The organism is Chryseobacterium sp. CH25, assembly GCF_004119455.1.
GTDB lineage: Bacteria > Bacteroidota > Bacteroidia > Flavobacteriales > Weeksellaceae > Chryseobacterium.
Genome location: NZ_NRQT01000005.1, coordinates 346,029 through 403,699, shown reverse-complemented (window position 1 = coordinate 403,699; position 57,671 = coordinate 346,029). Strand labels below are relative to the sequence as shown.

Sequence of the window (57,671 nt, the reverse complement as noted above, 5' to 3'; positions counted from 1 at the left end):
GGCGTTTCTATTCTTGGAATGATAGGGTTAGTGGCAAGTTTATTACTGGTTCCCAATAATTTAAAAAATGGAAAAACAGCTTCTATAAAAAGTCAGTTCAAAGTATTGGGCAACAAACGTTTGATTTTTGCCTTCTTAATGACAGCTACTGGTTATGGAGGAACATTTGTAGTGTTCACTTATCTATCTCCGATTTTACAGAAGATAACAGGCTTTCAGGAATCCACAGTTACTTTTATCCTATTGGTATATGGAATTGCGATTGCGCTAGGAAACCTGATCGGAGGGAAAATAGCCAATAAAAACCCTTTGAAGGCTCTTTTATGGATGTTTGCCGCTCAGGGATTAACATTATTAGCCTTCTATTTTACGGTAAGCAGTCCGGTTTTGAGTATCATTACTTTATTCTTTTTAGGAGCACTTTCTTTTGCAACAGTACCTGGGCTTCAGCTTTTAGTCGTACAGATTGCTGAAAAGGAACTTCCCGGGACTGAAGATGTAGCCTCAGGAATTAATATTGCTGCTTTTAATATTGGGATTGCTATTGGATCTTATGCCGGAGGGCTTATTGTAACATCATCATTAGGATTGGGAAGCACTCCATGGATTGGGGCTTTATTCCTAGTAATTACAGTATTGATAACCATCATCAGTATTCGTTTGAGTAAAAAAGCAAACTAATATTCAACCTTGCCCAATATCCCAATTGAAGGGGTAAACATTCCCCTCCCTTGGAGGGGTGGCAAAAATTCAAAGAATTTTTGACGGGGTGGTCAATAGCAGACATTAAATTATATTTCCACACACACAATATGTTAGATTGAAGTAAATACATGAAGTGAGGTTTTATGAAAAAGGCAGATTAATGATCTGCCTTTTTCTATTTTAATTTGACGCAAAGCTTTTATTATTATGCTGCTTTATTTTTAAGGGAGCAAAGAAGGAATCAACAAGTTGATTTTACTAAGCGAGTGATATGATGATGTGTGATTTTTTTAATATAAAACTGCTTGAAAATACCTAGGCTATCTTGCTTAATAATAAAACTTTAACACCATTTTGTAATTAGTTTTATTTAATTATATTTGGAAATAAGAACAGAATGTTCTAAAAACTAATATCTTAATCAATAACTATGAAAAATCTTAAAAAAATTACAAGAGACAGCATGAAATCTATCAAAGGGGCAGGTCCAACTTATTGCAGAGTTGGGTATATCTATAGATGTGATTCTATTTATGAATGCAATCCGGATCAGGATATTTGGGACTGCGTTTGTGGATGTGTTCCCGTTACGAAACCTGTATAATTGATTATCTTTTACAAGATATCAATTTATAAGATATAAGTAAGCCTTCTCTTTGAGAGGGCTTTTTGTTATATTTGTGAAAAACTATAAAATACACAATTTCCATGAAAGAAAATAATAGTGGTAATATCCCTTTCTATATAGCATTAGCTGTATTGTTCATTTTCATTGTACTTGGACTTACATACATGATACAAAATTCTAATAGCTATGATGAACGTAGAACCTTTGGTGATATGTTTGGTTTCGCAAATGCAATGTTTACAGGCTTATCTGTAATTGGATTATTAGTTACAATCTTATTGCAGAGGAAAGACCTTAATACACAACGAGAGGAACTTAAAAAACAGACAAATTCTATACATGTTCAAAATTTTGAAAATACATTTTTTCAAATGCTAAATTTATTCAATTCTATAATCGATTCAACTGAAATTACTTCAGTAAATTATCCAACTAAAAGAGGAAGAAAAGTTTTTAATCATATTAGGGAATCAAATGATACTTTTTTAATTGGCTATTGTACAAATTTTGCAATTATAGAAGAAATTGCAGAAAGGGATATTGACCTTGACAAAAAGAAGGTTGAAGACTACTTAACCATTGATGACTTAGCGGTTATTTATAGTAAAACATACTCCTTACATGGGGATATACTAGGGCATTACTTTAGGACGTACTATCATATAATAAAACTAATTGATGGAACACATAAAATAAATAAGCAACAGTATATTTCAATAGCAAGATCGCAACTGTCCAATTCTGAACAGATACTATTATTCTTTAATTGTCTACATGCTAATGGAAATGAAAAATTCAAACCGTTGGTAGAAAAGTACCATTTACTTCACAATATAGATACTAGTCTTTTGCAATCAGAATGGTATCTTAATTTCTACTCAAATAGCGCATACAATTGAAAATAGCCCCTTAATTGGAGCTATATCTTTATTCAATCTTTGTTAATGCATCATCATGGAAACTCCCATTCATCAACATATTACCATGGAACCAAACACAATACCAAAATCCCTGACCATCACTACTGTATCCATTTACAGTCATAAGTACATTAACATTTACGTCTGAATTTAATCTGACAATGTCTCCAATTTTTAATTTCATATTTTATAAATTTATTATCTCTAAATATACTTTACTTTTAAATTATAAAATTACGGGTTTCCATATTCTAAGATCGTTTGATTGTTAAATCTTCGACTCGAAGTTTGTTAAAATATTAGAAACGAATAGTATCTATAAAACACCTTAAATATAAAATAGATATTCTACATCCCAAAAACCTCACACCTCATAAATCCCCTCGCCCGTAAACACAAAAAACTTACTCTTTTTAGGAAGGTTTTTAGTATCCAGACCTGTAAACTCGCTAAATGCCGGAAGCAACAGCTGATTTTCACTAAGCGCAAAACAAGGAAGCCTGATGATTTTCACAGCAGAATTCAAAACAATTCCCGGATGAATATGGCCAGTGATCTGGAAGCCGGATCTTTCTTTATCAAACTCATGAATCAAAGTAAATACATCTAGCTCCAATAGGTATTCCTTAAAATCCAGGCAAAGCTTTTTCTCCAAAGACTCTGAAATACGGTCGTGGTTTCCTTCAATAAGGTAGAATTTCAAATCCGGATATTGATTTCTCCATTGGCAGAATTCATCTACATCAGAATTGTCTCCGGCATGAAGCAGATCGCCCACAACGACAAGCTTTTCCGGTTGAAAATACTCAATCAGTGCAGATAACCTTTCCAGATCACTTTTCATGATATGATTTGCCAGTGCAATACCATTTTTACGGAAATGGGCGGTCTTTCCGATGTGAAGATCAGAAAGGAGTAAGGCTTTCTCTTTTTCCCAGAATACAGCACGTTGATTGGTTAAGGTAAAAGCCTCATTGTGAATAACGATTTCTTTGGTAGCAATAAACACGGACAAATTAGTTCAAGGTTTTGAGGTTGAAGCTTAAGGTTCTCTTCTGCTTACATGAAATTTCATCAAAGATATAAGTAATCGGAATTCCGGTTGCAATTTCTCTTTCCAGGATTTCTTCAGGAGATAAGTGTTCCAGATACATGATAAGGGCACGAAGGCTGTTTCCATGAGCAACAATCAATACATTTTCACCTTCTTTCAATAAAGGAGCAATCTCTTTTTCAAAATAGGGAATCACTCTGTTATAAGTGTCTTTAAGGCTTTCGCCGCCTGGTGGAACTACATCAAAAGATCTTCGCCAGGTATGAACCTGTTCTTCTCCGTATTTCAATGCAGTTTCTGCTTTATTGAGACCTTCAAGATTTCCGTAAGAACGTTCATTCAACGCTTTATCCTTAATAACGGGAAGGTTAGGTTTTCCAATTTCATCAAGGATAATGGAAAGGGTATGTTGAGCTCTGAGTAAGACTGAAGTAAAGGCAATGTCTATTTTTTCTTTTTTTAAGGCAATTCCTGCATTTTTCGCTTCTTCAATTCCTGTTTCTGTAATATCGATATCCTGCCATCCTGTAAATCTGTTTTCAAGATTCCAAAGTGACTGTCCGTGACGGACTAAAAACAATTTTGCCATTATGTATTTTTTATTTAGCTTTCTGAAAAGCTATACTCTAAGGTACGGCGATTATTTAAACTTATCAAGAAAATTCTGCCAGAATATTAGGCTAACAATACTATTAAATTGTGGTTTTAAAATCATTGAAAATCTGTTCATATCAGATATCATCGATATTGGATAGCTTCAACATCCTTTTAATTCTGGCATCCAATCCTTCACTGGAAAGAGTCTGTCTGAGACTATCCACTTTGATGGGAAAGCTTAAAGGGGTAAAAGAACTGGAATGTTTTAAAATAATCCTAGATTTTTCAATCCTTTTAAAAGCTTCTACAAGACGTTGTTCCTGAAGCTGCATATTAAAAACCTCTGTATAAGCCTGTTTAATTAAAAAATGGTTGGAGTCGTAATCTTCCAATACTTTAAAAATGAGTCCGGCTGAGCTTTGTAATGATTTATTGGATCGTTGTTTGCCAGCATAATTCTGAATCACCATTCCGGAGATCACCGCAATATCCCTGAATTTCCGTCTTGCCATTTCTGCAGAATTGATACTGGCAATCACATCATTCATCAGGTTGTCCCGGGTTAGTATCTGCTGCAAATTTTCTTCATTCAACGGAATTTCCTTATCACTGAATAATTCAAATCCATAATCATTCATCGCCATTGAAAAGGAAATAGGCACCAGTTTCGAAATCCTGTAAGCAATTAATGCCGCCATTACTTCATGCACCAGACGGCCTTCAAAAGGATACATAAAGAGATGATATCCTTCGCGGTTTTTAATCATTTCCGCCAGAAATTCATCTTCCTTAGGAATATGGGAGTTTTCTTCCTGATTCACCAATAACGGATGCAGGAATTTAAGTTCTTTTTCCGAAGCTTTCGGACTTAATGCATGGGAAAGCTTTTCTCTTAAAAAATGACCAAGATTTGAACTCAAAGGAAGTCTTCCGCCAAGATAACTCGGAACCTGGGCTTTTCCTTTGGCTGATCTCACATAAACCGTCATATCTTTAATCATAGCGACTTCCAGCGTTCGGCCTGCCAGAATAAATTTTTCTTCTTTTTTTAGTTTGGAAATAAAGTATTCTTCAATCATACCTACATAACCACCGGAAATAAATTTAACTTTAAGCATTGCATCACTTACAATAACGCCCATATTCATTCGGTGAAGCATGGCTATTTTTCGGGAAGTGACTTTATATAATCCATCTTCCATTACCACAATCTTATGGAATTCTTCGTAGTTTTTTAAAACACTTCCGCCAATGGTCAGAAACTCAAGAATGCTTTTCCATTCTTCATCCATCATTTCCTGGAAAGCATATACTTTTTTGATCCTTTCATACACTTCGTCAGGATAAAAACCGTTTCCAACCGCTAAAGTCATGAGAAATTGAACCAAAACATCGAAGCACAAAACCTGGGGTTCTCTTGGTTCAACAACTTTCTGTCTTACCGCTTCTTTTAAGGCGGAAACTTCTATTAATTCCAATGAATGGGTAGGAACGCAATAGATTTTGGAAGTTTCAAAAGGGGAGTGCCCGCTGCGGCCTGCTCTTTGAAGAAATCTTGCGACTCCTTTCGCAGAACCAACCTGAATGACCGTATCAACGGGTTTAAAATCTATTCCCAAATCTAATGATGAAGTGGAAACAACAGCTTTTAATTTTCCGGAACTTAGATTTTCTTCAATCCAGATTCTTAAATGGGCATCAATAGAGCTGTGATGAATGGCAATTTGTCCTGCAAAATCAGGGTAGGCATCCAAAAGTAACTGATACCACATTTCACTCTGACTTCTGGTATTGGTAAAAACAATGGTAGATTTCGATTCAAGGATGATGGGAACTACTTTATCTGCAAGCTTATGCCCAAGGTGCCCTGCCCACGGTAATATTTCAACTTCATCAGGAAAAACTGGAATAATATCTATCTTTTTATGTTCTTTGGCTGTGATTTTTGTTTTTTTACTGTCATAAGGAATCAAAACATCCATGGCTTCCTCCAGATTTCCAATGGTAGCCGTAATGCCCCAGATCTGTAATTTTGGAACATACTTTCTGAGCTGAGATATTCCCAGTTCTACCATGACCCCACGTTTTGAGCCTAACAATTCATGCCATTCGTCTACCACAACACATTTCATATCCCTGAAGAAGGTTTCATGATTTTTCTGAGCCAACAAAAGGTGCAGGCTTTCAGGGGTTACTACTAAAATTTCAGGCATCTTTTTGACCTGCTGCTGTCTTACTTTAGGATCTGTATCTCCGTTTCTTACCCCTACAACCCAATCAAGGCCAATTTCATCCATGGCTTCCTGCATGGCTTTCGCAATATCTTTAGACAATGAACGGAGCGGGGTGATCCAGATCATTTTCAATCCTTTTTTATAGTTTTCAGGATGGTTTAAAAAGTCTGAGATCAATGCTAAAAAGACAGAAAAAGTTTTTCCGAATCCCGTGGGAGCAACCACCATACCACTATATCCGCTTCCAAATTTCCGCCATGTATCGGTCTGAAATTTAAAAGGAGAAATACCTTTATCCTTCATCCATTGCTGAATGACGGTAAATCCACTGGTATGTTCAAAGGCAGCCACTTTATTGTATCAATTTTTTAATTTCTTCCAGGGTATCGATCTCATCTACCGTTTTATCTTTACGCCATCTTACAATTCTTGGAAACCGCAGAGCTACACCGCTTTTATGACGGTTACTTAATCCGATTCCTTCAAAAGCTATCTCGAATACCAGTTCTGCTTTTACCGTTCGTACAGGACCAAATTTCTCGATGGCATTTTTCGTTACAAACTTACTGACTTCCATTATTTCCTTGTCTGTTAATCCAGAATACGCTTTGGCAATTGTTACCAATTTATCTTCATTTTTTACAGCAAAAGTGTAGTCTGTGTAGTAGGCACTTCGTCTGCCGCTACCTTTTTGAGCATAAATGAGAACCGCATCAATGGTAAAAGGATTAATTTTCCATTTCCACCAATCGCCTTTTTTTCTTCCGGCATGATAAGGTGAGTTTTTCTGTTTCAACATCAGTCCTTCACTGTTTACACTTCTTGAGTTTTCCCTGATTTCATTTAATTCTTCCCATTTTTCAAATTCAATGTTCTTTGAAAGTTTTATATTTACAGGAGTTTCATTCAGTAATAATTCTTCCAGCATCGCTCTTCTTGCAGAAACAGGTTTTTCTCTCAGATCATGACCTTCAAGCTCCAATAAGTCGTAGGCAAATACTTCAATCGGAATTTCAGAAAGCATTTTTTTAATTAAAGTTTTCCTGTTTAATCTTTTCTGTAATTCATTAAAGTTTAAAACCTTACCCTCTTTCACTGCAAGTATTTCTCCATCTAAAACAAAGTTGCCTTTCATCGCCATCACTGTTTGAGTGATCTCAGGAAATTGCTCTGTAACAAGTTCTTCACCTCTTGACCATATAAATACTTCATCATTTCTCCGGATGATCTGTCCACGGATGCCATCCCATTTATATTCTACCAGCCATTCATCGGGCTGGCCCAGGTCTTCAAGTTCTTTCTCCAAAGGATAGGCAAGGCAAAATGGATAAGGTTTTGAATTATCAGGATTGATATTTTCTGCAGAGATCAGTTCTTTAAAGGAAACTGCATCGGGCTGCCATTTCCCCATTAAACTATGAGTTAATGTACTGGATTCCTGCCCGGAGAATTTGGTTAACGCATTAATCAGCGTTTTATCAGATACTCCGATTCTAAAACTTCCGCCTATTAATTTATTGAAAATCAAACGTTCCGTATAATCCAGACCATTCCATGACTGGAGGACGAATTCTTTCTTTTCGGCTTCTGTTTTATCTTTTAAATCAACAATGTCTTTCATCCATTGGGAAAGGCTTCGCTCAATCTTTTCCTTTGGTGGCGGGAGAATCAAGGACAAAGTTTCTCCAAGATCTCCCACTGAAGAATAGCTTTCCTGAAAGAGCCAGAAGGGTAGTCCTGTAATCTCTAATGTCCATTCTTTCATGACATTGGTGTTTACATTTCTTTTGGGTCTTTTTCCTGTAAACAAAGCAATAAACCATACTTTATCTTCATCCGGAGCACGCTCCAGATAATCAATGATAGCCTCAATTTTAGCATTGGTCTTATTGGTAGTTTCCAAAGCATTGATAAGATCTGCAAAATATCTCATATCTTCAGATTTTCAAGGGTTTCCTGTTCCGATACTTCTTCATCTTCTCCAAACAGTGTTTCTATAACATCTGCTTTCATCCCTATTTCATTCAGATATTTTGAAAAAACTTCGGTCTGACCATGCGTAACATGTACAATCTCCGCTTCTGTGGCTCGTACTGTTTGTAATAATCCTTTCCAGTCTGCATGGTCACTCATGGCAAAACCAGCATCGGCACTTCGCCATCTTCTTGCTCCACGCACCTGCATCCAGCCTGAACATATTGCGGTAGCCGGATCCGGAATCTTTTTGATGATATTACTATCTAATAAAGCGGGGGGAACAATAACAATTTCGTGTTCCATTTCTTTCGGACGTTCTCTGAAATCTGCAACGGTATATTTCGGAAGATCAATCCCTGCGGTTTCAAAGGCTTCATTCAGTTTTCCGATAGATTCATGAACATATATTTTTCCTAAGCCTTCTACCGCCTTCATAATCCGTTGAGCTTTACCAAGTGAATATCCAATAAACACAGAAGTTTTCTGATTCTCCTGATTTTTTAATACCCAATTCTGAAGCTTTTTATTTAAATCATCCACTTCCAGCCAGTTATAAATAGGAAGCCCGAAAGTACTTTCTGTAACAAATTCATTGCATTTCACCAGCTCAAAAGGAGTACTGAGACCATCATCCTGAACTTTATAATCTCCGGAAACAACGGTTACAAACCCTTTATATTCCAATCTTATCTGCGCAGAACCGATAATATGTCCGGCAGGATGAAAAGACACATTTACCCCATTGATATTGATTTTTTCACCATATTCCACACCCTGACATTCTATATCTTTTCCAATTCTCTGATATAAAATAGGTTGGGTAAAATGATGACAAAGGTATTTTTTCATTCCCCAACGGGCATGATCAGCATGTCCGTGAGTAATAACGGCCATATCTACAGGCCGCCAGGGATCTATATAGAACTTTCCCTGCGGACAGTAAATTCCTTTTTTAGTAAATGTGATTAGCTTCAAGGGTGTGATTGGTTTGGATAAAATGCTTCAAAAACTTAACCAATTTATGATAAACTGTTGATTTTATTGCTATCCAATGTCTTTATTGATTGTTGGAAATCGCAAAGGCGCTAAGTTTTTTTTTATAAGATTGTGTTTTTAAGGCGCTAGGATTTTATCTGCGATAAAATTGAATGCTGCTGATAATGGCCACGAATGCACGAATATAATAACACGATATTTGTCATTCCGTAGGAATCTAAACTGTATTTTTGGATATAATAGGCTAGATTCCTACGGAATGACAAACTATATGTTAAAGTCCCAATGTAAAAATGTAAAGATCTTATAAATCACACCATTTTTAGATTTTGGCTAAAGCCAATGGAATTGGGGTTATTTGAATAAACGGGCTAAAGCCCGTTTCTATTGAATTTTCACTGTTAACAATCTATTTAGTACATACATAGTTGATTATTCATCATCTTAGTTCATTTAAAAACAAAATAAGCTGCTTCCAAGGGAAACAGCATATCCTATTATTTTTCGTTTAAAACTCCGTTTACATAATCAATCCACTGATAATCCGGGATGGTTTTATCTATAAAATAATCCGGTTGAATTCCTTTTCCATCAATAGCCATATCCGGAATCCTGAAACTTTTTGAAAGGCTGTATCCAAACTTAATTTCGTTACATGGAGAATTTACAAAATACATATTTGAAACATCAAGTACTCCGGCTGTTGTTGTTCCAAAAAGTTTAACTTTTTTGCTTTGTTTTGCTGCGAGTAAAAATTCTTCAGCAGTACTTCCGTTTCCATTGTTGATGATAATTCCTACGTTTTTTGGATAAGGATAGATTTTATCAAGCTTTTCAATACCTACTGTGCTGTCATCTTCCTGTAATGAAACAAACTGACCTAGTTTTCCGTTGAGTTTATCATAAGATTTTTTCATGAATTCTCTGTCTTCTTTTGATATTCCATACTTTTCATAATTCTCATAAAGAAAGATCATTCTCTGATTATTCAATGGAGTAGAGTAAAACTGGGTTCTGATACTTCTGATAGGGTTGGTATAGAGATAGGGGATAATTTCTGCATAGCTGATATCACTTCCGCCACCATTATTTCTGATATCTATAATCAGATTTTCTGTGCTCTCAATTTTAGTTTTATTGGCTGTAATTACACTGTCTATTTCTTTTTTCAAAGCACCGTTAAAAGATGGAATTCTTAAAAGAAGTGTGGTACTATTCATTACTTTTAAGAAAGGTTTTTCTGCCTGAATCGCCTCATAATAGGTTTCAATTCCTTCTTCACGATCAAACTTTGGAGAAACTCTTTTCAAGGTAAAATCTCCAATTTCAAGATGATTTTTACCTACAAAATGGATATTGTTAACTTCCTGGCCGGTTTTATCTCTTACATAAAAAATACCCTTTGTTTTATCAGCATTAATCGTTAGTTTTAATTCATTAGGCTTCCAGTTTTCAGCACCTGACTGAATAATAAAACCTTTATAAATATCTCCGAATTTTTTAATTCCAATGGTATAAGGATCTGCTTCCCAAATGCCTTCCAGATCAGATTCTTTTTTAAACTGGATTTCTTTTTTAAACTTTTCAAGATTTATGGGTACAAGTTCCGTTTTTATTTCCTCTTTGGGCTGAGTTTTTGGGTCTTTATTATTCTCAATTTTTTTAATTGAAAAATGACCGGATCTGAAAAACTTTAACCAGTCATAAATCGTTTGATTACATTCTGTATCTGATTTTGTATTCCGTATTTTATTGAGAAATTCTTTATTATGGAACTCATATGCGGCTGTTCCTTTTTTATCAATAATGTATTGAAAACCGGCATCATTTTCCTCGAATGTTTTCTTTACCCACTGATAATTACTTTCGCAATTACAGCTTTGGGCAAAGCTCCATGCAGAAGAGGTCACCAAAATTAATAGGAGTGCTTTAGCTTTAATCATAGATCAGTTTTTTTCTTACTATTTTTTGAAAGATAGTAAAATAGCTATAATATTTTAATCTATAATGAATATCTGAACTTCTGAGCAATAAAACAATGAACTTTCCACCAATATTACCTCGCTGCAAATCTTTGAAATTTGTATCATCATTAAAAAGAAAATACAATGAGTAAAACAATTCTAATTACAGGAGCTGCAAGTGGATTCGGAAAGATTGCCGCATTTGATCTTGCTAAAAAAGGACATAAGGTAATTGCCACTACACAGGTTTATCCTCAAATGAGTGATTTGATTCGTGAAGCAAAAGAACAGGGAATAGAACTAACTGTTGATAAACTGGATGTTACTAACCCCAGAGATCTGGCTTATATTCATCAAAAATATGATATTGATATTCTGGTAAGCAATGCCGGAATTATGGAAGGTGGGCCTATTGCTGAACAGCCTGTTGATCTGATCCGTTCTATGTTTGACGTGAATGTGTTTGGTGGGCTTGAACTGGCACAGGGATTCATTAAAAAGTTCATCGATCAGAAGAAACCAGGGAAAATAGTATTCACAACATCTATGGGAGAATTGTGGACAGTTCCTTATGTAGCGGCTTACTGTGCTTCAAAGCATGCTATGGGTTCTATTGCAGAAGGTTTAAAAACAGAACTAGCACCATTCAATATCAAAATAGCTACTTGTAATCCGGGAATATTTGGAACAGGTTTCAATGACCGTGGAGTAGATTCTATTTTCCGTTGGTATAATCCTGAAAACAACTTCACTCCTTTATCCGCATTTGACGGAGCTTCAGAATCATTAGCTCATCAGCTTGATCCTCAGTCTATGGCAGATTGTATTGTAGATGTTGTTCTTGATGATCATTCTAACTTCAGAAATGTTCATCCAAAGGAAACCGAAGATTTTGTAAAACAATTACAGGCAGAAGCCTGGACAGCAAAAAGCTAATGATATGGAATTAAGTTATGATATAGCTGAAAAAGCGTTACAAGCAGCTATCCAAAAAGCAAAATCCCTGAATATTCCAGTAAGCATTGCTGTTGTAGATACAGGCGGACATCTGGTTTCTTTTGCCAGACTTGACAGTGTGTTCGGAGTGATTGATTTTGCTGTAAAAAAGGCAAAAACAGCAGTTATGTTTGGGGTAGACAGTGATATTATGGGAAGTATTATTGCAGGAGAAGATATTCATGGATATGGAATGCTCAACTCTAATGAGGGACTTTTAACCATTGCAGGTGGAGTAGTTATAAAGGATAAAGAAGGTAAAGTAATCGGGGCAATAGGTTCATCAGGTGGAACTCCGGAGCAGGATAAAGAAATTGCGAAGGCAGGAGCTTTTGCTATAGGTTAAATTTCAGATATTTGTATCATGGAAAAGACTTCTGAAATCATCTTTGATAAACTGGTATATTCGTGTGCTTTTGAATCTTACAAAGGCCATGAGGAGTTTATTCCCGATCATTTTTTAGGATTTCAACTGTCCGGAGAAACGCATGCTTTTCATGAACAGGGTACAACCATTATTAAGGAAAATACAGTGGTTCTGGTGAGAAAAAACCAACTTATCAGAACCATGAAACACCCTTCAAAGAATGAAAAGTATCAATTTCTTTCGATTACATTGGATGATGAAACGTTGAGACAGTATTCTACTGAGAATAAGATCGTAATGGAGCATTCTTTTCCAGATCATCAGAGGCTTTTTTTTGAACCGGATGATTTTTTTAAGAGTTATTTTGCCTCTCTAATTCCATATGTCAATAAAACGAAAGACATTCCGCCAAGATTAGCTGCTTTAAAAGTAAAGGAAGCCATAGAACTTCTTCTCCAAAGTAATCCTGATTTTAAAAATCTGTTATTTGATTTCTCAGAACCTCATAAGATTGATCTTAAAGAGTTTATGAATAAAAATTTTATGTTTAATGTTTCTATTGAAGCCTTTGCCAGGCTTACAGGGCGCAGTTTATCTGGTTTTAAACGGGATTTTAATAAGATGTTTAACATGAGTCCAAAGCAGTGGCTAAAGGAAAGGAGATTAAAAGAAGCTTACTATTTAATTAAAAATAAGGAGAAACGTCCTTCTGATATTTATCTGGATCTGGGATTTGAGAATCTGTCTCACTTTTATTATTCATTTAAGCAGAAGTTTGGGGTTACCACCACAGAAGTATAAGGTAAAAACACAATTTATAATAAAAGGAAATTAATTCAATGTTGGAAAACGCAAGGGCGCAAATATTTTTTATAAGATTGCGTTTTAAGGCGCAAGGATTTTATCTGCGATAAAATTGAATGTTGCTGATAAATGCCACGAATGCACGAATCATTTTTATTCGTGCATTCGTGGCTAAAAAAATAGCAGCAATTAAGGAATTATATTTTCAGATTTAAGCCTTTTAAATACTTCTATAAAAGAGTCTTCTGTACTTTTATAGGCTGTAAAACCTAATTTTCTGCTTTTTGACAGATCACACATTACTTCAAGAGGCCTTCCAAGATCTAAATCGGTGTGCCATGCTGAGGATAGGCGATCTAAATTGTTTTCTTTCAATTCATATTTTTCAGCAATGGTTTTCCAGATTTCCTGATCGTTTTCCATTTCTTTTTCAAGAGGTCTTATGGTACCATTAAAACCTTCTGATTCTATTCCAAACCAGTCTGCCAGTCTGTTCCATAGCCATTTCCATCGGAAAACATCTCCATTGGTAATATTATAAGCCTGGTTTTTAGCAGAATCTGTACTGGAAGCCCAAACTAACTGTTTGGCTAATATTCCGGCATCTGTGACGTCAGAAATACCATTCCATTGCGCTTCAGAACCCGGCCAAATGAATTTTCTTCCTGTTTCCTTACAAATACTGGCGTACACAGCCAATGTAGCTCCAATATTCATGAGATTTCCTACTGCATATCCAACTACGGTATGAGGACGGTGAATACTCCATGTAAAGCCATCTCTTTCCGAAGCTTTATAGATCTCATCTTCCTGAGCATAATAGAAATTGGGAAGCGAAAGTCTCGGGTGTTCTTCACGAACAGGTGTTTCCGGCAGTTTACCTTCTTTAACATAGGATTCAAATGGTCCAAGGTAATGTTTCAATCCGGTTACCAAAGCCACATGCTGAACCGATTTTTTAGGAGATAAAACGTTCAGGAGATTTCTTACCAACATACTGTTAACACGGATGTTTTCTTCTTCCGTATCATTACGCATCCAAGTCGTAAAATAAACATGAGTAGGAGAGATGTCTTTTAATGCCTCAATAAGATTCTGCTCATCCAACAAGTCTGCTTTCACCGGGTGAAGACCTGTAATGTTATTGTTAGGATTTCTAGATAATCCGTAAGTTTTCCATCCCTGTGAAATAAGTTCTTCAGCAAGATTACTTCCTGTAATTCCGGTAGCGCCTACAACCAAGGCAATATTTCCTGTATTTTCCATAGTAATGTAAATTTCTTCAGCAAAATTATGGCGACTACAAGTCTTTTACGCTTGATTCAGATCATGTGTTTGAGTTGATCTGGATCAAGGATTATTCAGGGAATTCTTTTTACGGATCCTACTGATCGTTTCAGGGGCCAGTCCAAGATAGGAAGCAATAAGATTATGGGGAACCCTTTTTATCATTTCCGGATTTTTTCCAGCTAACTGCAGGTATTTTTCTTCAGCAGTGTATCCATTGGAAACAATGAGTCTGTAATCTTTAGTAACCAGGCTGTTTTGATATAGAATTCTGAAATAACGATCCATTACAGGGATTTCCAGCATCATCTTTTCATAATTGTCCAAAGTAATCATCAAAACTTCAGTAGCTTCTACAGCATCAATGTTCAGAACAGCCTTTTCCTGATGAATAAAACTGTTAAAGTCGGAAATCCACCAGCCTTCAAAGGCAAACATATTGATGTGTTCATTTCCTTTTTCATCAGGATAATAAGATTTTAACAAACCTTTGCTGACAAATGAAAGACATTTACAAACATCTCCTTCCTGCAGCAGGTATTGTTTTTTCTTCAGCTTTTTTACAGTAAAAATGTTTGAATCAAACTTTTCTGTTCATCATTAATCTCAACTTTATTCTGAATATGGGCAAGCAGTACTTCAAACATCCGATAAATATTTCACCAAAAATACGGCTTTCAATACTAATTATAACAATACTCGTGCATTCCTGGTAATTAATATGCTCTCGCAGATTAAGCAGATTTCATACAAACGCTTATCTATTTTCAGTGTTCAAAATTTTATCACAGATAAAATCCTTGCGCCTTAAAACGCAACCTAATAAAAAATATTTGCGCCTTTGCGTGTTCCAACCTAAAAAATCCGTTTTACATATAAAATTAATACTCGATTTACTATTTAAAACCCAGAAAAATTACAGAAATTTGCAAAAAATTAAAATCAATGAAGATTGTAGACCTGGAGCAATGGAACAGAAAGGAGCATTTTGAATTTTTCTCTCAAATGGCAAGCCCTTATTTTGGCTTTACCACCGAAGTAGATTGTACAAAGGCATATAACGATGCTAAAGAAAATGGATATTCTTTCTTTGCCTATTACTATCACAAATCGATGATTGCCATTAATACTGTGGATGAATTAAAGCTGAGAATTATTGACGGACAAGTCGTTCAGTTTGATATTGTTCATGCCGGGAGCACAATTGCCAGACCGGATGGAACTTTTGGTTTTTCATTTACCCCTTTTTCAGAGGACTTTGAAATATTCAATGCTGCATTACAGGAGGAAATCAAAGGGGTTCACAATTCTACAGGTCTTAGATTAAGTAATGAAAGATTAGGGAAGGATCATGTGAGACATACCACAATTCCATGGAATTCATTCAGTGCGATTCTTCACCCTACCAATTTTAACAATGATGAGTCTGTACCCAAGATCTCTTTTGGGAAATTCAATATCCGTGATGACAGAAAATATATGCCGGTTTCTATTGAAGCTCACCATGGATTGGCGGATGGTATTCATATTGCAAAATACCTTGAAGAATTTCAGAGACAACTGGATTTATAAGTTTGAGAGTGGGAGAGTCTTAGAGAGAAAGGGTGATACCTTTATTATTCATTTAGTCTAAGCTTCAATAATAGCTTTATCCAGATCGTGATAAAGAAGTATTTTCCAATTATTCTCTTTGGCTTCCTTTTCCCATAAAAGTCTTAAGTTCATTGCTTTTCTGCCGTCAAAATCACTTTTGTAGGCTAAATGGTATTTTAAATAAGATGCCTGTGGAAGATCATCTGCTCCGTAGAAAACAGTTTCTTCATTTTCTTTGATCCAGAATACCTGCATAAAAGGTGTATGCCCGCCTACTACTTCATATGAAATTTCATTGGTAATTTCCCCTTTATCATCATTCATCCAGGTAATATTAGGCAATTGAATCAGCTTTTCTAAAATATCAAAATCAAAGGAAGGATTTCCTTTTTTTCCATGGCAAAGTCCAGTTCTCGTTGTTGGATATATATCTGAGCATTAGGAAAGGTTGCCTCATAACCATTTTCTGTAAATGTTATTGTGCCATCAATATGATCCTTGTGAAGATGGGAGAGAAGTAGTTTTGTAATTTGTTCAGGACGTATATTTTCTCTTTCAAGAATTTCTGAAATCACTGTATTTCCACGCTCATTTTTCCAGCCAATTCCGGCATCTAAAAGAATATAATCGTTTTCAGTAATGATAAGAAAAGGCTGAACGGACATTTTTATTCCGGAAACAGTATTAAAATTTTCTTCTGTTAAAAGGGTAAAATCTTTGGTTTTGCTTGCTGAGAAATTACCTTCTTTAAGTGGAATGATTTTCATACTGCAAATTTCCTGAATATTTTCAACATTCAAAAGGTTTTTCATCAATAGAAATCATCGGCAAAAACAATGGAAGAATCTTACCAGTTGTTCAGACCATTTTCCAGAGCTATCTCATAGTTTTCTATATCAAAGGAATAGAGATCCGGAGATCTGTGAGCGCCTACATATCTTTGTTCGTCAAGCTTTTTTAAAACATTCAGGTTTTTAATTTTTCTGTAGAAATTCCCACGGTTAAGCGATTTACCTAATATGGCTTCATAGAGTTTCTGCAGTTCCGGAAGGGTAAATTTTTCCGGCATCAGATTGTATCCAATGGGTTTGGTAGATATTTTTTCCCGTAAAGTAAGCAATGCTTTTTCAATAATTTCACGGTGGTCCATTCCAAGAACAATTTCAGGCAACTGGCGCAGGTAAACCCATTCGCAGGCTTCACTTACGTCGTCTGCAACAGGATTAATCTCAGAAGAGTTATAAAGTGCATAATATCCTACGGAAATGAATCTCTGTTTTTGAAAAAGGGTTTCATCAAACTCATCAAAATAGAGTTGACTTCTGTTTCTTCTTCCAAAAACACCAAATTCTTCAAGGAATACATCAGTAACACCTGCTCTGTCATTCAACACTCTTACTACTGCTTCATCCAAGTCATCTTCTCTTCGCACATAACCACCCGGCAAAAGCCATTGTTTTTTGTACTTCATTCTCACCAGCAATACCTTTAATTCATTCTGGTCAAAACCAAAAACAACCGGATCTACTGAAATATGAGGAAGATAAAGCTCTTTGGCTTCGGCAGATTTTTGTAGAATCTGTTCTCTGGAATCCATATTATCCATAAAAATAAATGTGTGTTGTTACAAATGTAAAGATAAAATTGGACAATATTAATAAAAAACTCTTTATGGGAGCAGGTTACAAGAAAAAATGTATAACACATAGAGGTGAAATCAATCATAATCAATCAGTCTCTTTTGTGAAAATCCCTACCTTTGAGGTCGTTAAAAAATAGATCCAAAACATTCAGTCATTAGGATCTATTACTATTCAATAAAAATTTTAAGATGCAGGTGAATTCTACCAACGGTATTTCCAGAACAGTGGTCTGGTTAATGGCTATCATTTCAGGACTTGTAGTAGCCAACAATTATTACAACCAGCCTTTACTGGCTCTGATTTCAGAAGATCTCCATGTTTCCGAAGCTGCTGCCAGCAAAATTTCTGTACTTACCCAGATTGGGTATGCCCTGGGATTATTGTTGATTGTACCGCTTGGAGACAAGTTTTTCCGTAAGAAATTAATTCTGATTGATCTGTTTCTTGTCTTTGGTTCTTTGCTTTGGATGACCTTTGCCAACCAGTTATGGATGCTGTATGCTGCCAGTTTACTGATTGGAGCTACTTCTGTTATTCCTCAGCTATTTGTTCCCATTGCGGCTGAACTGTCTTCAGATAAAGAAAAATCGGCCAATATCGGATTGGTAATGTCCGGACTTTTATTGGGCATTCTTCTTTCCCGTTTCATTGGAGGTATTGTAGGGGAAGTATGGGGCTGGAGAGCCATGTTCGGAATTGCAGCAGGGCTTATGATCTTAGTCTGGCTGGCGGTCTACAAAATGCTTCCGGAGCTATCTCCTAATTTTAAAGGGACTTACAAGGAATTGATGCGTTCCGTGGCTCACCTTGCCAAAACACAGCCTATTCTTCAGCTGGCCTCTTTCCGTGGAGCTATGGCTTTCGGATCTATGTGTGCTTTATTTACAACATTGGTTTTTCATATGGAGAAACCACCTTTTAATGCAGGTTCATCGGTGGTAGGAAGTTTTGGTCTTGCCGGAGCAGTAGGAGCATTGGCTGCTGCTAAAGTTGGTAAGCTTCAAAAATATATGGATATCAACCGCATCATATTGTATTCTTTACTGATCCTGATTGGAAGCTGGGGATTCACTTATTTTGGAGGAGAGACTTATTGGGGATTAATTGTAGGAGTAATTCTCGTTGATCTTGGTGTACAATCCAGTCATATTATGAATCAGACCAATTATTTTTTAATTAAATCCAATGCTGTAAACAGACTGAATACAGTGTATATGGTTTCCTATTTCATTGGAGGATCACTGGGAACATGGTTGGCTTCTCTGGCATGGCAGAAGGCACAGTGGACAGGTGTATGTGCTGTAGGAACGGCCTTTGGAGTTCTTGCGCTAGTTGCTCATGTTTTGTTTTGTAACAAAGTCAATAAATTATAAACCTTAGTATTGAAAGAAAAGCATTTTTCAACACTTCTATGTTAATATTCTATGTTCCTATGTAGTTTTTAAATATTACCACCTGGGAACATAGATTTTATACGCTAATAAAAAATATTCGTGTATTCGTGGCCATAAAAAGAGTCATCGCTTCGTTTCGCCTTAAATTAGCTTAACGATTCATTACACTCCTCTTGCTGAGCAATAAATTTCCTGTGTTTTCCGCCCCATGTATTCAAGGCATCCCAAATAGGAATCAGTTCTCTGGCGATATCAGTAAGCTCATAATCTACTCTTGGCGGGACTTCCGCGTATACCGTTCTTTTTACCAAACCTTCTTTTTCTAATTCTTTTAACTGAAGGGTAAGCATTCTTTCCGTAATTCCCGGAATAGCTCTTTTAATCTCACTGAAACGCAATACACCATCTCTTAATTTACTCAAAATAAACAACTTCCATCTTCCACCGATCTTACATACGGCATAGCTCAAATCACATTCCTGAATATATTGTTTGTTGATATTATTGGTTGAATTCTCTTTTATCTTACCCATACTTACAAATTTGTTCGTACCATACATTGGCCTGTATATAGTGCAAATGTAAGGCATGAAAACTAATTTTGTCCCCATAAAAGCAGATAAATAACAATAGCGCTACTGTTCACTGCACAACTTATTAACTTAAAATAAAAAACAAAATGCAGTTGACCCCTAAAATTAATCAGATTTTAACACATTTAGAAAAAATACAGTCTTTTAATCCACAGAATCCATTGGATGATGCCAGAAAATATCTTGAAGCAATGTCTTTACAGCTGAGTGCTAAAAAAGAAGCTGTGGCTATGATTGAAGAGCTTGATATTCCAATCGAAAATCATAAAGTTCCAATCAGGATATATCGTCCAAAGGGGAAAACCACTCAAAAGTCTTCAGCCATTGTTTATATTCATGGCGGATGGTTTATTGCTGGTGGTTATGAAACCCATGATGCTGTTGTTCGTAAATTGGCTAATGCGACAGGGTCTGTCGTGATTTTTATAGATTATCGCCTGGCTCCTGAACATCCTTTTCCTGCTGGTCTGAACGATTGTCTTGACACTGTACAGTGGATTATAGAAAATGCAGATTCTTTAGGAATTGATCGGGATCAAATAGGAATTATCGGAGACAGTGCCGGAGGAGCTTTATCAACGGCTGTTTCTACCCAAATTGGAGAACTTTTCAAGTTTCAGGTTCTGATTTATCCTGCTGTAGATAATCAGCTGAATACCAAAACCTGGGAAATCTATGAAAACGGACCTGTTCTCAATAAGCAAGGTGGAGTAGAAGCTTGGAACTCATATCTACCCAAAGAAGAAAGTAACAATCCGCTGGCCATTCCTGTTTTAATAAAAAATTTCAAAAATACCCCTTCAACATTAATTATTATCGCGGAACATGATCCTTTAGCTGATGATGCAAGACATCTTGCTGAAAATATGCAGAATGGCGGAGTATCTCTTACTACAACCTTTTACAAAGATATGGTTCATGGCTTTATGCATATGGGAGAAATTTTGGAAGAAACTCAGCTGGCTATCAATGAAATGGCAAACTTTGCTAAACAGCATCTTAAATAAAACCATCCAAAGAAATAATTATGAAAAAGTATGCCTACATCGGATGTTTAGGATTCATTGCTGTGATTACTACAGAGTTTGGAATCATTGGAATTCTGCCACAAGTAGCTGAGCATTATAAGATCAGTATAGACAAAGCAGGTTATCTTTTAAGTGCTTTTGCTTTGGTTATTGCTCTTACAGGGCCTTTTATGACTTTACTTACTTCGGGCATCAATCGTAAAAATCTAATGATAGCTTCTATCCTTATATTTTTGATTACAGGGATTGTATCTTCATTTTCGCCTCCTTTTTGGCTATTAATGCTAGTAAGAATTCTTCCTGCATTTTTACAACCTGTGTATATTGCAACCGCCTTGTCTGTAGCAGTATCCGGAGCTGACAACAGTAAGAAAAATGAGCTCATGAGTATTGTTTTCAATGGAGTGGCTATAGCAATGGTGACTACAGTTCCTTTTGCGACATGGATTTCTGGGCTCTATTCGTGGGAATATTCTTTTATGATACAGGCAGCAGTGAGTTTAATTGCATTGGTAGCGATTCATTTTCTTCTTCCTTCTATGCCGGTTACAGAGAAGAAATCATATGGCAGCCAGCTTAGAATTCTAAAACAGCCACCATTTATTTTGAGCACACTTACCAATTTTTTTATGATTACCGCCTGGTTTTCTACTTATAGTTATTTTGCGGATTATCTGGGAAAAGCTAAAGGTATGGATACTTCTATGGTAAGTTATATGCTATTTTTATTCGGAGTTATAGGAATTATCGCCAACAGAATTGCTGGTAAAATGCTTAATAAAAATGTTACCACAACACTGGCATTCTTCCTTTCCGGCACCATTCTTATTCCTGTATTATTGTATGTTTCAGACGGTAATTTGTGGGCAACCATGCTGGTTATAGGAATCTGGGGATTTCTTTATTCTCCAAGCTTTCTGAATGCTTCTACCTATATGATCTCCGCAGCTCCCGATGCTTTGGAATTTGCAAACAGTCTGGCTACATCATTCGGAAATCTGGGCGTTACGTTGGGAACTACTATCGGTGGCTGGATTATTATTACCCAAGGAGTAGAGTATACCCCATGGATAGGCTTTATTTTTGGAATTCTTGCCTTTCTTATGATAATATTGAGAAATGTACTTGAAAAAAGAAGACAGGTTCTTTCAGGCTGCTTAAAACAAATGTAACAAATTTTATTACATTAAAATATTTCCTTATCTTTGTTTAGTTAAATTTAAATAGAATGAAAATAGAAATCTGGTCGGATGTTATGTGTCCGTTTTGCTATATCGGAAAAAATAATTTTGAACAGGCATTGGAAAAACTGCCATTTAAAGATGAAGTAGAAGTAGAGTGGAAGAGCTTTCAGCTTGATCCAACGTTAGATTCCCACACCACTCAGGATACCATTCAATATTTCAGAGAGAAAAAAGGAGTGGGTGAGGCTCAGGCCAATCAGATGCTAGCTCAGGTTACCCAGATGGGAAAAGGAGCAGGTATTAACTTTGATTTTGGTAAAACGCTAATCATTAATACTTTCAGTGCTCACAGACTGCTTCATTTGGCTAAGAAACATAACAAGTCCAATGAAATGGAAGAAGCATTGTTCATCGCTCATTTTATTGATGGCAAAAATGTAGGTGATACTGAAGTATTACTTTCCCTTGCTGAAAACTTAGGAATTAATAAAGAAGAAGCCAGAGAAGCTGTTACTACCGATCAAATGGATTACGAAGTAAACCAGGATATTATGGAAGCGAGAAACAACGGTGTTTCAGGAGTTCCTTTCTTTGTCCTAAATGGTAAATATGCCGTTTCAGGAGCACAACCGGTAGAAGTTTTTGAAAATGCATTACAGCAGACTTATAAAGAGACCGTAAGTCCTTTTAAAGATCTCTCAGGAAGCAATGGAGCATCCTGTGATGCTGATGGATGCAGCATTTAATTATATAAACCCCAGGCTTTTTAGTTTGGGGTTTTTCTTTTAGAATTCTCACAAATTTTTAACGTTTTATACTAGTATGCGAAAACTTAAAAAAGGAGTAACCTATTAATTTAATGATAACTATACACTTCATCAGATCGATTGAAAATCGATTAAACTCTTTGCTCCCTTAAAATTTAGCATCATTAAACATGAACTTTGCATTTAAAAAAATGATGATAGCAATTTAAATTTGACGCAAAGTTCATCTTTTGATACCGTTGATTTTAGGGAGCAAAATGTAGAATCAACTCCGTTGATTCGAAGAAGCGATCATTATCTTAATGTGTTGTATTATTTTAAACATGCTAAATATGACAACAATTGTGTTATTTATGAAAAGCATTAGTGTAATTAGTGTTTGAAATCACCCGAAAGATTATGAAAACTGTCAACATTCTATCAAATCCAACAAAACTCTCGTATCTTTGTGAGACAGTATAAATCTATATTTTTCAATGATAAAAATTAATAATGAGCTTCATTTTCCTATTGCAGACACTCTTTTTGTTTTTGCACTGGATGCTGAAGCCGGAACGGTATTCGATGAAAAGAATAAATTAATAACAGGAATTGGGAAGGTAAATGCAGCCATAGAGCTTACCAAAGAAATTCACACCAGAAAACCAAAATTAATTGTGAATCTGGGTTCTGCTGGAAGCAAAGGTTTTCACAAAGGAGAAGTGGTTTGCTGTACCAGGTTTATCCAGAGAGATATGGATGTAAGAGGCTTAGGTTTTAAACTGTATGAGACTCCATTATCAGGAGTTCCGCCAGTTTTGGAATATGGCCTTAAAATGGACAGCCTGAAAGAGGGAATCTGTGGAAGTGGAGACAGTTTCGAGATGAACCATTCTGAAACAGATTATAATATCGTTGATATGGAAGCCTATCCTCTGGCCTTGATTGCCCAAAAAGAAAACATTCCGTTTCTATGTTTAAAATACATTTCTGATGATGCAGGAAGCGATGCTGCCGATGATTGGAGTGTACAGGTACACCTGGCTTCTGAAGCGTTTAAAAAAATATTATTTTCATAAAACTTTAAAAAATGGCATCTATTATTATCAACAAAGCCTCTGCTGAAGATACAGAGATTATTCAAAAATTGGGTATTCAGACTTTTTCAGAAACTTTTGCAAAAGACAATACTGAAGAAGCCATGGAAAAATATCTGAAAGAAAGCTTCAATACAGAAAAAGTAACTGCTGAGCTGAATAATCCTGATTCTCACTTTTATATTGCCTGGGAAGAAGACAATCCTGTTGGTTATCTGAAAGTGAATACCGGTAAGGCACAGACAGAATTACAGGACGAAACCAGTCTTGAAATTGAAAGAATTTATGTGAAGAAAAGCCATCACGGTCAAAAAGTAGGACAGCTTCTATACGATCAGGCACTCAACACCGCTCAATCTCTCAAAAAATCATATCTGTGGCTGGGAGTCTGGGAAGAAAACCTGAGAGCTTTAAACTTTTACAAAAAGAACGGATTTGTTGAGTTTGATAAACATATTTTCAGGCTTGGCGATGAGGAACAGACAGATCTGATGATGAAGAAAATGTTGGATTAAAAGTATTTCTAATTTTTTTCTCTCGCAGATTATGGAGATTACGCAGATTTTTTATCACCACTAATGCAAGAATGTTTTTTACTACAGTTTGTCATTCCGTAGGAATCTAGAGTATTATATTCCAAAAATAAGGTTGAGATTCCTACGGAATGACAAACCGAATGTTAAGTTGCATCTATTAAAAATTCTTGCATTCATGCCAAAAAATAAAAAAATATAGTAGTGGAAGTCAAAATGGATATCATTAATTTATGCGTCTCCATATCATTCAATAGTTATTCTTTAACATAATGAACACTTCAGAATTCTTAAAGCAAATGAACAGCTATTATCCATTATCAGAAGAAACAATTTCTGCTATAATGGCTATTTGCAGTGAAGAGCATTATCAAAAAAATGAACTTCTTCTGGAATCTGGGAGCATGGCAAGGTATTATTATTTCATACAATCCGGGTTGATAGGCTATTACACAACAGATGAAGAAGGAAGCTCTATTTATAAAATTTTCTTTGAGGAACACAGTTTTGTAGCTTCCACCTCTGCAATTATCAAAAATGAACCAAGTGATTTTAATATTATTGCCCTGGAAGATTGTTCTGTCATTAAATATCCTGTTAAAGCTTTCCGGGAATTATTGGAAAAGTATCACGATCTTGCTCTTTTTCATATCCGGTATCTGGAAAAAACTGGGTGGTAAAAAAGGAACCTCTGGAAGTTTCTTTAAAATTTGAAACCGCAAAACAACGCTATCTGCTATTGCTTGAAAATAAGTCTTTGCATGAAAGACTGAAACAGCATCATATTGCTTCTTATTTAGGAATTACTCCCACGCAACTCAGTCGTATAAAAAAAGAAATAAATTAACAAAAGCTTCAACATTTGTTGAGGCTTTTCCATTTTTATCACTGCAAATTTGTTCTGTCATAAGATCATGAAACCATTGATTATGTAAATAAAAGAGCTTACATTTATAGAAGAGGTACATTCATGATCTGTCCATCATTAATTAAATTTTAAAAGCATGAAAAAGTTAATCAACATTGCTGTTGTTCTTACTGCCTTTGCACAGTTTTCAGCACAGAAGATCATCCATCAGGAAATTTTCAGTCCTAAGATGAATAAGAAGATCAAGACCATTATTATTACTCCTAACGTACAACCCAATACAACCTATCCATCTGTATATATTCTTCATGGTTTCAGTGGTAATCCGGACAGAATTATCAAGGAAGATATTCCTGATCTGGTTCAGAAAGCGCAACAGTACAAAACCATTTATGTATTACCTGATGGAAATTACAGTTCCTGGTATGTAGACAGTCCTATTCTTAAAGATTCACAATATCAAACTTTTATAGGAAAAGAACTTGTTGAGTTTATTGATAAAAATTATCCTGTAAAAGCTGAAAAGAAATTCCGTGGAATTCTGGGCTGGAGTATGGGAGGTTACGGAGCTACCAACATTGGGGTTACCTATAACAAGATATTTGGGATTGTAGGAAGCTCATGCGGAGCTTTAGACTTTAACTCGTTCGGTGAAGGATACAATAAATATATGGTGAATAAAGTACTAGGACCTTTGGAATCTATCAACGCTAATTTTCTTACAGACAGCAAGATTAAATTAATGGCAACAGCCGGGCAACGCTATATTTTCGATTGTGGAACAGAAGATGTTCAGATGATCGGACAAAACAGGAAGTTCCATGCTAAGCTTACAGAACAAAAGATACAGCATCTTTATATGGAATCTTTAGGAGCTCACGACACTTCATACTGGAGTCGTTCATTATCTGAACAACTGACTCTGTTTGACAAGTATTTTAAATAACAGAAATCATTACAAACTATATTCAAAAAACCTTCTTAATACCAATACTTAAGAAGGTTTTTTCATTTCAAATTGGTTTAGAATATTCAAAATTTTCAGTTCTATAGATATTTCAATTAAAAAATTAGAGTTATTGCTATTTATTTTTATCTTTGTTTTTAATTATTCCAAATAAGAATAAATCAAAAAACTAATGAAAACTTTTCTTACAAAAACTACCTTCAACATATTGATTTTCATCAATATAAACTCAACAAAACGAAAAGTTAATTCCATTTATCCAGCTTGAACTACTTTATAAACGTATATGAATAACACCTTTATTCTTCCTCATAAAACAAAAGGGAAGCACTTTCCTCTGTTTTATGTCACTCACTTTTTAATCATCCTAAGAAATGATACATGGAAAACTTTAAGAATTAAACACTACAGAAAAACTTTATGAAATGATAATTCAAAAAATGAAAAACAATATACTGATACAAAAACGATAACATGAAAATACTTAAAACCTCTATATTACTTTTAACGTTCACACTATTTTCTACCACTTTATCTGCCCAGCAAAGCGAGAGAATCCACGGAAAAATTTTAGTTACTGAAAAGATACCTGTCAAAAATGCAATTTTAAGACTTGTTGATACCTCATATCAGGAAAAAACCAATAACCAGGGTGATTTTTACTTTGAAAATGTAGCTCCTGGTGAATATACTCTTCAAGTTGTTTTAAATGATATTGAACTTATGCAGGAAAAAATCCGAATTGAGAAGGATATTTATGAATTACCAACCATTTTTGCCCCTACACAAAGCAACGTTATTGAAGGAATTACAGTATACGCCTTCAGCAGAAATAAGTTTTTGGATAAAGACAGTATCTCCGTTTCAAAGATGCCACTGCGAAATCTGGAAAACCCACAGGCTTATACAAGCATTAACCAACAGATCCTGAAAGAACAACTTGTTTATGATGTTTCGGAAGCGGTTAAAAATGTTCCCGGAATGGTAAAAATGCAGGGAAGTCCTGGTAGAGGTTCCGGTGATGGAAGTTTCTACTACAGTCTTAGAGGATTTCCTACAAAAATCTCAATGGTAGATGGGGTTCCGGCTACTACTAACGGAGAAATTGACCCTGCAGATATTGAACGTATTGAAGTCATAAAAGGGCCATCCGGAACGCTATACGGAGGTGCTGTAACTTCTTTTGGAGGTCTTATTAATATTGTCACCAAAAAAACTAAAGATTATTTTGGGGGTGAAATCTCTTATATGTTGGGAAGCTATAACTTAAACCGTGCAACAGTGGATGTTTACGGACCTGTAACAGATTCCAGAAAGACACTGTTCCGTTTGAATGCTGCTTATCAGTATCAAAATGGATTCAGGGATTCAGAATTCAGAAAATCTTTTTTTGTTTCACCAACCTTAAGCTATCAGGTCAATGATAAACTGAAATTCAGTCTTGGCGCTCAGATTTATAATTATGAAGGAACTAATACCCCGATTATTTTCCTTCCGAGAGGACGAGCATTTTTAACACATACTCCTGATGAGATGGGCTTTGACTGGAAAAGATCATATTCCAATAATGATATGACGTTAAAGGCTCCTTCTATCAATGTAAAAGCTGAGGTTAACTATAAAATCTCTGATAACTGGACGTCTCAAACTCTTATTTCAAGGAACTATAGAAAAACGGAAGGATTGTATCAATATCAGTTCATCAGAGCAAAAGACAGTGATGCAAGTTTTGAACGTAATATTCAGTCACAGAATTCAGAAGCAGCTTCTACAAGTGTTCAGCAGAACTTCAATGGGCAGTTCAAGATTGGAAAAATCAAAAATAAGGTTCTTATCGGCTTAGATTATTTAAACCAATCACTGAACAATAATCATTCACCAATTGTTAAATATGATGATGTCAATGGGCAGACTCCTAAGGAGACATATGGTTATATTTCAAAAGATCTTGCATTGCAAAAAATACTGACTTCAATGCAGGCTACAAAAGCTCCACTTATAAGAAATACAATATCAAGTAATATCTATGGAGCCTATCTTTCTGATGCCCTTTACATCACAGACAGATTGATTACTTTATTGAGCTTAAGGTTCGATTATTATGAAAGCAAAGGACAATTGAATCTAAATGACAATAGCCGTGCAGGAGATTTCTCACAAACTGCATTATCTCCTAAATTTGGGGTGGTTTATCAGATTTTAAAAGACCGTTTATCCGTTTATGGTAACTATATGAACGGATTTAGCTATACAGCTCCGGTTAATCAGCCGCTTGCTGATTATAGTGGAGATATGAAGCCGCAAAAAGCCAATCAATGGGAAGTTGGATTTAAAGGAAACCTTTGGAAAAACCGCATCAATTTTACGGTTGGATACTACGATATAAAGGTTGATAATATCCAAAGAGTAATTAATGTAGTCAAAAATGGGGAAAGCTTTGGTATTACGACCCAGGACGGAGAACAAAGAAGCAAAGGAATTGAAGTGGAAATTATAGCCAATCCACTTCAGGGATTAAATATTATGACCGGATATACCTACAATGACAGTAAATCTGTTAATACAGGTCCAGAATTTGACGGGTTTCGCCCAGGTTCTGCCGGTCCTGCGAATGTCTTTAATTCCTGGGTAAGCTATACCCTTCAATCTGGTAGCTTACAGGGATTAGGCTTAGGTTTTGGTGTTAACCGTGTTGGTCATCAGCTCAGCGAAAACAAAAAGACAACAGGGAAGTTTACTTTCCCAGCCTATACTCTTGTGAATGCCTCTGTTTCTCTTGAAAAGGAAAGATACAGAATAGGATTTAAAATGAATAATCTGGGGAATGTTCAATATTTTGCAGGACAAGGAGTAATTGTTGCTCAAATGCCTCGAAATTTTGTTGCTGAGGTAAGTCTTAAATTTTAATCATGAAGCTTACTTTTAGAAAAGCAGTTCTTCAATTACATCTATGGCTCGGGTTAACATCCGGGCTTGTAGTTGTAATCATGGCTGCTACCGGATGTATTCTTGCTTTTGAAGAAGAATTAAAACACATCATCCATCCTAACAGATATTTTACAGAAAACATTGGAAACAAAAAACTGTCTCTTTCTGAACTTTCTTTACGAGCAGAAAAAGCTCTTCCCGATGAACTAAAGATCAAAAGGGTTCAAATTTCCTCTGATCCATCCCGAACCTACGTGTTCCGTACTCTTAAAATGGATAATGAGGCTTTAACTTACTGGGGAACCTATCTTTATTATTATAGAGTTTATATTGATCCTTATACCGGAAAAGTTCAGGAAGTAGAAGATGCCAAACATGATTTTTTTGAAATCGTACTGGATCTTCACAGAAGACTGTTATTAGGAGAGAAAATAGGGAAAACTATTACAGGATATTCCACATTAATGCTAGCCATTATTCTTTTTTCCGGACTTATTATCTGGTATCCTAAAAAGATGAGTAAAAATATGTTGAAAGGGATGTTTTTCATTAAAACTTCGGCAAGCTGGAAAAGAGTTAATTATGATTTGCACAATGTTTTAGGGTTCTATGCTGTGATTCCTTTAATTTTTATTTCTTATTCAGCAGTGATCTGGAATTTTGAAAACATAGATAAATGGGTAAAAAACACTTTGAATGGAAATGCTCCCACTGAACAGAAAGCCAAAAGCAGCATCCCTTCGGAAGAATTTACGAAACGTGAAATTGTTTTGAACAGTATTGGCCAAAAAGTAGAGAAAGATCTGATTGATAAAAAATCAGCAATGATTAATTTTCCAAGATCAGAAGAAGGTACTTATTATGCAGAACTCACGTATGGAAATAAGCAATATCAGAATGAACAATATAATTTTGACCAGTATTCTGGAGAAATTTTAAAATATCAGGATTATAAAAATGAAAAGATAGGATGTGGTACAGCATTAAGGGAAAGAAACTATGATCTTCATACCGGAAGTCTTTTTGGAGTATTTGGTAGGATCGCTTATCTTCTAGCAGGTATTATAGCAACCTCACTTCCTATTACGGGATTCATTATTTATTTGAACCGGAAAAAGAAGAAGCCTAAGAAAAAACTTCAAATTAAACACGGATAACTATTTATTGAGGCTGTCAAAAAGTATAATGTAATGAAGATTTTAAATTATAGAGATTCTTCACTACACTTCAGAACTTCGTTCGCAGACCTTCAGTCTGTGTTCAGAATGACAAAAGGATATCTTTTTTGATTTTTGGAGACAGCCTCTTTTATTCTGTTTTTTATCTAAAGTGTACAATATTCCGGGAAAGAATTTCAATACTTTTTTCCATTTCATTAAAGCTCAAATCTCCAAAGCCAAGTCTCATTGCCGTAAGGTTTTTATTTTGATAGAGTAGTGTTTTGGGAATAAACAGATTATTTTGGGCGCACTTCCTGCTCAGTTGCATCAGATTGATAGGAATATTCCATTCCATCCAGATGGCAAGACCGCCCGAAGGCTTTTCAAAACTGATCACTTCCCCAAGATTTTCCTGAAGCAAAGCACTGAAATGGTCCCGCCTTTCCTGATAAACCTTTAACGATTTTTTCAGATAACGGTTAATTTCTCCTTCTTCAATCATTTCACCTAAAGTTCTTTCCATCAGAATATCACCCTGACGATCGATAATCCCAAGGTGTTTTCTCATTTCCACCATAAGATTTTCAGGCGCTACAATGAATCCGGTCCTGAATCCCGGAGCTAATGATTTCCCAAAAGACCCGATATAGATAACCATACCATTCGTATCAGCACTCGCTAAAGGAAGAATCGGACTTTTATCATAGTGAAATTCATAATCATAATCATCTTCAAGAATTACAAAACCATATTCATTGGCTAACTCCAGCAATTCCAGTCTACGCTGAGCACTTAAAGCCACAGTTGTAGGGTAGTGATGGTGCGGGGTAAGATAAAGCATTCTTATTTTCTGCTTTTTACAGGCTTCCCGAACGCTCTCTACAATAATCCCGTCTTCATCAATCGGAAGGGTGACAATCGTAACACCTGCTTTTTGAAAAATCATATTCACTGAGAAATAGCTTAGATCGCCTACCAAAACCGTATCACCTGCAGACAAAAGAATTTCGGAAACAATATAAATACTCATTTCCGTACTCCTTGTAATCAGAAGATTGTTCTTAGAAATGGGCAACCCGCGGGATAAATTGAGATATCTGGACAAATGTTCTTTAAAAAACTCACTTCCATCCTGGTTATAATGTCCAAGACCTTTCTGAGTAGATTTCCGTTTAAGAATAGAGCTATAATACCTGGAATGCTGTCCAATCTGGGTAAGTCTGATGTCCGGCACCCCATCATTAAAGACATATTCACAATCCGAATGTTCAAAAGGATTATCTAAAATATTGGAGGTCTTAAAAGTGAATCCTGTTGTTTTGGGGTAGTTCTGAAGATTATTTTCTTCAAAATCTTTCACTTTAACAGGCTTTTCCTGGTCTTTTCCAATGACAAAAGTTCCTTTGTTGGGAAAACTTTCCACCCAACCCTGGGCAGACAGTTCATCATATACTGCTACTGCTGTATTTCTGTGTACATCCAGAATCTCACTGAAGGCTCTGGTTCCCGGAAGTTTCGTTCCAAATGGTAGAAAACCTCTTTGAATAGCATTCACCAATTGATTAGCAATTTGCAGATAAATAGAAGTCTCTGATTTTCTATCTATTCTAATAAAACTTTCATAAGGAATCTTAACCGGACTATCCATAATATAAAAACTGGCACCATAGAACCATCCGGCAATATACTACTTTTGACATCAAAATAAAAATCTATGGAATTTCATCATCTGCTTGAAAGAATAGTACAGGACGGCAGTACTCACGCCAAATGGCTGAACACTCTTTCTTTTATGGAAAATGCCGGTGCAAGAAAAATATCAAAGTGCGAACATCCGGTTCTCGTATCACAAATTCAGCTTAAACATGCTGCCGAAGAACATCGTCATGCCTATTATCTTAAAAAGCAGATCGGAAAAATAGATCCGGAACTTTGCAAAACGTATGAAAGCAGAGAACTACTTGCTCCTGTGGCTACCAGACAATATCTGCATTCATTGGATATTAAGGCCTGCAGATACCTTCAGGAGGCTTTTCAGCTTACAAAAGAAGATCTGAAATACGCAGCGTATCTTTTTGTAACCTACGCCATTGAAGTGCGTGCTGATGAACTTTATCCCGTTTATCAGGAAATTCTTACAAAAGAATCTTCTAAAATCATGGTAAAATCTATTATTCTGGAAGAAGAAGGACATCTGGAAGAGATGATTAACCAACTTAATGAGTTTTCTGAAGACTGGCAGCAGCACGCAGATAAGATCTTAGAAATTGAAAAAGAGCTGCATCAGCAGTGGATTACTGCTATCACGGAAGAAGTAGCTCAATTGAATTATGCTTAAAAACCTTAACCGTTTTCAGGAAGCACTCTGCAAAAGAGAACAAGCGGGGACTTTAAGAACTTTAAAGCCAAAAGCTGAAGGCATTGATTTCTATTCCAATGATTATCTGGGACTGGCTAAAAACAAAGAACTTCAGGATTTATTGGTTAAAAAGATTAATGAAAACCCTCAACTGCTTTCAGGAAGTACCGGCTCCAGGCTGATTAGTGGAAATAGCAGGGTAGCAGCTTTTACGGAGAAATGTATTGCTGAAAAACACCAGTTTTCCTCTGCATTGCTTTTTCCATCCGGCTATAACGCCAATTTAGCTTTGTTTTCAACACTTCCGGACCGTCATGATACCATTATTGTGGATGAACAGATCCATCGTTCAGTACATGATGCCTGTAAAATGTCGAATGCCCGAAAATTAAAATTCAGACATAATGATATTGAAGATCTGGAAAACATTTTAAAAAGACAGGAAAAGCATTGTTATATTGCCATAGAAAGTCTTTATTCAATGGAAGGAGATCTAGCCCCGATTCGTGAAATCGCTGGATTAGCAAAGCAATATGAAGCAGACTTAATTGTTGATGAGGCCCATGCATTCGGAGTTTTTGGAAATGGTTTGGTGGATCAATATCATTTACAGGATCAGGTGACCGCCAATGTAATCACTTACGGCAAGGCTTTAGGTGCCCACGGTGCGGCGATACTTTGCAATGACAGCATAAAATCTTATCTGGTGAATTTTGCATCTCCATTTATCTATACCACTTCCGCACAGGATTTTCAATGGATGAGCATTAAAACAGGATATGATTTTCTGGAAGAGCACCAGGAGTTTCCGGCACAACTTCATGAAAACATAAAAATATTCCGAAGCCAGGGATTAGAATCTCCTTCTTCAGAAAACAGTCCGGTTCAGGCAATCATCATTCCTGACAATAAAAAATTAAAATCTTTACAGGAAAGATTATCAGAGGAAGGATTTTTAACCTACGCCATTTATAGTCCAACTGTAAAAGAAGGAACCGAAAGACTTAGAATATGCCTTCACAGCTTTAATACAGAAGAGGAGATTGTAAAACTTACAGAAATTATTAAAGGCTTTATTTAAGAAAAAACATTCAGAAAAATGGCAGCTCACATCCTCGTATCACTTAACTCAAAACCCCGCATGAAACTATTTATAACAGGAATAGGAACTGAAATTGGAAAAACAGTCTGTTCTGCCATTTTAGTACAATATTTTAAAGCTGATTACTGGAAACCCGTACAATCAGGAGACCTTCATTTTACAGATTCAAATAAAATAGAAAACTGGACAGATCAAACCTTCTGCCATCCGGAAACCTACCGTCTTCAATTGGCAGCATCTCCACATCAGTCTGCAAGAGCAGAAAATATACAGATCAGCCTTGATGATTTTCAGCTCCCTGAAACTCAAAACAATCTGATTGTAGAAGGAGCAGGAGGGCTAATGGTCCCACTTTCAGATAATACTTTTATGATTGATTTGATTGAAAAATTTAAACTTCCAACAGCCCTTGTTGTGAGAAATTATTTAGGCTGCATCAATCATACTTTACTTTCAGTGATGGCTTTACAACAAAGAAATATAAAACTGGAATACCTGATTCTCAATGGAGATTTCCCAGAAGACACCGAAAGAGTAATCTTAAACTTCATCACAAAAGAAACAAAAATTATCAAAATACCCGAAATAAAAAGTTCGGATAAAGAACACATTACAGCTACGGCAAAACAATTAACAATAACAAAATTATGATAATGGATAAAACAACAACAATCAGAAACAACTGGACCAAAGAAGAAATAGAAGAAATTTATCACTTACCCCTTATGGAGCTTATTTACAAAGCTGCAACAGTACACCGCGAATGGCATGATCCGTCCGAAGTACAAATTTCCACTTTATTATCCATCAAAACCGGTGGTTGCCCGGAAGACTGCTCATACTGCGGACAGGCTGCCCGTTATCACACCAACATTAAAGTACAGGCTTTATTACCCACAGAAACAGTAATTGCTCATGCTCAGAAAGCAAAAGACAGCGGTTCATCCCGTTTCTGTATGGCAGCAGCATGGCGTGAAGTTCGTAACAATCGCGATTTTGACAGAGTAATTGATATGGTAAAAGGAGTAAACGATCTTGGACTGGAAGTATGCTGTACATTAGGAATGCTTACCGAAGAACAGGCGATAAGACTTCAGGAAGCGGGATTGTATGCCTACAATCACAACCTTGATACTTCGGAACAATACTATGAAGAAATTATTTCTACCAGAACATTTGACAATAGAATTAATACCATTAATAATGTCCGAAAAGCAGGAATCACAGTCTGCTCCGGTGGAATCATCGGACTTGGAGAAACACACAGAGACAGAATTTCTATGCTTCTAACATTGGCTACAATGCCTAAGCATCCGGAATCCGTGCCTATCAATGCATTGGCAAGGGTAGAAGGAACCCCACTGGAAGATAACGAGAAGGTAGACACATGGGAAATGGTAAGAATGATTGCCACCGCAAGAATCGTAATGCCTTCTTCTATGGTAAGACTGAGTGCTGGGCGTATAGAAATGACAGAAACAGAACAGGCTTGGTGTTTTATGGCCGGAGCCAATTCTATCTTCACGGGAGAAAGAGAAACACTGTTGGTAACTCCTAATCCGGGTGTTTCTGAAGACATGCAAATGCTACAGACTCTTGGTCTGAAACCAATGATGAAAAAAGAAACCTGCTGCTAAACAATTATAAATCATTAATTATGAGTTTCTGGATTTTAATACAGAGCATTTTGAATTGTATTCTTGAATTGCTTTCCAAATTTCTTTAGCTTTTGATTGATAATTTAAACGCCAAGGTCGCAAGAAGCGTAATGAAACTACATATTTTCCGTTCGCAAAGGCATTGCAAAAATTACAATAGAAGGCATTTACAACAATCCTTGCTGAGTAAAACGCCTTTGCGACCTTAAAAATCATACTGCATTATTGTAGAACCCTAGCGGACATTGCGTTAAAACCAAAAAAATAAACCTGACTTTCAAGGTCACCAATACATTTTAATCAATACATGGAAACAATAACCCCAACCAGTCTACAACAAAGAGATCGAGCCGTCAACTGGCATCCTTACACCCAGATGAAAACCGCTGATGAGATCATTCCTATTGTAAAGGGCCAAGGACTTTACCTTTATGATTCTGAAGGTAAAAAATACATGGATGTGGTTTCCTCTTGGTGGGTAACGCTTCACGGACATTCCCATCCTTATATCGCCCAACGTATATTTGAACAGCTAAACACGCTGGAGCAGGTTATTTTTGCAGGATTCACCCACGAACCGGCAACACAGCTTTCAGAAAATCTACTGAAACTCTTACCTGGCAACCAGACTAAAGTTTTCTATTCTGACAATGGCTCTACAGCCGTGGAAGTAGCTTTAAAAATGTGTATTCAGTACGCACACAATCAAGGAAAAGAAAAAACGAAAATCCTGGCTTTTAAAAATGCATATCATGGCGATACTTTTGGAGCGATGTCCGTAAGTGGAAAAAGCTATTGGACTAAACCTTTTGAGAGCAGATTGTTTGAAGTTATATTCATCGACACTCCTAATACTGAAAATCTGGATAGCCTACAGGCTCAGATTAAAGAGATTGCTGATGAGGTGGCTTGTTTTATTTATGAGCCATTAGTCCAGGGAGCAGCAGGAATGTTGATGTATGAAGCTGAAGATCTGAATAGCCTGATGAAATTCTGTAGAGAACAGGGTGTTCTGATGATTCAGGATGAGGTTTTTACAGGATTCGGAAGGACCGGAAAACTTTTTGCAGCCAATTATCTTACCGAACAGCCGGATATTATGTGCTTTTCAAAAGGACTTACAGGTGGAACCATGCCTATGGGAATTACAACCTGTTCCCAAACAATTTATGATGCTTTCTGGTCTGATGATAAGTATAAAACATTATTCCATGGACATTCTTTTACTGCTAATCCATTAGCCTGCACCGCAGCATTGGCCAGTATGGAATTATTACTTCAAAAAGAAACCCAAATGAAGATCAAATGTATTTCTCAGCAACACTCTGAATTTATAACAGTATTGGCTTCTCATCCAAGAGTTGAAAACGTCCGTCAGATTGGAACTATTCTGGCTTTTGATTTTAAAACCGGAGACGGTACTTCTTACTTCAATGAAATCGGTAAAAAACTTTATAATGAGTTTTTGCAGAGAGGAGTTATTATGCGACCTTTAGGAAACGTTCTTTATCTGGTACCACCGTATTGTATTACTTCTGAAGAACTGGATACCGTGTATCAGAATATTCTTGAAGTGTTGGATCAGTTTCAGAACTAAGCATATTTTTTACTTAAAAATTTAGCCTTATAGACTTTCAAATCTATAAGGCTCTATAATTTTCTGTGATATAAAAATCTATGGAAAAAGAATTCACTTATCTTCGCAAGAGCTAAGCTCATTTCCCCATGCATGAAGCTTGGAAAGAATAGGCCCCAACTTTTGCCCTTTATCAGTAAGTTTATAATACACTTCTGGTGGGAAATTATAGACTTCATTCCGCTGAATAATACCATCTTCCTCCAATTGTTTAAGCTGTTCTGCAAGAACTTTTTTAGAGACTCTCGGCATACTCCGCCATAATTCTACAAAACGCACCTGTTCTTCTTCAAAAAGATTATGTAAGATCAGTGGCTTCCACTTTCCCGAAAGAATGTCAAGGCTTTTTCTCAGACCACAGTTTTTAAACTCTTCAAAATTCATAGGTTCCTTAGATGTAAATGGATAACCTTTTGGTAACCTTCGATTGCCTTATCTGGGTTAACCAATAGATTTGCCCTACAAACTTAAGCAAATGAAATTACAATTATGGCGCAATGCAACATTGCTATTGAATATTAATGAAACCTCTATTCTTATTGATCCTATGCTTGGAGAGAAAGGGTCTCTGGGCACGTTTCCCATGACAGATAATGATTTACAGAATCCTTTGCTGGATTTACCTTTTAACCGGGAAGAGTTAATAGAAAAGCTTCAAACCATAGATGCAGTAGCCATTACCCATTTACATCCAGATCATTGGGATCCCACTGCTATAGAACTCATGGATAAAACAACAACAATTCTCTGTCCTGCTGTTATTTCAGAGCAAATTGAAAAACAAGGTTTTCAGAATATCATAGCTATCGAAGATCATATCTTCTGGAATAATATTGACATTTCAATAACAGAGGGACAACATGGTACTGGAGAAATTGGCGACAGAATGGGAACTGTGAATGGATTTGTTTTTAAAAAAGAAAACCAATCTGTCTATATTGTGGGAGACAGTATTTGGTACAAGGGTATTGAAAATGAAATCAGTAAACATCAGCCACAACATATTATTGTTGCCGGTGGAGCTGCCACATTTACTATGGGAGATCCTATTATTATGACAAGCGAAGATATTATTAAAGTCTGTCAGTATGCTCCTCAGGCAAAAATCTGGGTAACCCACTTAGAAGCCGTAAGTCATTGTAAAGAAGACAGAGCCTTTATTCAGGAAAAGATTAATGGAAAAAAATATGAAAACCAATGCTTTATTCCAAAAGATGGGGAAGAGGTTCATCTTGATTAAAACACTCTTAATTCTTAAGCTTTAAAGGTTGTTATTTCAATAAAAAAGAGGCTGTTTTTGTTTGAAAAGCCTCTTTTTTATCATTAAAACTATACAATTAATCTTCTACACATTTATTTCTTGCTGCTTTCAATCCGAAATAAAGCATGATTAATACAGCAACACTCAAAAAGTAGAATGAAGTATTCCAGGAGATATCCCAATCATGCAGTTTTCCAAACACTGGCGGCCCAAAGGCAGCAATCAGATATCCTACAGACTGTGCCATTCCGGAGATCTTCACTGCATTAATACTACTTTTCGTTCTTGTAGAGAAAAACAAAATGGATAAACTAAAAGACAGCCCATTAGAAATTCCTATAATAACAGCGTTGACATAAATCCATTGGGACTTCAGGAAAACAAACATCATAGTACTACCAAACATCAGTGCACAGATAAACAGGATCATGATTCTCTGATCTTTCATTTTACTGGCAATAATCGGACAACAGAATGTTATAGGAATCATTGTAATCTGAATCACAAAAAGAACCCATCCCGAACTTTCCCCAGACATATTGTAATCGGTAAGGAATGAAGGCAGCCACGCTACCATACAGTAATAGAATAAGGACTGTAATCCCATAAAAATACTGATATTCCAGGCCTGGGAAGATTTAAACATATTGAAATCAGAAGTTCCCATAGCCGTTTTAGGCTGATCTGAATTTTTCTTATTGAACAGCATTTCAAGAATCAAGACTACAAATCCCAGTGCAGCAATTATCAACCAGATTCCCAAAGAACCACGCCATCCAAATCCCGTCCACTCTCCGATTCTTACACTAAAGCCTGAAGCCAGAGCAGCCGTAAGATTCATAGAAACAGCAAAAATCCCAGTCATTAAACCAATCTGCTTCGGGAAATTATTCTTAACATATCCGGGAGTTACGACATTTCCAATACAAATTCCCAAACCAATAAATACTGAACCTGCAAACAACAGCCAAAGAGAGCCTGAAATTCTCAGAAACAATCCAAAACTTAAAATAATCAATGAATACATCAACAGTTTGCTTATTCCAAACTTATTGGAAAATCTGCTCACTAAAACAGAACATACCGCAAACATAAAAAGTGGAATAGAGGTCAAAAGGCTCACCTGGAAATTATCCAGTTTTAAAGCATCTCTTACGTCTCCAAGCACTGGCGAAACGGCAACAATAGGAGACCTGAGATTACTGGAAATCAATATCACCACCAACACATTCAGAATCATTAAAACATAAGAAGCATTCTTTTTTACTTCGTTCTTCATCATAGTAAAAACTTTTGTACAAAATTAGCATAGTAATTTTGTTTAATTTTGCCAAAGTTTTAACCTAAAACGACATGAATGCCAACGACAGTATCAAAATAGATGAACTTAACAAACCTTATTTTGTATGGTTTGAAGAAAACTGGATTCACGATAATGTTCTCCACCAGCACGATAAAGGGCAATTGGTGTATGTAGAAAGTGGATTTCAGTACATCACGATTGAAGAACGGATTTACCTTCTTCCTCAGAATCATGCTGCCTGGATCCCCCCCAATGCTATACACAAAACCAACTCTCATTCTGAAAAGATCAAGCTGATGATTATGTTTGCGGATACAGAACGAAAGGATTCTTTTTATGATGAGGTTAATGTTTTTTCTGTACCACCAGTATTGAGAGAAATGATAAAATATGCAGAAAAATGGTCCAAATTGATGAAAAAGGATTCTGGTGAAACGGTATTCTTAAAAGCCCTTTTTAATGAACTTCCTCATTTTGTTGAACATTCTCTGAAGCTCCACATCTGTCTCCCTAAAGACAAACGTCTTGAAAAGGTGATTGAATACCTTCATCACCATTATAATGCAGAGATCAGAATAGAAGGTCTCGGTGAACTGGCATTACTTTCATCCCGAAGCCTAGAGCGGATATTCAAAAAAGAAACAGGTCTTACATTAAGCCAATATCAGCAGATGCTCAGGATCATTAAAAGCCTGGAATTACTGAGCTCAGGAAACCAGACCATTTCTGAAACAGCGTATGAGGTAGGGTATAAGAGTGTACAGGCATATACCAGAAGTTTTCTATCGGTTATGAAGCTTAGACCTACAGATTTTGTGAAAAATATTAACTTAGGTCTGATAAAAGGGATTTATTAACATTAAAAAAACAACAAAAACAGCTATATAAAAGCATTTGGCAGTTTTATATTTTAAGATAATTCCCTTTTTTAACCATTTATCATATAAATAAAAAATAATGCATTATTATGTTTATAAAAACAAAAAAGGCCCCCAAATAGGAGACCTTAAAAAAACACAAATGATGAAAAAAAATTATTTCGATTCACAAATATAAGCAAAATTTATATTATGCATTACATCGTATGCGCATTTTTTTTAAAAAATATTTATTTTAATTAAAAATAACCATTCACTAAAATATCTCGTTTTTTCTTAACATTTTGAAATTTAATGATATCAAATAAATAACTCCACCAAACACGATCCATTCTATAACTGCACTTATAATATAAATACTGTGAATTCCATACAGCATCGGAATGATAAGAAGAGCCGGAATGTAGAGAACCAGCTGTCTTAAAATACTTATCACCGTAGCAGGTTTTGCATTTTCTACAGAAGGAAACCAGACCATTGCCATAAAAATAAACGGAAGGGCAGGCAAAACACTCATATAAATCCTAAAATCGGTTAGCTGGCTTGTTTGGAAAGACACATTGGGAATCATTACAGACAAAACCTCTGATGGATAAAACATCACAAAAAGCCAAAAAGGAATCAAAATGATAAGCCCGGTAAAGGAGAAAAGCCTGTACGCTTTAATGCTTCTTTCATATTTTTCAGCCCCGAAGTTCATCCCTGATACAGGCTGCAACGCTCTCATAAGACCCCAGAGCGGAGTATTTAATAAAATATAAAACCTATTGACAGCTGTAAAGAATGTTACATCTGTATCTTTTCCATATTTAGCAATTACATTAAAGACTACAATATTCTGAACAACAATCATTACCATCATGATAAAACCGGGCATTCCCAGAGCCAAAGCTTCCCTGATAATCGTTTTATCATATTGTAAAGACCAAAAGTGAGCTTTAAAAGAGGCTTTTCCGGATGCATAATACCAGATACCCAATACCATATAAATGATCATAGAAATATTGGTTGCCCAGGCTGCTCCACTTACACCGCCGCCAAAGGAATCAATGAACAAGGGTTTTAATGCTACATCTACAGCCAATCCTACCGCAATCATCCATGCAGCAGTTTTCATTCTTCCTTCAGCACGGATCAACATATTCAGTGCTAGCCCATGAATCCAGAAAAAGCTACCCAGAATGGTTGCTCTAAAGTATTCTACTCCTAATGTCAGAATTTCCCCTCTTCCGCCCATCATATACACCAGTTCTTTCGCGAAAATATAACATGGAATTGTAATGGCAACCGAAAATATCAGGGTAAGAAAATTAACGGTTCCCATGGCTTTGCTAAGTTTATCTTTATCATTAGCTCCAATCCAAATACTTACCGCTGATCCTATACCTGTACCTATCAACGTTCCAAATCCCTGGGCAAACTGTGCTAAAGGGTAGGCAACCCCCACTGCTGCTAATGCTGTATTACTGATAAGATGTCCTACAAAAATTCCGTCAAGAAAATTATTCAGTCCATACATTACCATAGCAATCACTGCAGGCCAGGACATCTGCCACATTACTTTCGGCATATTTCCATTCAAAATAAGCTGTCTCTGCTGTTCCATCCTTATAATTGTAAGAGTTTAAAAGAAAAAAGATGTACTGTAAAAGGAAGCTGAAATAGAGAAAAAATGAAATAAATAAGCTATACAAGATCAATTACATCTAACCCTTCATTAACCAACAAATCATAAATTCACATTTCTTTCTTTCAGCTTCCGATGAACACTCATCTTAGCTTATTCACCAATAATTAATAATAGTCTTAAATAATTTTTGGCTGACACAAACTTACAGATCTGAATATGAAACCCAGCTCCTTAGAACGGAATAAATACTCCGCATAACGGAATAATATAGAAATGAAAACAATGAAGCCCAATTTGTCTATTTACAAAAACAGAATGAAAACATAGATCAATAGTGCATTTATCACTACATTTGCTAATGACAGCCCCAGATACATGAAAGAACAGCTGATTACATATATTCAGAATAAAATATCGGTAACAGATGAAGAGATAGAAATAATTTTATCTTATTTTAAGTCTATTTCATTAAAGAAAAATGAACTACTTCTCACCAATGGCCAGTCCAGCCAAAGAACTTTTTTTGTCACTAATGGCTGTCTCAGAATATTCTTTATCAATGAGGAAGGGCAGGAGTCTACCCGTTATTTTGCCTTTGAAAATCAGTTTGCAACAGCCTTAGTAAGTTTTATTACCTCAGAACCATCGGAAGAATTCATTCAGGCTGTGGAAGATACTGAAGTGTATTATATCACTCATAAAGACTTTTATCATCTGCTGGAAATCATTCCGAAATGGGAAAAATTCTACCGAATTTATCTTGAAATAGCCTACGTGACGAATACCAAGCGCTTAATGTCTTTTCTCATGCAGGATGCATTAGAAAAATACCGTCAGTTACTGGCTGAAAACCCAATTATTGTTCGCAGGCTTTCCAATAAAATGGTGGCTTCTTACCTCAATATTTCTCAGGAAACTTTAAGCAGGCTTAAATCTAAATTGTAATTAGAATTTAAACGCGAAGATCGCAAGAAAATTCAATAAACTGCATATTCTTCGTTCGCAAAGGCATTATATTCAGCAAAGACTATAAATTCAGGAAGAGGTTTTCTATTCTGACTTTTTAAAGAAATAAACTTATAGCACAGTATAAAAGGAGAATTCCCATAACTGTATTAACCACTTTATAATGACGATTCAGAAAACGATGTAACTTTTGTCCGGCAACAGCCCATATCCAGGTAGCAGAATTGCCTATCGCGGAAAGTAAAAAAGCAAATACAAGAATAATCCAGATCTCTTTGAACTGAGGAAAAATAAAGCTACTAAATGCCGTTATTCCGTAAATAATAATCTTAACATTTACTAACTGTAACAGAAATCCTTTCCAAAAATCTCCTTTAGAACCTGAAGACTGCTCTTTCTGCTGAGTATCAATTTCCACTGGTTTTCCGGACATTACAGACCATGCAAGATAAATAAGATAAACAGCCCCAACATATTTGAGATAGTTGAGAAGAAAGCCATACGAATTCAAAAGAATTCCTGTGAAAAAAGCAGCCAATACCATAACTACTGTAAAGCCTGAGTAAATTCCCCAAAGTAATATTTTACTCTTTTGATATCCTGATTTCATACTGCTGTTAAGAGCAAGAATATTATTGGGACCGGGAAGAAGTGCCGTTAGCACTGTGTAAATAAAAAATGAAAACCACATATCTATTTTTTTTGACAAAATTAAAGAGCCAAAACACTTCAGTCAATCGGAATTATTTATACTTTTACTTCGAAAAAATTAAAGTATGGACATTCATCAGCTCAAAAGTTTTAAAACCATCGTGGAAAAAGGAAATTTTCAGGATGCAGCCAATGAACTTAATTATTCTCTGTCTGCCATCAGTTATCAGATTCAACAGCTTGAAAATGAAGTAAAATTTCCTCTGTTTGAAAAAATAGGCAGAAGAATGCTTCCTACTGAACAGTCTTTGAAGCTGATTCCTCACATCAAAAAGATAGAAGAGGAGATCGAACAGATTAAACAGCTGAATTCAAAAGACAGAAAGATAGAAGGAAGTCTTACTATATCAGTTTCTGACAGCCTGTTGACTTATATCCTGCAACCTGTACTGAAAGAGTTCATTGAAACAGCTCCTGAAGTAAAACTTAAATTAAAAGTGAGAAACTGCTACGAAGTTCAGAAAGAAATTATCAGAAATGATATTGATTTGGGGATTCACTACCAGGTACATGGATATGATGATCAGATCAGGGTTACAGAACTTTCAACTTTTACGGTGGGAGTGATGGCATCACCCTTATTTTCGCAACAGGAAAGAAATTTTGACAGAAAAGATCAGATTAAAATATGTCCGGTCATCAATAATGACCCGAATGGTGTTTACCAGCAGTATTTTGAAGAATATCTTAAGAAGAAGAATATTACAACCGGCCAAAATATCGAATTGTGGAGCATAGAAGCTATTAAAAAAAGTGTAATGAATAATCTGGGAATAGCGTGTCTTCCTCATTTTGTTGTAGAAGAAGAGATCAGAAAAGGAGAAATCACAGAAATTGATATTAAAGGATTTCAGCGTACCATTACCATGATTACAGCTCATCATTCTAATAAATGGATCAGCCCCGCCATGGAACTCTTTTTAAAAATTCTTAATGAACAAATTGCCTGTGAGTCTGCTGTTAGCCTTACAAATTAAAATAAAATTAACATCAGAGTCTTTTCAGGAAAAATTTAAGCCTTATATTTGCAGGGATGTTAAAATGGTTCTCCATAATATGTTCAATGATGTATGTGCTGGCTACCACCAATGCGGGGGAAGTTCTAAAGGTGCCTATGTTTATAGAACATTTCATGGAATATGAAGGAAACCTTTCAGAGTTTGTTATGGAGCATTATGACAACCATAAAAAAGATGCTGACTGGGATCTGGATCAAAAGCTTCCGTTTATCAATCCACCTATTGTACTCACTGTACATGCACAGCTTCCTGATTATACTTTTGAAATCAAAAAACCTAAGGAGATCAGAATCCTTCAGAAAAACAGCATTTATCAGGAAAAGGACTTCTCAAACCTTTACCTTTCCAATATTTTCCAGCCTCCACGGCTTTCTTAACTGATTCAAAATCACAAACAAATACTTTAAGTTCTACTTAAGGTAATCAATCTTTATTGTTTATCAATCAATCTTGTAGTACTACATTATTCTGCTTTATTTTTAAAATAAAATTACACTTGCATTTTGAAAATCTTTGATTTTTATTCTTTTGTGAGCTTTTATTCAACCTTGTTCCAAACTTAAGCCAGCTTTGTGACTTTTGTGGTTCATCTATCCATTACAAGCAGTTTATAAAAGACTACAGATTATCTATTAATAATTTTTTCATGTTAAACAAAATTATTGAGTTTTCTGTAAAGAATAAACTCATCATTGCTCTGTTCACCATTGGGCTGGTTCTTTTCGGAGTATATGAAACGACTAAACTACCCATTGATGCTCAACCTGATATCACCAATAATCAGGTACAGATTATCACTACCGCGCCATCTTACGGAGCTGCAGATATTGAACGTCTTGTCACGTTCCCTATTGAACAGGCCACAAGTAACATCAGCGGAATTACAGAACTCCGAAGCCTTTCCAGATTTGGATTATCATTAGTAACGGTTGTTTTTGATGATAATACGGATGTGTATTGGGCCCGCCAACAGGTTCAGGAACGATTACAGCTTGTTCAGGAAAACATTCCTGCCGGAATTGGGAAACCTGAACTGGGACCTATTTCTACTGGATTGGGAGAAATCTTCCAATATGTGGTAAGAGCCAAAAAAGGGTATGAAAATGTATATGATGAAACAGAGCTCAGAACCATTCAGGATTGGGTAGTCAGACGACAGTTACTAGGTACAAAAGGTGTTGCAGATGTCAGCAGTTTCGGTGGAAAGCTGAAGCAGTATGAAATTGCTATTAACCCTAATCAACTTCAGGCTTTTAATATTAATATCAATGACGTTTTTGCAGCGTTGGAAAAGAATAACCAAAATACCGGTGGAGCTTACATAGAAAAGAAAGAAACCGTTCTTTTTATCCGAAGTGAAGGTCTTTTGGGAACAACTGAAGATATAGGAAATACTCAGGTAGCAGAAACTAAAGAGGGCATTCCGGTTCATATCAAGGATGTTGCTACGGTGAAGATTGGATATGCGACAAGGTATGGCGCCATGACTTATAATGATACGGGAGAAGTATCCGGAGCCATTGTATTGATGCTTAAAGGAGAAAATGCCAATCAGGTAATAGGCAATATCAAGCAAAGACTTGAAAAAATCCAGGAATCTTTACCGGAAGGGGTTGTGATTGAGCCTTTCCTTGACCGTGCAAAAATGGTTAACAACACCATCAGTACGGTAAAAACCAACCTGATGGAAGGAGCTTTAATCGTTGTGTTCATCCTTGTTCTATTCCTTGGAAACTTCAGAGCCGGATTATTAGTTGCCTCGGTGATTCCTTTGGCCATGCTGTTTGCCATTATTATGATGAATATCTTTGGTGTTGGAGGGAATCTTATGAGCCTTGGAGCCCTGGATTTCGGTCTTATTGTAGATGGAGCAGTTATCATTGTAGAAGCTGTTCTGCATCAGTTAGCTCACAAAAAGCATTTTGGAAAGGATAATATGCTGAGTAAAAATGAAATGAATGACCAGGTTTCCAGTTCTGCCACCAAAATGGTTAACAGTGCGGTTTTCGGGCAGATTATTATTCTTATCGTATACCTTCCAATTTTTACGTTACAGGGAATTGAAGGGAAGATGTTCAAACCGATGGCACAAACAGTTGCTTTTGCCTTAATTGGTGCGTTTATTCTCTCTCTTACTTACATTCCTATGATGAGCTCACTGGTATTGAGCAGAAAGAAAAAGGAGAAAGACAATATCTCTGACAGAGTAATGGCCAAAGTGGAAACAGGGCACCAAAAGTTCCTGATGAAGGCTTTGAAATACAAAAAAACAATTATTCTGAGTGTTCTTCTTCTTTTTGCAGGAGCTGTTTTCACCTTATCCAGAATGGGTGGAGAATTTATTCCATCATTGGAAGAGGGAGATTTTGCTGTTGAAATGAGGATTCTTCAGGGCAGTAATATTAATGAGACCAAAAAAGTAACCACACAGGCTTCCAGTATTTTATTAAAACAGTTCCCAGAGATACAGAAAATTGTTGTAAAGATCGGAAGTGCCGAGATCCCGACAGAACCTATGCCCATGGATGCCGGAGATATGATTATTGTTTTAAAACCGAAAAAAGAATGGACATCCGCAAAATCATTCCCGGAACTTTCTGAAAAAATGAGCAAAGCATTAAGTGTTATTCCAGGATTAACAACTAGCTTCCAGTTTCCGGTACAAATGCGTTTTAACGAATTGATGACCGGTGCCAGACAGGATATCGTCTGTAAAATTTACGGAGAAGATCTCGATAGTCTTACTAGCTATGCTAAAAAGCTGGGAAGTATCATCAATACTGTAAAAGGTGCTCAGGATCTGTATATTGAACCTGTTGAAGGAGCTCCACAAGTCGTAATAGATTATAACCGTTCCGAATTATCAAGATATAATATTTCTGTAGCAGAAATCAACAGAGTGATTAATATGGCTTTTGCAGGACAGGCTGCAGGTGCTTTATATGAAGGAGAGAAAAAGTTTGATATCGTTGTCCGTATGGATAATGATTATAAAAAAGATATTACCAGCATACAGAATCTATTGGTTCCTACTGCTTCCGGAGAGCAAATTCCTTTGTCTCAACTGGCAAAAGTAGAACTTAAAGACAGTCCGAACCAGATTCAGAGAGAGGATACCAAAAGAAGAATTATCATAGGATTTAATGCAAAAGGAAGAGATGTTCAGACTGTTGTGGAAGATCTTCAGCAAAAAGTAGGAAAGAACCTGAAATTCTCCCCAGGATACACCATTGCGTATGGAGGAACTTTTGAAAACTTAAATCAAGCCAAAGCAAGATTAGGGGTTGCCGTTCCTATTTCTTTGGTGATGATTTTCTTACTGTTATTCTTTGCTTTCGGTTCTGTAAAACACAGTTTATTAATCTATACAGCAATACCATTATCAGCTATTGGTGGAGTGTATTTTCTTGCTCTTAGAGGAATGCCTTTCAGTATCAGTGCCGGGGTTGGATTCATTGCTTTATTTGGAGTTGCCGTACTTAATGGAATTGTTTTGATATCAGAATTTAACCGATTGAAAAAGAATGGAATAACCAATACCAGCAGAATTGTATTGATGGGAACAAGAATCAGGCTTCGTCCGGTTCTGATGACTGCTTTTGTGGCTTCATTGGGATTCCTTCCAATGGCTATCAGCAATGGAGCAGGAGCGGAAGTACAGAGACCATTAGCCACTGTAGTAATCGGCGGATTGATGCTTGCCACCCTTTTAACCCTATTTGTACTCCCAATTCTTTACGTCTTATTTGAACATATTAATAAAGATAAAATGAAATTTTCTAAAAAAATAAACTATAAAAAACTGTCTGTTTTCTTGGCGTTGGTTTCTTTCGGAAGCCTTCAGGCCCAGGAAAATATCACCTTTGAACAGGCCCTGGAAAAAGCATATCAACAAAACGGAACGCTTAAAAGCTCAAAATTAATCTCTGACTATCAGGAAAAATTAAAAGCCAGCTATCTTGATCTTCCGCAGCTGGAAGTTACCGGAGCTTTCGGGCAGATTCAGGGCGAGGAGACAGATAATTCATTCGGGATTTCTCAAAGATTCAGTTTTCCAACTGTTTATTCAAAAAGAAAGCAGATGCTGGATGCGGAATGGACGGCAAGTGTTATTAATCAAAACCTTACCAAAACACAGCTTACCAAAGAAGTTACAGATGTTTTTTATAGAATTTTAGTCCTTCAGGAAAAGAAAAAAGTATTGGAATATATCAGCCAACTGTACACCAATTTTGCCGATAAGGCTGGTTTAAGACTGAAAAAAGGAGAAGCCAACATTTTAGAAGAATCTACTGCGGAAATTCAGAAAGAACAGATAAAAGTTCAGCTGAATACGCTTGAAAATGACCTAAATATTGCAAAACTACAGCTTCAGTTACTTCTTCAGTCGGAAACAGCTTACCAGCCTGTTGCAGATAAGCCAACAATGAATGTAGGACTTCAAGTTTCAGAAGAAATGGTAAAACAACATCCTGAACTTCAATATCTGCAACAGCAAATTAAAGTAGGAGAGGCTGAAGTACAGCTTGAAAAAAGCAGATTGCTTCCGGAACTACTCATCGGCTACACCAATCAGAGTATGAAAAACATTAATAACAATCGTTTCAATTCTGTTCAGGTGGGTGTAGGAATTCCATTATTCACTAAGGGTCAGAGAGCATTAGCCAAAGCAGCACAGGCCAAAATTGCGATTTCTGAAAATCAGTATCAAAGAAAAGAAATCGAGCTTAAGAACAGATTAGGACAGCAGTTGAGTAACTATATGAATCAGCAGAGAATCATTGAGAACTATGAACAGAAACAGCTTCCAAAATCAGAAACAATTCTGAAAACAGCTCAAAAGCAGATGGATGTGGGAGAAATAGATTATCTGAATTGGGTAATACTTGTGAATCAAGCCGTAAAAACAAAAGCAGATTATATCGACAGCCTGGAAAGACTAAATCAGATTGGAGCAGAACTTAATTTCTTAATTTCAAAATAACAGCATCATGCAATTCAAAATAATATCAATATACAGTCTGGCTTTAGTATTGGCTTTGTCATCATGTTCAGGCAAGAAAGAAGAGGAAAAAACAGTCTATGAAAATACAAAATTTGCAAAGGGTACTGAGAATACCGTTCATCTTACTCCTCAGCAGATTCAGTCTGTAGGCATTACCACAACCTCCCTTCAGGACAGAAATATGGAAAAAATTGTACGTCTGAATGGAAAAGCAGAGATTGCCCCATCTCATATCAGCTCAGTTTCAAGTATTATGGGTGGGCATATCAAATCCATTAATGTCATTAACGGAAGTCATTTCAGTAAAGGGCAGGTATTGGCAGTGGTGGAAGATCCGCAATTCATCCAGCTGCAGCAGGATTATCTGGTAACCAAAGCACAGCTTGAAGCGGCAAGACTGAACTTTAACCGTCAGAAAGACCTTAATACAAGCAAAGCAAGCAGTGATAAAACCTTACAAACTGCTCAGGCAGATTATTCAACTTTAAATGCCACATTAAGAGGTCTTGAAGAAAAGCTACGCATTATCGGGATCAGTGCCAAAGGTTTAAACACTGGAAATATCAGAAGCAGAATTAATGTGTATGCTCCGTTCAGTGGTTTTGTAAGCAAAATTCTGGTGAATAACGGGCAATATATTAACCCGGCAGATACTTTATTTGAACTGATTAACCCAGCAGGATTACTTTTAGAATTAAAGGTTTTTGAAAATGATGTTAACGATATCAAAATTGGGCAGGAAATTCTGGTTTACAGCAATCAGAAGCCTGAGATGAAATCAAGTGCTAAAATTGTAAGTGTAGTTCCCAGTATTGAAACAGGTGGTTCTGCAACAGCTATCGCTAAATTATCATCTGTTAATTCAGAATTTGTTAAAGGAATGTATGTGAATGCTGAAGTGAACATCAGCAATCGATATACTCAGGGGCTTCCAAATGATGCCATAGTTTCTTTTGAAAATAAAAACTATGTCTTTGAAGACCTTGGAAAATCAAACTATAAAATGATTCCTGTGGTCACCGGAATTTCGGATGATCAGTTTACAGAAGTTCTGAAAGCAGATTTCTTAAAAGATAAAAAGATTATACAGAAAGGCGCTTACAGTCTTCTGATGATGTTGAAAAATAAAGCAGAATAATTGCTTTCTACCTATAGATTATAAGAAAGGTTTTGTTTACTAATGGTAAATGAGACCTTTTCTATTTTGAAGAGGTATTGGCTCTCGCATATTTTGCGGATTACGCAGATGTTTATGGAATACTTAAAGCTATTTTTATCACAACTAATGTATTTCCTTGCTGAGAATCTGGGATTCTCTTGCGCCTTAAAAACAATTAATATTATAATTCTTTGCGCCCTTGCGTATTTCCAACAAATTCAAACTCCAGAAATGACTTTTAACATATTTTCAATATTAAAGATCCTATTTAATGCATAATTAATTAAAAAAGCAATACTTTTAAGCAGTGAATTAGTTGAAAGAATTTTTAGTTGCATTAAGTAAAGAACTTTTATTGAAACATAATGACAACTAAACCGTTACACAATTTCCATATTCCCGTGATGGGATTGGCTTATACCATAGACAGCCCAATCCGTGTTGCACAATATGGGATTTCTTCTGTGATTTCCATCATTGACGATGAAATTCTGGAAAAAATGAAAAACTTTTATAATCAGAAGTTTAATCTTAATTATTCACGAATTTCAACAAAAACAGAGGATTACAGAGCCAAAAGAATTACTGCTTATCTGGACATGGTAGATGATATCGTGAATGAAAAGTTTGAATCTTTCAAACAGGAAATCAGTAAGAACAAAGAAGCTCTGAAAGACTTTGTGGCCATGCTACCCAATACTTCTGACCTGAAAAACAGCCTTCAAAACCTTGTTAATCAAAAAGATAACTGGAGCGAAAGCATTAAAAACTTCATCGAAACCAACCTGTTACCCGGAAGCATTGATGTCAATATCATGACTAAAGTTGATAAAGACAACTATAAAAAGAATGAGCAGCTTCCTGTAATGTATAATGATGCCCACGCATCGCTCCGTGGTTTTGCCAACAGTAAATTATCCTCTTCAATGGTGCTTTCAGCGGGGATGAATCCTCGTCTGTACAGTTATATGGAGGAATTTGATGATTTTTATCCCGATGAAAACGGACTTTTGAAAAAGAAAATCATTCTTAAAGTAAGTGATTTCCGTTCTGCAATGATTCAGGGAAACTTTTTGGCTAAAAAAGGATTATGGGTTTCAGAATACAGAATAGAATCCGGACTGAATTGTGGTGGCCACGCATTTGCCACAGAAGGAATGCTTTTAGGACCTATTATGGAAGAATTCAGACAGAAAAAGAATGATCTGATACAGTCTGCCCATACTTTAATGAACAATGCCTTAGAGCAAAAAGGAAAGCCTGTTCTTTCACAGCCTTTAGAAATGAAAATTACCGTACAGGGCGGAGTAGGCACTTCTGAAGAACATGATTTCTTACTGAACAATTATCAGGTGGATAGCGTAGGATGGGGATCTCCGTTTTTATTGGTTCCCGAAGCTACGTCTGTAGATACTGAAACACGTACTTTACTTTTAAAAGCTAAAGAAAAAGACTTCTATCTGAGTCAGATTTCACCTTTGGGAGTTCCTTTCAATACTATAAAAGGAACTTCTAATGAGCTATTGAAGAATCAAAAAGAAACCAAGGGAAGATACGGAAGTTCATGTCCCAAAAAACTATTGGCATTAAGCAAAGAATATTCTCCGGAAGGAACGTGTACAGCTTCAAAAAAATATCAGGATATTAAGCTGAATGAGCTTTATACTCAGAAAGAAACACTTTCTACAGAAGAGTTTGACAGGAAGAAAGCTGAAATTACAGATAAAGCCTGCCTATGTGTAGGACTAGTTAATTCCGCTTATATGGAACAGGGAATAGAGATTAAAGGGGAGAAACAAGGTGTTGTGATCTGCCCTGGGCCCAATATTGCTTTTTTTGATAAGGAAGTTTCCCTTTCTGAAATGGTAAAACATATTTATGGTAATTCCAATATTCTACCGGATAATAACCGTCCGAATATGTTCATCAATGAGCTGAAAATGTATGTTGATTATCTGAAAAAAGAAATAGCAGACTCTGCTCAACAGATTACTCATTCCCAAACAAAAAAATGGAATGCTTTCAGGAAAAATATGCTGGAAGGAATAGCGTATTACCAACAGCTTTTTAATGCATCTTCATTTTTTAAACAGGGATTACAGACAATCAATCATCAGTTGCAGGAATATAGACTAATGCTGAACAGTATTGAAATTCCTCAGGTTGAAAAGTAATAGATGCTCTCGCAGATTTTGCTGATTATATAGATTCTTTTATAATAGCCACGAATGCACGAATTATTTTATTCATGCATAAAATATTGCATCTGAAAAATAACTTATACTTTCCCCAGGAATCTAAATGGCATATGGAATTTTGGTTATGCTAAACGAAAATATAAATCCAAAGAGACTCCAATAAGAAAACATTCGTGCATTCGTGGCATTATTTATCAACAGCATTCAATTTTATCGCAGATAAAATCCTTGCGCCTTAAAAGCATAACCTTATAAAAAATCTTAGCGTCTTGGCGTTTAACCCAACAGCAATACCAATACAATTTAATAAAGATTATTTTTAAAAACAGTTGGAAAATAATCGAGTAAACATCGGCTTTTTCATTTATAATAACTATACAACGTATGCTTATTTTGAATAGCCCTACAGCACAATATTCCTTACCTTAGATTACAGTTAGTAAAATTATTTTTATGGAAAAAAGAAAAATCAAAAACACTGATTTAGAAGTGGCTCCTGTTAATTTCGGTGGAAATGTTTTTGGATGGACACTAGATGAAAAACAGTCATTTGATATACTGGATCAGTTTACAGAAGCCGGATTCAATTTTATAGATACAGCAGATACCTATTCATGGTGGGTAAACGGGAGAGGCGGACAATCTGAAGAAATCATCGGAAAGTGGATGAAAAGCCGTAATAACCGTAAAGATATTGTTCTGGCCACCAAAGTAGGTTCTGAAACAAAAGAACATGGCTTTGATATCAGTAAAAAACATATCCTGAAGTCTGTAGATGAATCATTACAAAGGCTTCAAACCGATCATATTGATCTTTATTACACACATTTTGATGATCACACAACTCCGGTAGAAGAAACCCTTTCTGCCTATGATGAGATCATTAAAGCCGGAAAAGTACGTTATATTGCAGCTTCCAATCTTTCTCCTGAGCGTTTAAAAGCATCTTTTGAAGCATCAGAAAAGAATAATCTGCCTAAATATGTTGCCCTACAGCCTCATTATAATTTATTGGAAAGAGAAGGTTTTGAAAACAACTATGCTCCTTTGGCAGAACAGTTTGACCTGAGTGTATTTCCATATTGGTCACTGGCAGCAGGATTCTTAACCGGAAAATACCGTACTGAAGAAGACCTTGCCAAAAGTGCAAGAGGAGAGGGCGTAAGAAAATATTTAAACCCTAAAGGTCTGGAAGTTTTAAAAGCTTTGGATCAGGTAAGTGAAAAACATCACAGCAATCAGGGAACTGTAGCTTTAGCCTGGTTATTATCCAACCCGTTGGTTACGGCTCCTATTGTAAGTGCTACAAGTTCTTCACAGCTTGAAACACTTTTCAATGCTCCAAAACTTATTTTAGATCAAGAAGACATTGATTTGCTTAATAAAGTAAGTCACTAATTTCAAACCTCATTATTAGATTAAAAAATCCGTTCAACATTAGATTGAACGGATTTATTTTTTTTCAACAAAAGGCGCAAAAGTTTCTTAACACTTAAGTTATTTTAAGTTACTACTAACTGTTTGAGAAGAACACTTAAGTCTATTGAAAATTTATGATTTTCAATTTCCCCTGAATATCACAATTGAAGATGTGATATTCCCCTCCCTCGGAGGGGTGGCAGAAATTCAAAGAATTTTTGACGGGGTGGTTCTCAAACTATCCTTTAATCCGAATACTCCTTCAACAGCTGTCTATAGCTCATCAGAATTGAAGATTTAGAAATAAACCCAATAAAATCATTCTTCTCATTTACAACCGGAAGATTCCATACGCCGGTATCATCAAAAGTCTGAAGAATATCCAACGGTTTATTCTCCGGACGAAGCAGGGCTGGTGGAGTCTTCATAATCTGAGCCACTGTTTGTGAAGTATCAAATTCTTTATTGAAAAGATAAGGTCTTATATCATCAAGAGTCAAAACACCTTTTAATGTTCTGGAATCATCCACTATTGCAAAAATATTCTTATTCCCGTTTTTTACCAGCTCGAAAAGATCTGCAACAGAAGCATTTTCCTGGATTGCCTGAGAATATTTATCAATGAAATCATCCGTTCTTAAGGCAAACAGAAGGTTTTTATCATGTTTATTGGTAAATATTTTTCCTTCATCGGCAAGAGATTTCAATTCCGGAGAGATCGGAGAGAACCATTTGGCGATAAGATAAGACATAATGGAAACAATCATCAGCGGAATAAACAGATCATATCCAAAACTGGACTCTGCAATCAGGAATATGGCTGTAAGCGGCGCATACATCACACCACTCATGGCTCCGGCCATTCCTACCAAAACAAGATTGGTTACCGGAACATCTGTAAAACCAATATGCTGGCAAACCAAAGCAAATAAATAGCCTACAGTTCCGCCTGCAAAAAGAGAAGGAGCAAAGTTCCCCCCATTTCCGCCACTGAATATGGTGAAGGAAGTTGCAAAAGCCTTTAGCAATAATACAAGTACTAGAAATACAATGATCGTCCAGTCTCCAATTTCAAAGTATCTGAAAAAACTGTTTTCAATGATAGAATGAGTATTTCCATTGGTGAACGCTTTTACCGTATCATATCCCTCTCCAAATAAAGGAGGGAACAGAACACATAGCAGAGAAAGTACAGCTCCACCAAACATTGCTTTACGCATTTTTGAAAGCTGAAGCCCTTTTATAAAGTGTTCTACTTTTTGTGAAATAATCACAAAATATCGGGCATATAATCCGGTTACTACCCCTAAAATAAGATAATAAGGTACATTTTTATAGTTGAAAGCTTCTCTGGTATAAAACCTGAAAAGAACATCCTCCTGAAGCAATATTCTGGATAGAAGACTTCCACAGACTGCAGCAACCACTAATGGGATAAAGTCTGTAAAAACTACTCCTGTCAACAGGATCTCAAAAGCAAACATTATCCCGGCAATAGGAGCATTAAAAGCTGATGCGATTCCGGCAGTAGCTCCTGCCGCTAACAATAAGGTACGTTCCTTATAATTAAGCCTGTACGTCTGTGCATAATTTGAACCTATAGCTGCTCCAGTAACTGCAATGGGACTTTCTAATCCGGCAGATCCTCCCAAGCCAACAGTAACCGCACTCTGGATCACCTGAGAATACATTTTAACAGAAGCCACAATACTTGAATTCTGGGCAATTTCGTAGAGAATTGCTCCGATTCCCTTTCTGTCCTGTCCTTTAAATAACGTTAATACAATCAATGTGGTCAGAACGATTCCCAAAAAAGGAAAAACAATATAGAACAGAATCTGATATTCAAAATGAACTTTATTGGTAATAAAATAATGGATGTTGTGTACCAGCGTTTTCAAGATTACTCCAGCCAATCCGGCAGTACATCCCACAAGAATTCCGGACAGCACAAGAAACTGATTCCTGCTCAGTCTATTATTCAGCCAGTGCAGAATAAGCTCATAGCTGCGGGCTTTTTCCAGTCCATATTTCTGGAAATCTCTTTTAAATTTTAGAAAGCTTAGGTACTTTTTTTGTTGTGAATTTTCACCTGAGAAGAATTTTAATGCAGGTCTCAATTTGAAACAGCAGCGTAAATTTATGAAATATCTAACGAAAATGCTCCTAAAATATCCTTTTAAAGTTTTTCAGAAATCAAAGAAAAGACTATGTGTTAGAGATTAAATCTTATATTTCTCAATAAAAAACAGCTGTAATACTGCCATTTGTATAAGTTTTTATCAAACTTTAACAGGCATTGAAAAAAGGCATTCTGATCTATTGAAAAGTGAAATTCTTTTTTCACCAATTTATTGATAGGTCGATATCATGATTGAATACTGATAAACTTCTACCGCAAAGTTATTTTTTTAACTGCTTTATTCTAACTAAGCAAAGGAAGCAACTTTGTCACTGATGAAGCTTGAAAAATATGCGCCCGCTTAGAAAGAATCAATTTCATTGATTCCATCTTTGCATCCTTAAATAAATATGCATCATCCTTTATAAAAACTTTGCGTCTATAAAATTATAAATAAATGATCTCCCCAATCTTAAATTCTTTAAAATTCAAAATTTCTTCAAAATTTAATGATAGATTTATCCCATGAAAATTCTAATTGTTGAAGACGAAGCAGAACTTGCCAAAAGTATTTCCGAATATTTATCTGAGGAAAACTACCTCTGTGAGAATGCTGCTACATACAGTGAAGCCATGAATAAAATAGAGTTATTTGCTTATGACTGTATTCTATTAGACATCATGCTTCCTGATGGAAATGGTCTCCGAATTCTGGAAGAATTAAAAAAACAGAACAAACAGGATGGTGTTATTATCATTTCTGCCAAAAATGCGTTGGATGATAAGATTGAAGGCCTGAAGCTAGGGGCAGATGACTATCTTACCAAACCTTTTCACCTTTCTGAACTGATGGCTAGGGTGTATTCCATTATCCGTAGAAAACAGTTCAGCAGTTCCAATGTGGTAAAACAGAATGAACTTCAGATCGATCTCCTGGCAAAAACCGTTGCTGTAAATAATGAATCAATTTCCCTTACCAAAA

The 57,671-nt window shown here is 36.0% G+C and carries 51 protein-coding genes (2 of these 51 cut by a window edge); 32 read left to right on the top strand and 19 right to left on the bottom strand.

Annotated features, from left to right (window positions below):
* From BOQ64_RS14730 to BOQ64_RS14725, 3 genes are all read left to right on the top strand, one after another.
* Nucleotides 1-681, top strand: partial view of an MFS transporter gene (locus BOQ64_RS14730; RefSeq protein WP_129057575.1) — the 3' portion only. Its footprint begins 543 nt before the window's first position; only the last 681 of its 1,224 coding nucleotides appear in the window; its start codon lies off the left edge, out of view; the stop codon is at nt 679-681.
* A gap of 454 nt (nt 682-1,135) precedes the next feature.
* Nucleotides 1,136-1,309, top strand: a complete 174-nt coding sequence (locus BOQ64_RS23140) for a bacteriocin-like protein (RefSeq protein WP_164975813.1) — start codon at nt 1,136-1,138, stop codon at nt 1,307-1,309.
* A gap of 104 nt (nt 1,310-1,413) precedes the next feature.
* Complete coding sequence (locus tag BOQ64_RS14725; protein WP_129057574.1) at nt 1,414-2,232, top strand: putative phage abortive infection protein; 819 nt, start codon at nt 1,414-1,416, stop codon at nt 2,230-2,232.
* A 28-nt stretch (nt 2,233-2,260) separates the two neighbouring features.
* On the opposite strand, the gene BOQ64_RS23135 is transcribed toward BOQ64_RS14725, so the two are convergent.
* From BOQ64_RS23135 to BOQ64_RS14695, 7 genes are all read right to left on the bottom strand, one after another.
* Nucleotides 2,261-2,437, bottom strand: coding sequence for a hypothetical protein (locus BOQ64_RS23135; protein WP_164975812.1), 177 nt, complete (start codon nt 2,435-2,437; stop codon nt 2,261-2,263).
* Nucleotides 2,438-2,617: 180 nt separating this feature from the next.
* Nucleotides 2,618-3,262 carry a ligase-associated DNA damage response endonuclease PdeM gene (gene pdeM / locus BOQ64_RS14720; protein ID WP_228448409.1) on the bottom strand — a complete coding sequence of 215 codons (645 nt, stop codon included), beginning with the start codon at nt 3,260-3,262 and terminating at the stop codon, nt 2,618-2,620.
* Between the two features lie 7 nt (nt 3,263-3,269).
* The gene (locus tag BOQ64_RS14715) at nt 3,270-3,896 is read right to left on the bottom strand and encodes a 2,3-bisphosphoglycerate-dependent phosphoglycerate mutase (protein WP_129059743.1); all 627 of its coding nucleotides are present in this window, start codon (nt 3,894-3,896) and stop codon (nt 3,270-3,272) included.
* 142 nt (nt 3,897-4,038) lie between these two features.
* Nucleotides 4,039-6,441: a ligase-associated DNA damage response DEXH box helicase gene (locus BOQ64_RS14710; protein ID WP_164975816.1), complete on the bottom strand. Its 2,403-nt coding sequence runs from the start codon at nt 6,439-6,441 to the stop codon at nt 4,039-4,041.
* 49 nt (nt 6,442-6,490) lie between these two features.
* Nucleotides 6,491-8,071, bottom strand: coding sequence for an ATP-dependent DNA ligase (locus BOQ64_RS14705; protein WP_129057570.1), 1,581 nt, complete (start codon nt 8,069-8,071; stop codon nt 6,491-6,493).
* Nucleotides 8,068-9,090 carry a ligase-associated DNA damage response exonuclease gene (locus BOQ64_RS14700; protein WP_129057569.1) on the bottom strand — a complete coding sequence of 341 codons (1,023 nt, stop codon included), beginning with the start codon at nt 9,088-9,090 and terminating at the stop codon, nt 8,068-8,070. The genes BOQ64_RS14705 and BOQ64_RS14700 overlap by 4 nt, the downstream gene beginning before the upstream one ends.
* A 518-nt stretch (nt 9,091-9,608) precedes the next feature.
* Nucleotides 9,609-11,054, bottom strand: a complete 1,446-nt coding sequence (locus BOQ64_RS14695) for a S41 family peptidase (RefSeq protein WP_129057568.1) — start codon at nt 11,052-11,054, stop codon at nt 9,609-9,611.
* Between the two features lie 165 nt (nt 11,055-11,219).
* Here BOQ64_RS14695 and BOQ64_RS14690 point away from each other — a divergent pair, with 165 nt between their 5' ends.
* Genes BOQ64_RS14690 through BOQ64_RS14680 form a run of 3 tightly spaced genes read left to right on the top strand, consistent with a single transcriptional unit; the run spans nt 11,220 to nt 13,239 of the window.
* A complete protein-coding gene (locus BOQ64_RS14690; RefSeq protein WP_129057567.1) occupies nt 11,220-12,011 on the top strand; it encodes an SDR family oxidoreductase in 792 nt (263 codons plus the stop codon).
* A 4-nt stretch (nt 12,012-12,015) separates the two neighbouring features.
* Nucleotides 12,016-12,417 (top strand): GlcG/HbpS family heme-binding protein, encoded by a 402-nt coding sequence (locus BOQ64_RS14685; protein WP_129057566.1) that lies wholly within the window; start codon nt 12,016-12,018, stop codon nt 12,415-12,417.
* An 18-nt stretch (nt 12,418-12,435) separates the two neighbouring features.
* Nucleotides 12,436-13,239, top strand: a complete 804-nt coding sequence (locus tag BOQ64_RS14680) for a helix-turn-helix domain-containing protein (protein WP_129057565.1) — start codon at nt 12,436-12,438, stop codon at nt 13,237-13,239.
* A 192-nt stretch (nt 13,240-13,431) separates the two neighbouring features.
* On the opposite strand, the gene BOQ64_RS14675 is transcribed toward BOQ64_RS14680, so the two are convergent.
* Together BOQ64_RS14675 and BOQ64_RS14670 are read right to left on the bottom strand one after the other, a co-directional pair.
* On the bottom strand, nt 13,432-14,508 hold the full coding sequence (locus BOQ64_RS14675) for an SDR family oxidoreductase (protein ID WP_129057564.1): 1,077 nt from the start codon (nt 14,506-14,508) through the stop codon (nt 13,432-13,434).
* 84 nt (nt 14,509-14,592) lie between these two features.
* On the bottom strand, nt 14,593-15,063 hold the full coding sequence (locus BOQ64_RS14670; protein WP_262708769.1) for a Crp/Fnr family transcriptional regulator: 471 nt from the start codon (nt 15,061-15,063) through the stop codon (nt 14,593-14,595).
* Nucleotides 15,064-15,474: 411 nt separating this feature from the next.
* On the opposite strand from BOQ64_RS14670, the gene BOQ64_RS14665 reads away from it, so the two are divergent.
* A complete protein-coding gene (locus BOQ64_RS14665) occupies nt 15,475-16,101 on the top strand; it encodes a chloramphenicol acetyltransferase (RefSeq protein WP_129057563.1) in 627 nt (208 codons plus the stop codon).
* A 57-nt stretch (nt 16,102-16,158) separates the two neighbouring features.
* Here the strand turns inward: BOQ64_RS14665 and BOQ64_RS24740 are convergent, their stop codons facing one another.
* The 3 genes from BOQ64_RS24740 to BOQ64_RS14655 all read right to left on the bottom strand — a co-directional run bounded on the left by BOQ64_RS24740 (nt 16,159) and on the right by BOQ64_RS14655 (nt 17,728).
* Nucleotides 16,159-16,464 carry a hypothetical protein gene (locus tag BOQ64_RS24740; protein ID WP_317127666.1) on the bottom strand — a complete coding sequence of 102 codons (306 nt, stop codon included), beginning with the start codon at nt 16,462-16,464 and terminating at the stop codon, nt 16,159-16,161.
* Between the two features lie 14 nt (nt 16,465-16,478).
* Nucleotides 16,479-16,889, bottom strand: coding sequence for an MBL fold metallo-hydrolase (locus BOQ64_RS24735; RefSeq protein ID WP_317127665.1), 411 nt, complete (start codon nt 16,887-16,889; stop codon nt 16,479-16,481).
* A gap of 80 nt (nt 16,890-16,969) precedes the next feature.
* Nucleotides 16,970-17,728, bottom strand: coding sequence for an NUDIX hydrolase (locus BOQ64_RS14655; RefSeq protein WP_317127591.1), 759 nt, complete (start codon nt 17,726-17,728; stop codon nt 16,970-16,972).
* Between the two features lie 225 nt (nt 17,729-17,953).
* Between BOQ64_RS14655 and BOQ64_RS14650 the strand changes: the two genes are divergently transcribed.
* Nucleotides 17,954-19,138, top strand: coding sequence for an MFS transporter (locus BOQ64_RS14650; RefSeq protein WP_129057561.1), 1,185 nt, complete (start codon nt 17,954-17,956; stop codon nt 19,136-19,138).
* Between the two features lie 167 nt (nt 19,139-19,305).
* Here BOQ64_RS14650 and BOQ64_RS14645 read toward each other — a convergent pair whose 3' ends face one another.
* Entirely contained in the window at nt 19,306-19,692 is a 387-nt protein-coding gene (locus tag BOQ64_RS14645; RefSeq protein WP_129057560.1) for a winged helix-turn-helix transcriptional regulator, read from the bottom strand.
* A 146-nt stretch (nt 19,693-19,838) separates the two neighbouring features.
* Between BOQ64_RS14645 and BOQ64_RS14640 the strand changes: the two genes are divergently transcribed.
* The 9 genes from BOQ64_RS14640 to BOQ64_RS14600 all read left to right on the top strand — a co-directional run bounded on the left by BOQ64_RS14640 (nt 19,839) and on the right by BOQ64_RS14600 (nt 30,260).
* Nucleotides 19,839-20,759: an alpha/beta hydrolase gene (locus BOQ64_RS14640; protein WP_129057559.1), complete on the top strand. Its 921-nt coding sequence runs from the start codon at nt 19,839-19,841 to the stop codon at nt 20,757-20,759.
* Between the two features lie 20 nt (nt 20,760-20,779).
* On the top strand, nt 20,780-21,952 hold the full coding sequence (locus BOQ64_RS14635) for an MFS transporter (protein WP_129057558.1): 1,173 nt from the start codon (nt 20,780-20,782) through the stop codon (nt 21,950-21,952).
* Nucleotides 21,953-22,008: 56 nt separating this feature from the next.
* A complete protein-coding gene (locus BOQ64_RS14630; protein ID WP_129057557.1) occupies nt 22,009-22,710 on the top strand; it encodes a DsbA family protein in 702 nt (233 codons plus the stop codon).
* 497 nt (nt 22,711-23,207) lie between these two features.
* Complete coding sequence (locus tag BOQ64_RS14625; RefSeq protein WP_129057556.1) at nt 23,208-23,789, top strand: nucleosidase; 582 nt, start codon at nt 23,208-23,210, stop codon at nt 23,787-23,789.
* 11 nt (nt 23,790-23,800) lie between these two features.
* Nucleotides 23,801-24,322 carry a GNAT family N-acetyltransferase gene (locus BOQ64_RS14620; RefSeq protein ID WP_129057555.1) on the top strand — a complete coding sequence of 174 codons (522 nt, stop codon included), beginning with the start codon at nt 23,801-23,803 and terminating at the stop codon, nt 24,320-24,322.
* Nucleotides 24,323-24,612: 290 nt separating this feature from the next.
* Nucleotides 24,613-25,020: a Crp/Fnr family transcriptional regulator gene (locus BOQ64_RS14615; RefSeq protein ID WP_228448396.1), complete on the top strand. Its 408-nt coding sequence runs from the start codon at nt 24,613-24,615 to the stop codon at nt 25,018-25,020.
* A 324-nt stretch (nt 25,021-25,344) separates the two neighbouring features.
* Nucleotides 25,345-26,154 carry an alpha/beta hydrolase gene (locus tag BOQ64_RS14610; RefSeq protein WP_129057553.1) on the top strand — a complete coding sequence of 270 codons (810 nt, stop codon included), beginning with the start codon at nt 25,345-25,347 and terminating at the stop codon, nt 26,152-26,154.
* Between the two features lie 495 nt (nt 26,155-26,649).
* Nucleotides 26,650-29,082, top strand: coding sequence for a TonB-dependent receptor (locus tag BOQ64_RS14605; RefSeq protein WP_129059742.1), 2,433 nt, complete (start codon nt 26,650-26,652; stop codon nt 29,080-29,082).
* A gap of 2 nt (nt 29,083-29,084) precedes the next feature.
* The gene (locus tag BOQ64_RS14600; protein ID WP_129057552.1) at nt 29,085-30,260 is read left to right on the top strand and encodes a PepSY-associated TM helix domain-containing protein; all 1,176 of its coding nucleotides are present in this window, start codon (nt 29,085-29,087) and stop codon (nt 30,258-30,260) included.
* 163 nt (nt 30,261-30,423) lie between these two features.
* Here the strand turns inward: BOQ64_RS14600 and BOQ64_RS14595 are convergent, their stop codons facing one another.
* Nucleotides 30,424-31,911 (bottom strand): PLP-dependent aminotransferase family protein, encoded by a 1,488-nt coding sequence (locus tag BOQ64_RS14595; protein WP_129057551.1) that lies wholly within the window; start codon nt 31,909-31,911, stop codon nt 30,424-30,426.
* A 66-nt stretch (nt 31,912-31,977) separates the two neighbouring features.
* On the opposite strand from BOQ64_RS14595, the gene BOQ64_RS14590 reads away from it, so the two are divergent.
* The 5 genes from BOQ64_RS14590 (at nt 31,978) to bioA (ending at nt 36,979) form a co-directional block, all read left to right on the top strand.
* Nucleotides 31,978-32,601 carry a hypothetical protein gene (locus BOQ64_RS14590; RefSeq protein ID WP_129057550.1) on the top strand — a complete coding sequence of 208 codons (624 nt, stop codon included), beginning with the start codon at nt 31,978-31,980 and terminating at the stop codon, nt 32,599-32,601.
* A complete protein-coding gene (locus BOQ64_RS14585; RefSeq protein ID WP_129057549.1) occupies nt 32,594-33,703 on the top strand; it encodes an aminotransferase class I/II-fold pyridoxal phosphate-dependent enzyme in 1,110 nt (369 codons plus the stop codon). The genes BOQ64_RS14590 and BOQ64_RS14585 overlap by 8 nt, the downstream gene beginning before the upstream one ends.
* A 60-nt stretch (nt 33,704-33,763) precedes the next feature.
* The gene (bioD, locus tag BOQ64_RS14580; protein ID WP_129057548.1) at nt 33,764-34,375 is read left to right on the top strand and encodes a dethiobiotin synthase; all 612 of its coding nucleotides are present in this window, start codon (nt 33,764-33,766) and stop codon (nt 34,373-34,375) included.
* 2 nt (nt 34,376-34,377) lie between these two features.
* Nucleotides 34,378-35,361: a biotin synthase BioB gene (gene bioB, locus BOQ64_RS14575; RefSeq protein ID WP_129057547.1), complete on the top strand. Its 984-nt coding sequence runs from the start codon at nt 34,378-34,380 to the stop codon at nt 35,359-35,361.
* 328 nt (nt 35,362-35,689) lie between these two features.
* The gene (gene bioA, locus BOQ64_RS14570; RefSeq protein ID WP_129057546.1) at nt 35,690-36,979 is read left to right on the top strand and encodes an adenosylmethionine--8-amino-7-oxononanoate transaminase; all 1,290 of its coding nucleotides are present in this window, start codon (nt 35,690-35,692) and stop codon (nt 36,977-36,979) included.
* 93 nt (nt 36,980-37,072) lie between these two features.
* On the opposite strand, the gene BOQ64_RS14565 is transcribed toward bioA, so the two are convergent.
* Nucleotides 37,073-37,402, bottom strand: a complete 330-nt coding sequence (locus tag BOQ64_RS14565; RefSeq protein WP_129057545.1) for a winged helix-turn-helix transcriptional regulator — start codon at nt 37,400-37,402, stop codon at nt 37,073-37,075.
* 91 nt (nt 37,403-37,493) lie between these two features.
* Between BOQ64_RS14565 and BOQ64_RS14560 the strand changes: the two genes are divergently transcribed.
* Nucleotides 37,494-38,258: an MBL fold metallo-hydrolase gene (locus BOQ64_RS14560; protein WP_129057544.1), complete on the top strand. Its 765-nt coding sequence runs from the start codon at nt 37,494-37,496 to the stop codon at nt 38,256-38,258.
* A 97-nt stretch (nt 38,259-38,355) separates the two neighbouring features.
* On the opposite strand, the gene BOQ64_RS14555 is transcribed toward BOQ64_RS14560, so the two are convergent.
* Nucleotides 38,356-39,561, bottom strand: coding sequence for a CynX/NimT family MFS transporter (locus BOQ64_RS14555; protein ID WP_228448395.1), 1,206 nt, complete (start codon nt 39,559-39,561; stop codon nt 38,356-38,358).
* A 71-nt stretch (nt 39,562-39,632) separates the two neighbouring features.
* Between BOQ64_RS14555 and BOQ64_RS14550 the strand changes: the two genes are divergently transcribed.
* Nucleotides 39,633-40,439: a helix-turn-helix domain-containing protein gene (locus tag BOQ64_RS14550; RefSeq protein WP_129057543.1), complete on the top strand. Its 807-nt coding sequence runs from the start codon at nt 39,633-39,635 to the stop codon at nt 40,437-40,439.
* 277 nt (nt 40,440-40,716) lie between these two features.
* Here the strand turns inward: BOQ64_RS14550 and BOQ64_RS14545 are convergent, their stop codons facing one another.
* The gene (locus tag BOQ64_RS14545) at nt 40,717-42,066 is read right to left on the bottom strand and encodes an MATE family efflux transporter (protein ID WP_129059741.1); all 1,350 of its coding nucleotides are present in this window, start codon (nt 42,064-42,066) and stop codon (nt 40,717-40,719) included.
* A 399-nt stretch (nt 42,067-42,465) separates the two neighbouring features.
* On the opposite strand from BOQ64_RS14545, the gene BOQ64_RS14540 reads away from it, so the two are divergent.
* The gene (locus BOQ64_RS14540) at nt 42,466-43,035 is read left to right on the top strand and encodes a Crp/Fnr family transcriptional regulator (RefSeq protein WP_129057541.1); all 570 of its coding nucleotides are present in this window, start codon (nt 42,466-42,468) and stop codon (nt 43,033-43,035) included.
* A gap of 118 nt (nt 43,036-43,153) precedes the next feature.
* On the opposite strand, the gene BOQ64_RS14535 is transcribed toward BOQ64_RS14540, so the two are convergent.
* Nucleotides 43,154-43,747, bottom strand: a complete 594-nt coding sequence (locus BOQ64_RS14535) for a LysE family transporter (RefSeq protein WP_129057540.1) — start codon at nt 43,745-43,747, stop codon at nt 43,154-43,156.
* A gap of 85 nt (nt 43,748-43,832) precedes the next feature.
* Between BOQ64_RS14535 and BOQ64_RS14530 the strand changes: the two genes are divergently transcribed.
* From BOQ64_RS14530 to BOQ64_RS14505, 6 genes are all read left to right on the top strand, one after another.
* A complete protein-coding gene (locus BOQ64_RS14530) occupies nt 43,833-44,744 on the top strand; it encodes a LysR family transcriptional regulator (protein WP_129057539.1) in 912 nt (303 codons plus the stop codon).
* An 86-nt stretch (nt 44,745-44,830) separates the two neighbouring features.
* Nucleotides 44,831-45,163 (top strand): hypothetical protein, encoded by a 333-nt coding sequence (locus tag BOQ64_RS14525; RefSeq protein WP_129057538.1) that lies wholly within the window; start codon nt 44,831-44,833, stop codon nt 45,161-45,163.
* Nucleotides 45,164-45,432: 269 nt separating this feature from the next.
* Complete coding sequence (locus tag BOQ64_RS14520; protein ID WP_129057537.1) at nt 45,433-49,770, top strand: CusA/CzcA family heavy metal efflux RND transporter; 4,338 nt, start codon at nt 45,433-45,435, stop codon at nt 49,768-49,770.
* 7 nt (nt 49,771-49,777) lie between these two features.
* On the top strand, nt 49,778-50,929 hold the full coding sequence (locus BOQ64_RS14515; RefSeq protein ID WP_129057536.1) for an efflux RND transporter periplasmic adaptor subunit: 1,152 nt from the start codon (nt 49,778-49,780) through the stop codon (nt 50,927-50,929).
* A 386-nt stretch (nt 50,930-51,315) separates the two neighbouring features.
* Nucleotides 51,316-53,124, top strand: a complete 1,809-nt coding sequence (locus BOQ64_RS14510) for a hypothetical protein (RefSeq protein ID WP_129057535.1) — start codon at nt 51,316-51,318, stop codon at nt 53,122-53,124.
* A 477-nt stretch (nt 53,125-53,601) separates the two neighbouring features.
* Nucleotides 53,602-54,546 carry an aldo/keto reductase gene (locus BOQ64_RS14505; RefSeq protein ID WP_129057534.1) on the top strand — a complete coding sequence of 315 codons (945 nt, stop codon included), beginning with the start codon at nt 53,602-53,604 and terminating at the stop codon, nt 54,544-54,546.
* A 266-nt stretch (nt 54,547-54,812) separates the two neighbouring features.
* Here BOQ64_RS14505 and BOQ64_RS14500 read toward each other — a convergent pair whose 3' ends face one another.
* A complete protein-coding gene (locus tag BOQ64_RS14500) occupies nt 54,813-56,687 on the bottom strand; it encodes a chloride channel protein (RefSeq protein WP_129057533.1) in 1,875 nt (624 codons plus the stop codon).
* 527 nt (nt 56,688-57,214) lie between these two features.
* On the opposite strand from BOQ64_RS14500, the gene BOQ64_RS14495 reads away from it, so the two are divergent.
* On the top strand, nt 57,215-57,671 hold the 5' portion of the coding sequence (locus BOQ64_RS14495; protein WP_129057532.1) for a response regulator transcription factor. The gene runs 218 nt beyond the window's last position; 457 of the gene's 675 nt are visible here — the first part of the coding sequence; its start codon is at nt 57,215-57,217; its stop codon lies off the right edge, out of view.

Excerpts from the sequence above, each read along its gene's own strand:
- BOQ64_RS23140 (WP_164975813.1), top strand. The coding sequence starts at position 1,136 with ATGAAAAATCTTAAAAAAATTACAAGAGACAGCATGAAATCTATCAAA.
- BOQ64_RS14725 (WP_129057574.1), top strand. The coding sequence starts at position 1,414 with ATGAAAGAAAATAATAGTGGTAATATCCCTTTCTATATAGCATTAGCT.
- BOQ64_RS23135 (WP_164975812.1), bottom strand. The coding sequence starts at position 2,437 with ATGAAATTAAAAATTGGAGACATTGTCAGATTAAATTCAGACGTAAAT.
- BOQ64_RS14715 (WP_129059743.1), bottom strand. The coding sequence starts at position 3,896 with ATGGCAAAATTGTTTTTAGTCCGTCACGGACAGTCACTTTGGAATCTT.
- BOQ64_RS14710 (WP_164975816.1), bottom strand. The coding sequence starts at position 6,441 with ATGAAGGATAAAGGTATTTCTCCTTTTAAATTTCAGACCGATACATGG.
- BOQ64_RS14705 (WP_129057570.1), bottom strand. The coding sequence starts at position 8,071 with ATGAGATATTTTGCAGATCTTATCAATGCTTTGGAAACTACCAATAAG.
- BOQ64_RS14695 (WP_129057568.1), bottom strand. The coding sequence starts at position 11,054 with ATGATTAAAGCTAAAGCACTCCTATTAATTTTGGTGACCTCTTCTGCA.
- BOQ64_RS14690 (WP_129057567.1), top strand. The coding sequence starts at position 11,220 with ATGAGTAAAACAATTCTAATTACAGGAGCTGCAAGTGGATTCGGAAAG.
- BOQ64_RS14685 (WP_129057566.1), top strand. The coding sequence starts at position 12,016 with ATGGAATTAAGTTATGATATAGCTGAAAAAGCGTTACAAGCAGCTATC.
- BOQ64_RS14680 (WP_129057565.1), top strand. The coding sequence starts at position 12,436 with ATGGAAAAGACTTCTGAAATCATCTTTGATAAACTGGTATATTCGTGT.
- BOQ64_RS14675 (WP_129057564.1), bottom strand. The coding sequence starts at position 14,508 with ATGGAAAATACAGGAAATATTGCCTTGGTTGTAGGCGCTACCGGAATT.
- BOQ64_RS14665 (WP_129057563.1), top strand. The coding sequence starts at position 15,475 with ATGAAGATTGTAGACCTGGAGCAATGGAACAGAAAGGAGCATTTTGAA.
- BOQ64_RS24735 (WP_317127665.1), bottom strand. The coding sequence starts at position 16,889 with ATGAAAATCATTCCACTTAAAGAAGGTAATTTCTCAGCAAGCAAAACC.
- BOQ64_RS14655 (WP_317127591.1), bottom strand. The coding sequence starts at position 17,728 with ATGGATAATATGGATTCCAGAGAACAGATTCTACAAAAATCTGCCGAA.
- BOQ64_RS14650 (WP_129057561.1), top strand. The coding sequence starts at position 17,954 with ATGCAGGTGAATTCTACCAACGGTATTTCCAGAACAGTGGTCTGGTTA.
- BOQ64_RS14645 (WP_129057560.1), bottom strand. The coding sequence starts at position 19,692 with ATGGGTAAGATAAAAGAGAATTCAACCAATAATATCAACAAACAATAT.
- BOQ64_RS14640 (WP_129057559.1), top strand. The coding sequence starts at position 19,839 with ATGCAGTTGACCCCTAAAATTAATCAGATTTTAACACATTTAGAAAAA.
- BOQ64_RS14635 (WP_129057558.1), top strand. The coding sequence starts at position 20,780 with ATGAAAAAGTATGCCTACATCGGATGTTTAGGATTCATTGCTGTGATT.
- BOQ64_RS14630 (WP_129057557.1), top strand. The coding sequence starts at position 22,009 with ATGAAAATAGAAATCTGGTCGGATGTTATGTGTCCGTTTTGCTATATC.
- BOQ64_RS14625 (WP_129057556.1), top strand. The coding sequence starts at position 23,208 with ATGATAAAAATTAATAATGAGCTTCATTTTCCTATTGCAGACACTCTT.
- BOQ64_RS14620 (WP_129057555.1), top strand. The coding sequence starts at position 23,801 with ATGGCATCTATTATTATCAACAAAGCCTCTGCTGAAGATACAGAGATT.
- BOQ64_RS14615 (WP_228448396.1), top strand. The coding sequence starts at position 24,613 with ATGAACACTTCAGAATTCTTAAAGCAAATGAACAGCTATTATCCATTA.
- BOQ64_RS14610 (WP_129057553.1), top strand. The coding sequence starts at position 25,345 with ATGAAAAAGTTAATCAACATTGCTGTTGTTCTTACTGCCTTTGCACAG.
- BOQ64_RS14605 (WP_129059742.1), top strand. The coding sequence starts at position 26,650 with ATGAAAATACTTAAAACCTCTATATTACTTTTAACGTTCACACTATTT.
- BOQ64_RS14600 (WP_129057552.1), top strand. The coding sequence starts at position 29,085 with ATGAAGCTTACTTTTAGAAAAGCAGTTCTTCAATTACATCTATGGCTC.
- BOQ64_RS14595 (WP_129057551.1), bottom strand. The coding sequence starts at position 31,911 with ATGGATAGTCCGGTTAAGATTCCTTATGAAAGTTTTATTAGAATAGAT.
- BOQ64_RS14590 (WP_129057550.1), top strand. The coding sequence starts at position 31,978 with ATGGAATTTCATCATCTGCTTGAAAGAATAGTACAGGACGGCAGTACT.
- BOQ64_RS14585 (WP_129057549.1), top strand. The coding sequence starts at position 32,594 with ATGCTTAAAAACCTTAACCGTTTTCAGGAAGCACTCTGCAAAAGAGAA.
- bioD (WP_129057548.1), top strand. The coding sequence starts at position 33,764 with ATGAAACTATTTATAACAGGAATAGGAACTGAAATTGGAAAAACAGTC.
- bioB (WP_129057547.1), top strand. The coding sequence starts at position 34,378 with ATGGATAAAACAACAACAATCAGAAACAACTGGACCAAAGAAGAAATA.
- bioA (WP_129057546.1), top strand. The coding sequence starts at position 35,690 with ATGGAAACAATAACCCCAACCAGTCTACAACAAAGAGATCGAGCCGTC.
- BOQ64_RS14565 (WP_129057545.1), bottom strand. The coding sequence starts at position 37,402 with ATGAATTTTGAAGAGTTTAAAAACTGTGGTCTGAGAAAAAGCCTTGAC.
- BOQ64_RS14560 (WP_129057544.1), top strand. The coding sequence starts at position 37,494 with ATGAAATTACAATTATGGCGCAATGCAACATTGCTATTGAATATTAAT.
- BOQ64_RS14555 (WP_228448395.1), bottom strand. The coding sequence starts at position 39,561 with ATGATGAAGAACGAAGTAAAAAAGAATGCTTCTTATGTTTTAATGATT.
- BOQ64_RS14550 (WP_129057543.1), top strand. The coding sequence starts at position 39,633 with ATGAATGCCAACGACAGTATCAAAATAGATGAACTTAACAAACCTTAT.
- BOQ64_RS14545 (WP_129059741.1), bottom strand. The coding sequence starts at position 42,066 with ATGGAACAGCAGAGACAGCTTATTTTGAATGGAAATATGCCGAAAGTA.
- BOQ64_RS14540 (WP_129057541.1), top strand. The coding sequence starts at position 42,466 with ATGAAAGAACAGCTGATTACATATATTCAGAATAAAATATCGGTAACA.
- BOQ64_RS14535 (WP_129057540.1), bottom strand. The coding sequence starts at position 43,747 with ATGTGGTTTTCATTTTTTATTTACACAGTGCTAACGGCACTTCTTCCC.
- BOQ64_RS14530 (WP_129057539.1), top strand. The coding sequence starts at position 43,833 with ATGGACATTCATCAGCTCAAAAGTTTTAAAACCATCGTGGAAAAAGGA.
- BOQ64_RS14525 (WP_129057538.1), top strand. The coding sequence starts at position 44,831 with ATGATGTATGTGCTGGCTACCACCAATGCGGGGGAAGTTCTAAAGGTG.
- BOQ64_RS14520 (WP_129057537.1), top strand. The coding sequence starts at position 45,433 with ATGTTAAACAAAATTATTGAGTTTTCTGTAAAGAATAAACTCATCATT.
- BOQ64_RS14515 (WP_129057536.1), top strand. The coding sequence starts at position 49,778 with ATGCAATTCAAAATAATATCAATATACAGTCTGGCTTTAGTATTGGCT.
- BOQ64_RS14510 (WP_129057535.1), top strand. The coding sequence starts at position 51,316 with ATGACAACTAAACCGTTACACAATTTCCATATTCCCGTGATGGGATTG.
- BOQ64_RS14505 (WP_129057534.1), top strand. The coding sequence starts at position 53,602 with ATGGAAAAAAGAAAAATCAAAAACACTGATTTAGAAGTGGCTCCTGTT.